The sequence below is a fragment of the Staphylococcus lloydii genome (genome assembly GCF_015775975.1).
Taxonomy (GTDB): domain Bacteria; phylum Bacillota; class Bacilli; order Staphylococcales; family Staphylococcaceae; genus Staphylococcus; species Staphylococcus lloydii.
Genome location: NZ_CP064056.1, coordinates 2249185 through 2306855, shown reverse-complemented (window position 1 = coordinate 2306855; position 57671 = coordinate 2249185). Strand labels below are relative to the sequence as shown.

42 protein-coding genes, 9 tRNA genes, 7 rRNA genes and 1 other annotated feature (2 of these 59 only partly in view) are annotated in these 57671 nt (G+C 37.9%); of the genes, 55 read left to right on the top strand and 3 right to left on the bottom strand.

What is annotated here, in order from left to right; translation table 11 throughout:
* From tilS to rrf (ISP08_RS11275), 25 genes are all read left to right on the top strand, one after another.
* Nucleotides 1-462, top strand: partial view of a tRNA lysidine(34) synthetase TilS gene (gene tilS, locus ISP08_RS11395; RefSeq protein ID WP_195719583.1) — the 3' portion only. 837 nt of this gene lie to the left of the window's left edge; the window shows 462 of its 1299 coding nt (coding positions 838-1299); the start codon falls outside the window, past its left edge; the stop codon is at nucleotides 460-462.
* Complete coding sequence (gene hpt / locus ISP08_RS11390; RefSeq protein WP_048793330.1) at nucleotides 455-994, top strand: hypoxanthine phosphoribosyltransferase; 540 nt, start codon at nucleotides 455-457, stop codon at nucleotides 992-994. The genes tilS and hpt overlap by 8 nt, the downstream gene beginning before the upstream one ends.
* A gap of 255 nt (nucleotides 995-1249) precedes the next feature.
* Nucleotides 1250-3352: an ATP-dependent zinc metalloprotease FtsH gene (gene ftsH / locus ISP08_RS11385; RefSeq protein WP_048793329.1), complete on the top strand. Its 2103-nt coding sequence runs from the start codon at nucleotides 1250-1252 to the stop codon at nucleotides 3350-3352.
* A 199-nt stretch (nucleotides 3353-3551) separates the two neighbouring features.
* Nucleotides 3552-4427, top strand: a complete 876-nt coding sequence (hslO, locus tag ISP08_RS11380; RefSeq protein ID WP_195719584.1) for an Hsp33 family molecular chaperone HslO — start codon at nucleotides 3552-3554, stop codon at nucleotides 4425-4427.
* 143 nt (nucleotides 4428-4570) lie between these two features.
* Nucleotides 4571-5500 (top strand): cysteine synthase A, encoded by a 930-nt coding sequence (gene cysK / locus ISP08_RS11375; RefSeq protein WP_048793327.1) that lies wholly within the window; start codon nucleotides 4571-4573, stop codon nucleotides 5498-5500.
* A gap of 189 nt (nucleotides 5501-5689) precedes the next feature.
* Entirely contained in the window at nucleotides 5690-6493 is an 804-nt protein-coding gene (gene folP / locus ISP08_RS11370) for a dihydropteroate synthase (RefSeq protein ID WP_195719585.1), read from the top strand.
* Nucleotides 6471-6836, top strand: a complete 366-nt coding sequence (gene folB / locus ISP08_RS11365) for a dihydroneopterin aldolase (protein WP_195719586.1) — start codon at nucleotides 6471-6473, stop codon at nucleotides 6834-6836. Before folP ends, folB begins: the two co-directional genes overlap by 23 nt.
* Nucleotides 6836-7315 carry a 2-amino-4-hydroxy-6-hydroxymethyldihydropteridine diphosphokinase gene (gene folK, locus ISP08_RS11360; protein WP_195719587.1) on the top strand — a complete coding sequence of 160 codons (480 nt, stop codon included), beginning with the start codon at nucleotides 6836-6838 and terminating at the stop codon, nucleotides 7313-7315. Before folB ends, folK begins: the two co-directional genes overlap by 1 nt.
* Before the next feature lie 366 nt (nucleotides 7316-7681).
* Nucleotides 7682-9169 carry a lysine--tRNA ligase gene (gene lysS, locus ISP08_RS11355; protein WP_195719588.1) on the top strand — a complete coding sequence of 496 codons (1488 nt, stop codon included), beginning with the start codon at nucleotides 7682-7684 and terminating at the stop codon, nucleotides 9167-9169.
* 417 nt (nucleotides 9170-9586) lie between these two features.
* A 5S ribosomal RNA gene (gene rrf / locus ISP08_RS11350) occupies nucleotides 9587-9701 on the top strand.
* A gap of 12 nt (nucleotides 9702-9713) precedes the next feature.
* Nucleotides 9714-9789: transfer RNA gene (locus ISP08_RS11345), tRNA-Val, on the top strand.
* 19 nt (nucleotides 9790-9808) lie between these two features.
* A tRNA-Thr gene (locus ISP08_RS11340) sits at nucleotides 9809-9884 on the top strand.
* A 6-nt stretch (nucleotides 9885-9890) separates the two neighbouring features.
* Nucleotides 9891-9963, top strand: a tRNA-Lys gene (locus tag ISP08_RS11335).
* A 29-nt stretch (nucleotides 9964-9992) separates the two neighbouring features.
* A tRNA-Gly gene (locus ISP08_RS11330) sits at nucleotides 9993-10067 on the top strand.
* Nucleotides 10068-10078: 11 nt separating this feature from the next.
* Nucleotides 10079-10167, top strand: a tRNA-Leu gene (locus ISP08_RS11325).
* A 16-nt stretch (nucleotides 10168-10183) separates the two neighbouring features.
* A tRNA-Arg gene (locus ISP08_RS11320) sits at nucleotides 10184-10260 on the top strand.
* A 24-nt stretch (nucleotides 10261-10284) separates the two neighbouring features.
* Nucleotides 10285-10358: transfer RNA gene (locus tag ISP08_RS11315), tRNA-Pro, on the top strand.
* 16 nt (nucleotides 10359-10374) lie between these two features.
* Nucleotides 10375-10450: transfer RNA gene (locus ISP08_RS11310), tRNA-Ala, on the top strand.
* 144 nt (nucleotides 10451-10594) lie between these two features.
* Nucleotides 10595-12146: ribosomal RNA gene (locus ISP08_RS11305) — 16S ribosomal RNA — on the top strand.
* A gap of 275 nt (nucleotides 12147-12421) precedes the next feature.
* Nucleotides 12422-15344, top strand: a 23S ribosomal RNA gene (locus ISP08_RS11300).
* Between the two features lie 75 nt (nucleotides 15345-15419).
* A 5S ribosomal RNA gene (rrf, locus tag ISP08_RS11295) occupies nucleotides 15420-15534 on the top strand.
* 242 nt (nucleotides 15535-15776) lie between these two features.
* A 16S ribosomal RNA gene (locus ISP08_RS11290) occupies nucleotides 15777-17328 on the top strand.
* A 111-nt stretch (nucleotides 17329-17439) separates the two neighbouring features.
* Nucleotides 17440-17516, top strand: a tRNA-Ile gene (locus tag ISP08_RS11285).
* Nucleotides 17517-17709: 193 nt separating this feature from the next.
* Nucleotides 17710-20632: ribosomal RNA gene (locus ISP08_RS11280) — 23S ribosomal RNA — on the top strand.
* Between the two features lie 75 nt (nucleotides 20633-20707).
* A 5S ribosomal RNA gene (gene rrf / locus ISP08_RS11275) occupies nucleotides 20708-20822 on the top strand.
* The 16S, 23S and 5S rRNA genes sit together here with 9 tRNA genes alongside, the layout of an rRNA operon.
* Nucleotides 20823-21323: 501 nt before the next feature.
* Here the strand turns inward: rrf (ISP08_RS11275) and pdxR are convergent.
* Nucleotides 21324-22700 carry a MocR-like pyridoxine biosynthesis transcription factor PdxR gene (pdxR, locus tag ISP08_RS11270; protein WP_195718680.1) on the bottom strand — a complete coding sequence of 459 codons (1377 nt, stop codon included), beginning with the start codon at nucleotides 22698-22700 and terminating at the stop codon, nucleotides 21324-21326.
* Nucleotides 22701-22797: 97 nt separating this feature from the next.
* On the opposite strand from pdxR, the gene pdxS reads away from it, so the two are divergent.
* Both pdxS and pdxT read left to right on the top strand, forming a co-directional pair.
* Complete coding sequence (gene pdxS, locus ISP08_RS11265) at nucleotides 22798-23685, top strand: pyridoxal 5'-phosphate synthase lyase subunit PdxS (protein ID WP_048792343.1); 888 nt, start codon at nucleotides 22798-22800, stop codon at nucleotides 23683-23685.
* Nucleotide 23686: 1 nt separating this feature from the next.
* Nucleotides 23687-24262, top strand: coding sequence for a pyridoxal 5'-phosphate synthase glutaminase subunit PdxT (gene pdxT, locus ISP08_RS11260; protein ID WP_048792344.1), 576 nt, complete (start codon nucleotides 23687-23689; stop codon nucleotides 24260-24262).
* Nucleotides 24263-24320: 58 nt separating this feature from the next.
* On the opposite strand, the gene ISP08_RS11255 is transcribed toward pdxT, so the two are convergent.
* Nucleotides 24321-25535 carry a NupC/NupG family nucleoside CNT transporter gene (locus ISP08_RS11255; RefSeq protein ID WP_048792345.1) on the bottom strand — a complete coding sequence of 405 codons (1215 nt, stop codon included), beginning with the start codon at nucleotides 25533-25535 and terminating at the stop codon, nucleotides 24321-24323.
* Between the two features lie 157 nt (nucleotides 25536-25692).
* Here ISP08_RS11255 and ISP08_RS11250 point away from each other — a divergent pair, with 157 nt between their 5' ends.
* The 28 genes from ISP08_RS11250 to tuf all read left to right on the top strand — a co-directional run bounded on the left by ISP08_RS11250 (nucleotide 25693) and on the right by tuf (nucleotide 56659).
* Nucleotides 25693-26154: a CtsR family transcriptional regulator gene (locus tag ISP08_RS11250; RefSeq protein ID WP_195718679.1), complete on the top strand. Its 462-nt coding sequence runs from the start codon at nucleotides 25693-25695 to the stop codon at nucleotides 26152-26154.
* 15 nt (nucleotides 26155-26169) lie between these two features.
* Nucleotides 26170-26736, top strand: coding sequence for a UvrB/UvrC motif-containing protein (locus ISP08_RS11245; RefSeq protein WP_048792347.1), 567 nt, complete (start codon nucleotides 26170-26172; stop codon nucleotides 26734-26736).
* Complete coding sequence (locus tag ISP08_RS11240; protein WP_048792348.1) at nucleotides 26717-27727, top strand: protein arginine kinase; 1011 nt, start codon at nucleotides 26717-26719, stop codon at nucleotides 27725-27727. The genes ISP08_RS11245 and ISP08_RS11240 overlap by 20 nt, the downstream gene beginning before the upstream one ends.
* A gap of 12 nt (nucleotides 27728-27739) precedes the next feature.
* Entirely contained in the window at nucleotides 27740-30202 is a 2463-nt protein-coding gene (locus ISP08_RS11235) for an ATP-dependent Clp protease ATP-binding subunit (RefSeq protein ID WP_048792349.1), read from the top strand.
* Nucleotides 30203-30470: 268 nt separating this feature from the next.
* Nucleotides 30471-31838, top strand: coding sequence for a DNA repair protein RadA (gene radA / locus ISP08_RS11230; protein ID WP_048792350.1), 1368 nt, complete (start codon nucleotides 30471-30473; stop codon nucleotides 31836-31838).
* Nucleotides 31839-31912: 74 nt separating this feature from the next.
* Nucleotides 31913-32977, top strand: a complete 1065-nt coding sequence (locus ISP08_RS11225) for a PIN/TRAM domain-containing protein (RefSeq protein ID WP_048792351.1) — start codon at nucleotides 31913-31915, stop codon at nucleotides 32975-32977.
* A gap of 349 nt (nucleotides 32978-33326) precedes the next feature.
* On the top strand, nucleotides 33327-34781 hold the full coding sequence (gene gltX, locus ISP08_RS11220) for a glutamate--tRNA ligase (protein WP_048792352.1): 1455 nt from the start codon (nucleotides 33327-33329) through the stop codon (nucleotides 34779-34781).
* Nucleotides 34782-35116: 335 nt separating this feature from the next.
* Nucleotides 35117-35746: a serine O-acetyltransferase gene (gene cysE / locus ISP08_RS11215; protein WP_048792742.1), complete on the top strand. Its 630-nt coding sequence runs from the start codon at nucleotides 35117-35119 to the stop codon at nucleotides 35744-35746.
* Nucleotides 35730-37130 carry a cysteine--tRNA ligase gene (cysS, locus tag ISP08_RS11210; RefSeq protein WP_195718678.1) on the top strand — a complete coding sequence of 467 codons (1401 nt, stop codon included), beginning with the start codon at nucleotides 35730-35732 and terminating at the stop codon, nucleotides 37128-37130. Before cysE ends, cysS begins: the two co-directional genes overlap by 17 nt.
* A 40-nt stretch (nucleotides 37131-37170) precedes the next feature.
* Complete coding sequence (locus ISP08_RS11205) at nucleotides 37171-37521, top strand: Mini-ribonuclease 3 (RefSeq protein ID WP_048792743.1); 351 nt, start codon at nucleotides 37171-37173, stop codon at nucleotides 37519-37521.
* Nucleotides 37522-37525: 4 nt separating this feature from the next.
* Nucleotides 37526-38272 carry a 23S rRNA (guanosine(2251)-2'-O)-methyltransferase RlmB gene (gene rlmB, locus ISP08_RS11200; protein WP_195718677.1) on the top strand — a complete coding sequence of 249 codons (747 nt, stop codon included), beginning with the start codon at nucleotides 37526-37528 and terminating at the stop codon, nucleotides 38270-38272.
* Nucleotides 38272-38799 carry an NYN domain-containing protein gene (locus ISP08_RS11195; protein ID WP_195718676.1) on the top strand — a complete coding sequence of 176 codons (528 nt, stop codon included), beginning with the start codon at nucleotides 38272-38274 and terminating at the stop codon, nucleotides 38797-38799. The genes rlmB and ISP08_RS11195 overlap by 1 nt, the downstream gene beginning before the upstream one ends.
* Before the next feature lie 68 nt (nucleotides 38800-38867).
* Entirely contained in the window at nucleotides 38868-39449 is a 582-nt protein-coding gene (locus ISP08_RS11190) for a sigma-70 family RNA polymerase sigma factor (protein WP_195718675.1), read from the top strand.
* A gap of 120 nt (nucleotides 39450-39569) precedes the next feature.
* Complete coding sequence (rpmG, locus tag ISP08_RS11185) at nucleotides 39570-39713, top strand: 50S ribosomal protein L33 (protein WP_080985236.1); 144 nt, start codon at nucleotides 39570-39572, stop codon at nucleotides 39711-39713.
* Nucleotides 39714-39798: 85 nt separating this feature from the next.
* Nucleotides 39799-39978: a preprotein translocase subunit SecE gene (secE, locus tag ISP08_RS11180; protein ID WP_048792357.1), complete on the top strand. Its 180-nt coding sequence runs from the start codon at nucleotides 39799-39801 to the stop codon at nucleotides 39976-39978.
* Between the two features lie 14 nt (nucleotides 39979-39992).
* The gene (nusG, locus tag ISP08_RS11175) at nucleotides 39993-40541 is read left to right on the top strand and encodes a transcription termination/antitermination protein NusG (RefSeq protein WP_048792358.1); all 549 of its coding nucleotides are present in this window, start codon (nucleotides 39993-39995) and stop codon (nucleotides 40539-40541) included.
* A 179-nt stretch (nucleotides 40542-40720) separates the two neighbouring features.
* Entirely contained in the window at nucleotides 40721-41143 is a 423-nt protein-coding gene (gene rplK / locus ISP08_RS11170) for a 50S ribosomal protein L11 (protein WP_048792359.1), read from the top strand.
* A 183-nt stretch (nucleotides 41144-41326) separates the two neighbouring features.
* Nucleotides 41327-42022 (top strand): 50S ribosomal protein L1, encoded by a 696-nt coding sequence (gene rplA / locus ISP08_RS11165; protein ID WP_048792360.1) that lies wholly within the window; start codon nucleotides 41327-41329, stop codon nucleotides 42020-42022.
* A gap of 86 nt (nucleotides 42023-42108) precedes the next feature.
* Nucleotides 42109-42252 (top strand) — a sequence feature (ribosomal protein L10 leader region).
* Between the two features lie 76 nt (nucleotides 42253-42328).
* Nucleotides 42329-42832 carry a 50S ribosomal protein L10 gene (gene rplJ / locus ISP08_RS11160; protein WP_048792361.1) on the top strand — a complete coding sequence of 168 codons (504 nt, stop codon included), beginning with the start codon at nucleotides 42329-42331 and terminating at the stop codon, nucleotides 42830-42832.
* A gap of 37 nt (nucleotides 42833-42869) precedes the next feature.
* Nucleotides 42870-43238 carry a 50S ribosomal protein L7/L12 gene (rplL, locus tag ISP08_RS11155; RefSeq protein ID WP_048792362.1) on the top strand — a complete coding sequence of 123 codons (369 nt, stop codon included), beginning with the start codon at nucleotides 42870-42872 and terminating at the stop codon, nucleotides 43236-43238.
* A gap of 219 nt (nucleotides 43239-43457) precedes the next feature.
* The gene (locus tag ISP08_RS11150; RefSeq protein ID WP_195718674.1) at nucleotides 43458-44078 is read left to right on the top strand and encodes a class I SAM-dependent methyltransferase; all 621 of its coding nucleotides are present in this window, start codon (nucleotides 43458-43460) and stop codon (nucleotides 44076-44078) included.
* 192 nt (nucleotides 44079-44270) lie between these two features.
* The gene (rpoB, locus tag ISP08_RS11145; RefSeq protein WP_048792364.1) at nucleotides 44271-47822 is read left to right on the top strand and encodes a DNA-directed RNA polymerase subunit beta; all 3552 of its coding nucleotides are present in this window, start codon (nucleotides 44271-44273) and stop codon (nucleotides 47820-47822) included.
* A 198-nt stretch (nucleotides 47823-48020) separates the two neighbouring features.
* Complete coding sequence (gene rpoC, locus ISP08_RS11140; protein ID WP_161800950.1) at nucleotides 48021-51617, top strand: DNA-directed RNA polymerase subunit beta'; 3597 nt, start codon at nucleotides 48021-48023, stop codon at nucleotides 51615-51617.
* A 137-nt stretch (nucleotides 51618-51754) separates the two neighbouring features.
* Nucleotides 51755-52009 (top strand): ribosomal L7Ae/L30e/S12e/Gadd45 family protein, encoded by a 255-nt coding sequence (locus ISP08_RS11135; RefSeq protein ID WP_048792366.1) that lies wholly within the window; start codon nucleotides 51755-51757, stop codon nucleotides 52007-52009.
* Nucleotides 52010-52103: 94 nt separating this feature from the next.
* Nucleotides 52104-52517, top strand: coding sequence for a 30S ribosomal protein S12 (rpsL, locus tag ISP08_RS11130; protein WP_048792367.1), 414 nt, complete (start codon nucleotides 52104-52106; stop codon nucleotides 52515-52517).
* A 60-nt stretch (nucleotides 52518-52577) separates the two neighbouring features.
* Entirely contained in the window at nucleotides 52578-53048 is a 471-nt protein-coding gene (gene rpsG, locus ISP08_RS11125) for a 30S ribosomal protein S7 (protein WP_048792368.1), read from the top strand.
* A 119-nt stretch (nucleotides 53049-53167) separates the two neighbouring features.
* The gene (fusA, locus tag ISP08_RS11120) at nucleotides 53168-55258 is read left to right on the top strand and encodes an elongation factor G (protein ID WP_048792369.1); all 2091 of its coding nucleotides are present in this window, start codon (nucleotides 53168-53170) and stop codon (nucleotides 55256-55258) included.
* Between the two features lie 213 nt (nucleotides 55259-55471).
* Nucleotides 55472-56659, top strand: a complete 1188-nt coding sequence (gene tuf / locus ISP08_RS11115) for an elongation factor Tu (RefSeq protein WP_048792370.1) — start codon at nucleotides 55472-55474, stop codon at nucleotides 56657-56659.
* Nucleotides 56660-56848: 189 nt separating this feature from the next.
* Here the strand turns inward: tuf and ISP08_RS11110 are convergent, their stop codons facing one another.
* On the bottom strand, nucleotides 56849-57671 hold the 3' portion of the coding sequence (locus tag ISP08_RS11110) for a M20 family metallopeptidase (protein WP_195718673.1). 353 nt of this gene lie beyond the right edge of the window; the window shows 823 of its 1176 coding nt (coding positions 354-1176); its start codon lies beyond the right edge, outside the window; it ends in the stop codon at nucleotides 56849-56851.

Below are 57671 nucleotides of genomic sequence, written 5' to 3'. Positions count from 1 at the left end.
GAAAAAACTTATAACGATTGGTTGCGTCAATTAAGTGAAAACGTTAGCCAATCAATATTATATTCGTCGGAAAAATGGATAATTCATATTGCATATGATAAATTTATTGTAATGGCAAATTATAGCCAGCAATTAAATAATGTGACGATAACGGAACCAGACATGTACCAATTCGGACATTACAACATCGAGATAAATAAAGCAATGCCTCAACATCAATTCCCATTAACTGTACGAACGCGAAAAGACGGCGATAAGTTTAAGTTAAATGGTGTAGAAGGTCATAAAAAAGTAAGTAGATTGTTGATTGATCACAAAATTATAGCTAATGAACGCGAGCAATTACCTATAATTATCAATAATCAAAACGAAATTATTGCAGTTGGCACTTTATTTATAAAGGAAAGCTATAAGCAAGCAATGAAGATAAAAAATACGGGAGATGAACTTGGAAATGCATGATGACTTGAAGGAAGTTTTACTTACAGAAGAGGATATACAATCAATTTGTAAAGATTTAGGGAAGCAACTTACACAAGATTATCAAGGTAAACCACTTGTTTGTATTGGTATCTTAAAGGGTTCAATTATGTTTATGACTGACTTAATTAAACGAATTGATACGCATTTATCAATCGATTTTATGGACGTATCAAGCTATCACGGTGGGACAGAATCTACTGGAGAAGTACAAATTTTAAAAGACTTGAGTTCTTCAATTGAAGGTAAAGATGTATTGATTATCGAAGATATTCTTGAAACAGGAACAACATTAAAATCAATCACTGAACTGTTGGAATCTCGTCGTGTTAATTCATTAGAAATTGTGACGTTATTGGATAAACCAAATCGTCGTAAAGCGAATATCGAGGCGAAATATGTAGGTGAAAAGATACCAGATGAATTTGTAGTTGGATATGGTTTAGATTACAAAGAACTTTATCGTAACTTACCTTACATCGGTACTTTAAAACCAGAAATTTACTCAAATTAAAGCAAGACAATTTAACCTTTAATGATGTTGTTATATACTGGATATTCAGCCCTTGATAAAATTAAATTTTAGGGCATGAAATAATTAAGAGTATTACATATATTATGGGAATTATTTGTTTAAATATTAGAATATAAAAAAAGTAAAGTAGCAAGGGTTGTAAGCGCAACACTAAAGTTGAAATACTAGCCTTTAAATGTACTATTGTGTTACAATTTTTGTTAGTTTTATTATTGAAGTAGGAGGAAATGACGCATGCAGAAAGCCTTTCGCAATGTGCTAGTAATCGCAATCATTGGCGTTATAATTTTCGGTTTATTTTCATGGCTGAATGGAAATGGCAATATGCCGAAAAAGCTTACTTATAATCAATTTGTGAAACAACTTGATAAAGGTGAGTTAAAATCACTAAAAATACAACCAGAGCAAAATGTTTATATGGTGAGTGGTAAAACCGATAAAGGTGAAGATTATTCTTCAACTATTCTATATAACAACAATAAAGAGTTAGAAAAAATTACAGATACAGCACAAAAACAACATGATCTAAAATTTACAGTTAAAGAAGAAGAAAAACAAAGCGTATTCGTAAGTATATTAACTACATTAATTCCAGTATTAATTATCGCGTTATTGTTTATATTCTTCTTAAGCCAAGCACAAGGTGGCGGCGGTGGCGGTCGTATGATGAACTTTGGTAAATCCAAAGCTAAAATGTACGACAGTCAGAAAAAACGTGTTCGCTTCTCTGATGTAGCTGGTGCAGACGAAGAAAAGCAAGAACTTATCGAAATTGTGGACTTCTTAAAAGATAACAAGCAATTTAAACAAATGGGTTCACGTATCCCTAAAGGGGTGCTATTAGTAGGACCTCCAGGTACAGGTAAAACTTTATTAGCCCGTGCCGTTGCTGGTGAAGCAGGTACACCATTCTTCTCAATTAGTGGTTCAGACTTTGTTGAGATGTTCGTTGGTGTTGGTGCGAGCCGTGTGCGTGACTTATTCGAAAATGCTAAGAAAAATGCACCATGTATCATATTCATAGATGAAATTGATGCAGTTGGACGTCAACGTGGTGCAGGTGTTGGTGGCGGTCACGATGAACGTGAACAAACGTTAAACCAATTACTAGTTGAAATGGATGGCTTTGGTGAAAATGAAGGTATCATTATGATTGCCGCTACAAACAGACCAGACATCCTTGACCCAGCATTATTACGTCCTGGACGTTTCGACCGACAAATACAAGTTGGTCGCCCTGATGTAAAAGGACGTGAAGCAATTCTGCATGTTCACGCTAAAAATAAACCTCTTGATGATACAGTGGATTTACAAGCAATTTCTCAAAGAACACCTGGCTTCTCCGGTGCAGATTTGGAAAACTTATTAAACGAAGCTTCATTAATTGCTGTACGTGAAGGTAAGAAAAAAATCGACATGCGTGATATTGAAGAAGCAACAGACCGCGTAATCGCTGGTCCGGCTAAAAAATCACGTGTTATTTCCGAAAAAGAACGAAATATCGTTGCGCACCACGAAGCAGGACATACGATTATTGGTATGGTGTTAGACGAAGCTGAAGTTGTTCATAAGGTTACTATTGTACCCCGTGGACAAGCTGGCGGTTATGCGATGATGTTACCTAAGCAAGATCGCTTCTTAATGACTGAACCAGAGCTATTAGATAAAATTTGTGGTTTACTCGGTGGCCGTGTTTCTGAAGATATTAACTTCAATGAAGTATCAACAGGTGCATCAAATGACTTTGAACGTGCTACACAAATTGCACGTAAGATGGTTACTGAATACGGTATGAGTGAAAAACTTGGACCATTACAATTCTCTAGTGGTAGTGGAGGACAAGTGTTCTTAGGTAAAGATATGCAAGGCGAAACAGAATATTCTGGCCAAATTGCATATGAAATCGATAAAGAAGTTCAACGCATAGTGAAAGAACAATATGCACGTGCGAAAGAAATCTTATTAGAACACAAATCACAATTAGAATTAATTGCGAAAACACTACTTACTGAAGAAACATTGGTTGCTGAACAAATTAGATCATTATTCTACGATGGTGTTTTACCAGAAGTTAATTATGACGATGCGAAAGTTGCTAACGAAGAAGATTCTGATTTCCAAGAAGGAAAATATGGTAAATCTTATGACGACATTCGCAAAGAACAACATGAATTAACAAACAAAGATAACCAAGGTAATAGTGATTCTAACGACAGCGAAGAAAGCGGTAGTGATGATCAAGACCAAAGTGATGAACAAACTGGTCATGAACAAGCACCGAACATAGATAAACCAAGCAATCCAAGTGATCCTAACGATCCAAGTAATAGAAATTAATTTAAAAATTACTCCTTTTCTGCTAATGATTGAATAGTAGAAAAGGAGTTTTTGTTTTTATATGAAACATTGGTTAGCTGCAAACAAATAGATGGCAATTTTATTTATAAGCTATTACAATATATTGAATGTAAAATTAAAGTGATTGTACGAAACATTAAAACAAATAATAAACTTTCACAATAAAGGAGAAATAAAAATGACAAAAGATTATATTGTTAAAGCTCTAGCATTTGATGGACAAATTAGAGCTTATAGTGCATTAACAACTGAAACAGTGCAAGAAGCACAAACTAGACACTATACTTGGCCGACTGCGTCTGCTGCATTAGGTCGTACAATGACAGCGACAGTTATGATGGGCGCAATGTTAAAAGGCGACCAAAAATTAACAGTTACGCTTGATGGGCAAGGGCCAATTGGAAAAGTAATCGCTGATGCGGATGCTAAAGGAAACGTTAGAGGATATGTGACTAACCCACAAACACATTTTCCATTAAATGACATTGGTAAATTAGATGTTAGTAGAGCTGTCGGTACAAATGGTTCATTAACAGTTGTGAAAGATGTAGGTATGAAAGATTACTTCTCAGGTTCAAGTCCGATTGTGTCTGGTGAAGTAGGTGACGATTTCACATACTACTTCGCAAAAAGTGAACAAGTACCTTCTTCTGTCGGCTTAGGTGTATTAGTTAATCCAGACAACTCTATAAAAGCGTCTGGCGGTTTTATTATTCAAGTTATGCCAGGAGCTAAAGACGAAACAATTACAAAATTAGAAGATGCTATAAATAATATGACACCTGTTTCTAAATTAATCGACCAAGGTTTATCACCAGAAGAATTATTATATGAAGTTTTAGGTGAAGATAATGTTCAAATTTTGGAAGAATTACCTACTCAATTTGAATGTAATTGCGGACATGATAAATTCTTAAATGCAATTAAAGGTTTAGGAGAAGCTGAAATCAACAGTATGATTGAAGAAGACCACGGTGCAGAAGCTGAATGTCATTTCTGCCGTAATAAATATGAATATAGTGAAGCAGAACTACAAGCGTTAATTCAAAGCTAAAATTCATTCAAAAATATTAAAATTAAATAATAATTTAGCACTACAGTAGGTTAAAGTTGTATTTGCTGAAAAATCTGATAAAATAGAAATATATCCGAGAAAATAAGTAAGTTTTAACTTTTATAAATAAAGGAGCGTTTCTTATGACAAACAATCGTTTTGAAAACATTGTAGATGTAATCGGCAATACACCTGTAGTTAAATTAAATAGAGTAGTAGATGAAGATGCAGCTGATATCTATGTTAAACTTGAATATCAAAATCCAGGCGGCTCAGTAAAAGACCGTATCGCGTTAGGTATGATTGAACAAGCTGAAAAAGATGGCAAAATTAAACCAGGCGACACTATTGTAGAACCAACAAGTGGTAATACTGGTATTGGTCTAGCTTTCGTATGTGCAGCTAAAGGTTATAACGCTGTATTTACTATGCCGGAAACAATGAGTCAAGAGCGTCGTAACTTGTTAAAAGCCTATGGTGCAGAAGTTGTACTTACACCTGGATCAGAAGCAATGAAAGGCGCTATTAAAAAAGCTAAAGAATTAAAAGAAGAACATGGTTACTTCGAACCACAACAATTCGAAAACCCAGCTAACCCTCGTATCCACGAATTAACTACGGGTCCAGAATTAGTTAAACAATTCGAAGGCAAAACGATTGATGCATTCTTAGCTGGTGTAGGTACTGGCGGAACTTTAACTGGCGTTGGTAAAGTCCTTAAAGAAAAATACCCTGAAATCCAATTAGTAGCTATCGAACCAGAAGATTCACCTGTTTTAAGTGGTGGAGAACCTGGACCTCACAAATTACAAGGTTTAGGTGCAGGCTTTGTACCTGATACGTTAGACACAGAAGTTTACGACGACATTATTAAAGTGGGTAATGAAACTGCAATGGATATGTCTCGTAAGGTTGCTAAAGAAGAAGGTATCTTAGGTGGAATTTCTTCAGGTGCTGCGATTCATGCTGCGATTCAAAAAGCTAAAGAATTAGGTAAAGGTAAAACTGTCGTTACAGTATTACCAAGTAATGGTGAACGTTACTTATCAACACCATTATATTCTTTCGAGTAATATAATAATCAATATAGATTTTAACCGGACACTTCCAATAAAGTGTTCGGTTTTTTATTTATATAAATACATTACATAGCTGTAAATTTATAAGTATTTCATACTGAAAAAATGAATGAATCGCGTTATCATAAGTATAATAATGTTTCATTTAGTTAGTAAATTTCTATGAATGAAAGGAAGAGCACTGTGAGTCATACTAAAATCATGGGTATTCTAAACGTAACACCAGATTCTTTTTCAGATGGGGGACAATTTAATAAAGTAGAAACAGCGATGAAACGTGTCGAGGCGATGATTGACGAAGGTGTAGATATCGTTGATGTTGGCGGTGTTTCGACGAGACCTGGTCATGAAGAAGTTTCTATAGAAGAGGAAATAGATAGAGTTATTCCTGTTATCAAAGCATTGATGCGTTATGATGTTCAATTATCAGTCGATACTTTTAGAAGTGAAGTCGCTGAAGCAGCTATACAAGCAGGCGCTACAATGATAAACGATCAATGGGCAGGCTTATATGATGGTAAAATGATTGATATTGTTGCAAAATATGAATGTGAAATTGTATTAATGCACAATGGCGATGGCCAAAGAAATGAGCCTGTAATGGATGAAATGTTGGTATATTTATTAAAACAAGCAAATAAAGCCGAGATGGCAGGTATACCAAAACATAAAATATGGATCGACCCAGGTATTGGATTTGCTAAAACACGCCAAGAAGAACAAGAAGTAATGGCTAGGTTAGACGAATTAGTAGCTACAGAATATCCAGTGTTATTAGCTACAAGTAGAAAACGATTCGTTAAAGAAATGATTGGTCAAAATACTGCGCCAACTGAACGGGACGAAGCAACAGCTGCTACAACTGCATATGGTATAATGAAAGGCATTAGCGGCGTAAGAGTTCATAATGTCGGATTAAATGTACGTATTGGTCAAAGTATGGATTTTTTAAAGGAGAATGAAGATGAGCGACACGATTTTTCTTAAAGGCTTAAAGTTTTATGGATATCATGGTGCATTACCTGAAGAAAATAAAATAGGTCAAATCTTTATTGTAGATATTACATTGAGTGTAGATTTAAAAGATGCTGGTGAATCCGATGATGTATCAGACACAGTACATTACGGAGAAGTCTTCGAAGAGGTTAAAGCTATTATGGAAGGTTCACCGGTGAACTTATTAGAGCATCTAGCTGAACGTATTGCAAAACGTATAAATTCACACTATAATCGTGTAATGGAAACTAAAGTGAGAATAACTAAAGAAAATCCTCCAATACAAGGTCATTATGACGGTGTAGGTATAGAAATCGTGAGGGGAAATCATTGATGAAAACGGCATATTTAGGTTTGGGTAGCAATGTAGGAGATAGATTAGAGCAATTAGAATCTGCTATAAAGATTTTGGATCAAGCTGATGGCGTACAAGTGTCACAAATATCGCCAGTTTATGAAACTGAACCAGTCGGTTACGTAGAGCAACCAAACTTTTTAAATTTATGTGTTGAAGTAAAGACAACACTTACACCACAACAATTGTTACAGCAATGCTTTTATACTGAACATCAACTACATCGTGTTAGAGATATTCGTTGGGGACCAAGAACGTTAGACGTAGATATACTACTGTATGAGAATGAAATTATTGAAGAAGAAAATTTGACAGTACCTCACCCAAGAATGAGGGAAAGAGCATTTGTTTTAACGCCTTTAAACGATATAGCGACAGATGTTGTTGAACCACACACGCAACTAAGTATCGGTGAGTTAGTTATACCTGATGATACAGTTAAGAAGTATAAAGCATAAGAGTCTAATACATAATGTTTGGAATCGAAGCTGTGGAAATATGTAATGCTTGCTCGATGATTGATGCGAGTAATGTTCCTTATTTAGAAACTAAAAAACATTATTGAACAGACTATACAAAATAAAGTAGAAATTGCTTTATTACATTGACATCGTCTAGTAGAATTAAATAGTAAAAAGTTGGCGCTATGGAAATATGTAAGTATAATTCAAGGTATCTAAATGGTATTCATCGTAATTGTATGGTGAGAAAGTAGTACGATTAAGCTGGAACAGTACAAAAAATGATAGTTATATTACAAGAATTCCAACTGAAAAAATGTTTAATGACAAAGTAGCACAACAAGCATAAAGGAGAGAAAGTTAATGTCAGAAGAAATGAATGACCAAATGCAGGTCCGCCGTCAAAAAATGCAAGAATTATACGATTTAGGTATCGATCCTTTTGGAAAAAGATTTGATCGCTCAGCTACAGCTGAAGGTCTACATGAAGAATGGGATCACTTATCTAAAGAAGAATTACATGAAAAAGAAGACGAAAGCAGCGTAGTAATTGCTGGTCGCCTAATGACTAAACGAGGTAAAGGTAAAGCTGGCTTCGCCCATGTACAAGACTTATCTGGTCAAATTCAAATATATGTAAGAAAAGATCAAATTGGAGAAGAACAATTTGATTTATGGAAAGGCACTGACCTAGGCGATATAGTTGGTGTTGAAGGTGTAATGTTCAAAACAAATACAGGTGAATTATCAGTAAAAGCTAATTCTTTCACTTTATTAACAAAAGCTTTAAGACCTTTACCAGATAAATTCCATGGCTTACAAGATATTGAGCAACGTTACCGTCAACGTTACTTAGATTTAATTACAAACCAAGATAGTACGCAAACATTTATTAATCGTAGTAAGATCTTACAAGAAATGCGTAACTACTTAAATAAAAAAGGATTCTTAGAAGTAGAAACACCAATGATGCACCAAATTGCTGGTGGTGCCGCAGCGAGACCATTCGTGACACATCACAATGCTCTAGATGCTACATTGTATATGCGTATTGCTATTGAATTACACTTAAAACGCCTAATTGTAGGTGGACTTGAAAAAGTATACGAAATTGGACGTGTATTTAGAAACGAAGGCGTTTCTACTAGACACAACCCTGAGTTTACTATGATTGAACTATATGAAGCGTATGCTGACTACGTAGATATCATGGACTTAACAGAATCTATGATTAGAGAGATTGCTCAAAATGTATTAGGTACTGCGAAAGTACAATACGGAGAAGAAACTATAGACTTAGAATCAAATTGGAAACGTGTACACATGGTTGATGCTGTAAAAGAAGTTACTGGTGTTGATTTCTTTGAAGTAGAATCTACAGAGCAAGCTAAAAACTTAGCTAAAGAACATGGCATTGAAATTACAAGTACTATGAAATATGGACATATTTTAAATGAATTCTTTGAACAAAAAGTTGAAGAGACATTAATTCAACCTACATTTATTTATGGACACCCAATTGAAATATCACCATTAGCTAAGAAAAATCCAGAAGACCCTAGATTTACTGATCGTTTTGAATTATTCATAGTTGGTAGAGAACACGGTAATGCATTTACTGAACTTAATGATCCAATTGACCAAAGAGAAAGATTTGAAGCGCAATTAGTAGAAAAAGCAGAAGGTAATGATGAGGCACATGAAATGGATGAAGATTTCATAGAAGCTTTAGAATACGGTATGCCTCCAACAGGCGGACTTGGCATTGGTATAGATCGACTTGTAATGTTATTAACAAACTCAGCTTCAATTAGAGATGTATTATTATTCCCTTATATGAGACAAAAATAATATAAACAAAGCAGTTTCTCCTAAAATTTATTGGGGGAAGCTGCTTTTTTATTGTATTGATGAATATCAATGTATGTAAAAATAAGCCTCTTAAGTCACTTTGTTCGCATAATTACACATAAAAGATAAAATTTTAGATAAAAAAGGAATAGAAATATATGAGAATATATGATAGACTAGTTCAAGTCGAGAAAAAGTTCAGATGTTATTAATACGTAACAAAAAATACTTAGATAAAAGTATTGACAAAGGTTACGAAATTAAGTATTATATAAAAGTCGCAAAAAACAAACAGTTAAATGTTTGAACTTATATTACATACATATTAAGAAGTTATTTCGATTGTAAAAAAAGTGTAAAATTAACTATTGAAATCAATGGTTAAAGCGTGTATTATTAATAAAGTAAGTTAATTTGTCTGGTGACAATGGCAAGGAGGTCACACCTGTTCCCATGCCGAACACAGAAGTTAAGCTCCTTAGCGCCGATGGTAGTCGGATTTACATCCCGCTAGAGTAGGACGTTGCCAGGCAATGAACAAATCGGAGAATTAGCTCAGCTGGGAGAGCATCTGCCTTACAAGCAGAGGGTCGGCGGTTCGAACCCGTCATTCTCCACCATTTCTCAATTAGATATTGTGCCGGCCTAGCTCAACTGGTAGAGCAACTGACTTGTAATCAGTAGGTTGGGGGTTCAAGTCCTCTGGCCGGCACCATCTCATGAGCCATTAGCTCAGTTGGTAGAGCATCTGACTTTTAATCAGAGGGTCAGAGGTTCGAATCCTCTATGGCTCATCCAGATTTAAATTTTTATTTTTGGATATGCAGAAGTAGTTCAGCGGTAGAATACAACCTTGCCAAGGTTGGGGTCGCGGGTTCGAATCCCGTCTTCTGCTCCATTATTTTTTGTGCCGGGGTGGCGGAACTGGCAGACGCACAGGACTTAAAATCCTGCGGTAAGTAATTACCGTACCGGTTCGATTCCGGTCCTCGGCACCATCTTATTTATAAATATGCGCCCGTAGCTCAACTGGATAGAGCGTTTGACTACGGATCAAGAGGTTATGGGTTCGACTCCTATCGGGCGCGCCATTTTATAAGAATTTTAAATAAATACGGGAAGTAGCTCAGCTTGGTAGAGCACTTGGTTTGGGACCAAGGGGTCGCAGGTTCGAATCCTGTCTTCCCGACTCTTGTTTACTTAATGGGGGCTTAGCTCAGATGGGAGAGCGCCTGCTTTGCACGCAGGAGGTCAGCGGTTCGATCCCGCTAGTCTCCACCATTATTTGATTAAACAAATGAACATTGAAAACTGAATTGCAATATGTCAACGTTAATTCCAAACGCAACGATATAATCGTTGGTTTAAACGTGTTAGAGATAACACACAATTAGTATTTTATGAGCTAATCAAACATCATAATTTTTTATGGAGAGTTTGATCCTGGCTCAGGATGAACGCTGGCGGCGTGCCTAATACATGCAAGTCGAGCGAACAGATAAGGAGCTTGCTCCTTTGACGTTAGCGGCGGACGGGTGAGTAACACGTGGGTAACCTACCTATAAGACTGGAATAACTTCGGGAAACCGAAGCTAATGCCGGATAACATGTAGAACCGCATGGTTCTACAGTGAAAGATGGCCTTGCTATCACTTATAGATGGACCCGCGCCGTATTAGCTAGTTGGTAAGGTAACGGCTTACCAAGGCAACGATACGTAGCCGACCTGAGAGGGTGATCGGCCACACTGGAACTGAGACACGGTCCAGACTCCTACGGGAGGCAGCAGTAGGGAATCTTCCGCAATGGGCGAAAGCCTGACGGAGCAACGCCGCGTGAGTGATGAAGGTCTTCGGATCGTAAAGCTCTGTTATTAGGGAAGAACAAGTGCGTAAGTAACTGTGCGCACCTTGACGGTACCTAATCAGAAAGCCACGGCTAACTACGTGCCAGCAGCCGCGGTAATACGTAGGTGGCAAGCGTTATCCGGAATTATTGGGCGTAAAGCGCGCGTAGGCGGTTTCTTAAGTCTGATGTGAAAGCCCACGGCTCAACCGTGGAGGGTCATTGGAAACTGGGAGACTTGAGTGCAGAAGAGGAAAGTGGAATTCCATGTGTAGCGGTGAAATGCGCAGAGATATGGAGGAACACCAGTGGCGAAGGCGACTTTCTGGTCTGTAACTGACGCTGATGTGCGAAAGCGTGGGGATCAAACAGGATTAGATACCCTGGTAGTCCACGCCGTAAACGATGAGTGCTAAGTGTTAGGGGGTTTCCGCCCCTTAGTGCTGCAGCTAACGCATTAAGCACTCCGCCTGGGGAGTACGACCGCAAGGTTGAAACTCAAAGGAATTGACGGGGACCCGCACAAGCGGTGGAGCATGTGGTTTAATTCGAAGCAACGCGAAGAACCTTACCAAATCTTGACATCCTTTGACCACTCTGGAGACAGAGTTTTCCCCTTCGGGGGACAAAGTGACAGGTGGTGCATGGTTGTCGTCAGCTCGTGTCGTGAGATGTTGGGTTAAGTCCCGCAACGAGCGCAACCCTTAAGCTTAGTTGCCATCATTAAGTTGGGCACTCTAAGTTGACTGCCGGTGACAAACCGGAGGAAGGTGGGGATGACGTCAAATCATCATGCCCCTTATGATTTGGGCTACACACGTGCTACAATGGACAATACAAAGGGCAGCTAAACCGCGAGGTCATGCAAATCCCATAAAGTTGTTCTCAGTTCGGATTGTAGTCTGCAACTCGACTACATGAAGCTGGAATCGCTAGTAATCGTAGATCAGCATGCTACGGTGAATACGTTCCCGGGTCTTGTACACACCGCCCGTCACACCACGAGAGTTTGTAACACCCGAAGCCGGTGGAGTAACCATTATGGAGCTAGCCGTCGAAGGTGGGACAAATGATTGGGGTGAAGTCGTAACAAGGTAGCCGTATCGGAAGGTGCGGCTGGATCACCTCCTTTCTAAGGATATATTCGGAACATCTTCTACGAAGATGAAAGGAATAACGTAGACATATTGTATTCAGTTTTGAATGCTCATAGAGTATTCAAAGATTGTACATTGAAAACTAGATAAGTAAGTAAAATATAGATTTTACCAAGCAAAACCGAGTGAATTAGAGTTTTAAAAAGCTTGAATTCAAACTAAAATAATCGCTAGTGTTCGAAAGAACACTCACAGATTAATAACATTTTGGGTTTTGAGTTAGACGTTATGTTTGACTTAAAAACAAAAAGATTAAGTTATTAAGGGCGCACGGTGGATGCCTTGGCACTAGAAGCCGAAGAAGGACGTTACTAACGACGATATGCTTTGGGGAGCTGTAAGTAAGCGTTGATCCAGAGATTTCCGAATGGGGAAACCCAGCACGAGTCATGTCGTGTTATCAACATGTGAATACATAGCATGTTTGAAGGCATACCCGGAGAACTGAAACATCTTAGTACCCGGAGGAAGAGAAAGAAAAATCGATTCCCTGAGTAGCGGCGAGCGAAACGGGAACAGCCCAAACCAACAAGCTTGCTTGTTGGGGTTGTAGGACACTCTATACGGAGTTACAAAAGTTATTGTTAGACGAAGTATCTGGAAAGATACATCAAAGAAGGTAATAATCCTGTAGTCGAAAACGATAACCCTCTTGAGTGGATCCTGAGTACGACGGAGCACGTGAAATTCCGTCGGAATCTGGGAGGACCATCTCCCAAGGCTAAATACTCTCTAGTGACCGATAGTGAACCAGTACCGTGAGGGAAAGGTGAAAAGTACCCCGGAAGGGGAGTGAAAGAGAACTTGAAACCGTGTGCTTACAAGTAGTCAGAGCCCGTTAATGGGTGATGGCGTGCCTTTTGTAGAATGAACCGGCGAGTTACGATTTGATGCAAGGTTAAGCAGGAAATGTGGAGCCGTAGCGAAAGCGAGTCTGAATAGGGCGTTGAGTATTTGGTCGTAGACCCGAAACCAGGTGATCTACCCATGACCAGGTTGAAGTTCAGGTAACACTGAATGGAGGACCGAACCGACTTACGTTGAAAAGTGAGCGGATGAGTTGTGGGTAGCGGAGAAATTCCAATCGAACCTGGAGATAGCTGGTTCTCTCCGAAATAGCTTTAGGGCTAGCCTCAAGTGATGATTATTGGAGGTAGAGCACTGTTTGGACGAGGGGCCCTTCTCGGGTTACCGAATTCAGACAAACTCCGAATGCCAATCAATTTAACTTGGGAGTCAGAACATGGGTGATAAGGTCCGTGTTCGAAAGGGAAACAGCCCAGACCACCAGCTAAGGTCCCAAAATATATGTTAAGTGGAAAAGGATGTGGCGTTGCCCAGACAACTAGGATGTTGGCTTAGAAGCAGCCATCATTTAAAGAGTGCGTAATAGCTCACTAGTCGAGTGACACTGCGCCGAAAATGTACCGGGGCTAAACATATTACCGAAGCTGTGGATTGTCCGTAGGACAATGGTAGGAGAGCGTTCTAAGGGCGTTGAAGCATGATCGCAAGGACATGTGGAGCGCTTAGAAGTGAGAATGCCGGTGTGAGTAGCGAAAGACGGGTGAGAATCCCGTCCACCGATTGACTAAGGTTTCCAGAGGAAGGCTCGTCCGCTCTGGGTTAGTCGGGACCTAAGCTGAGGCCGATAGGCGTAGGCGATGGATAACAGGTTGATATTCCTGTACCACCTAAATTCGTTTTAAGCGATGGGGGGACGCAGTAGGATAGGCGAAGCGTGCTGTTGGAGTGCACGTCCAAGCAGTAAGACTGAGTGTTAGGCAAATCCGGCACTCATAAGGTCAAGCTGTGATGGGGAGAGGAAATTGTTTCCTCGAGTCGTTGATTTCACACTGCCAAGAAAAGCCTCTAGCTAGAATATTAGGTGCCCGTACCGCAAACCGACACAGGTAGTCAAGATGAGAATTCTAAGGTGAGCGAGCGAACTCTCGTTAAGGAACTCGGCAAAATGACCCCGTAACTTCGGGAGAAGGGGTGCTCTCTAGGGTTAACGCCCGGGAGAGCCGCAGTGAATAGGCCCAAGCGACTGTTTATCAAAAACACAGGTCTCTGCTAAACCGTAAGGTGATGTATAGGGGCTGACGCCTGCCCGGTGCTGGAAGGTTAAGAGGAGTGGTTAGCTTCTGCGAAGCTACGAATCGAAGCCCCAGTAAACGGCGGCCGTAACTATAACGGTCCTAAGGTAGCGAAATTCCTTGTCGGGTAAGTTCCGACCCGCACGAAAGGCGTAACGATTTGGGCACTGTCTCAACGAGAGACTCGGTGAAATCATAGTACCTGTGAAGATGCAGGTTACCCGCGACAGGACGGAAAGACCCCGTGGAGCTTTACTGCAGTCTGATATTGAAATTCGGCACAGTTTGTACAGGATAGGTAGGAGCCTTAGAAGCGTGAACGCTAGTTTACGTGGAGGCGTTGGTGGGATACTACCCTCGCTGTGTTGGATTTCTAACCCGCACCATTAATCATGGTGGGAGACAGTGTCAGATGGGCAGTTTGACTGGGGCGGTCGCCTCCTAAAGAGTAACGGAGGCGCTCAAAGGTTCCCTCAGAATGGTTGGAAATCATTCACAGAGTGTAAAGGCATAAGGGAGCTTGACTGCGAGACTTACAAGTCGAGCAGGGTCGAAAGACGGACTTAGTGATCCGGTGGTTCCGCATGGAAGGGCCATCGCTCAACGGATAAAAGCTACCCCGGGGATAACAGGCTTATCTCCCCCAAGAGTTCACATCGACGGGGAGGTTTGGCACCTCGATGTCGGCTCATCGCATCCTGGGGCTGTAGTCGGTCCCAAGGGTTGGGCTGTTCGCCCATTAAAGCGGTACGCGAGCTGGGTTCAGAACGTCGTGAGACAGTTCGGTCCCTATCCGTCGTGGGCGTAGGAAATTTGAGAGGAGCTGTCCTTAGTACGAGAGGACCGGGATGGACATACCTCTGGTGTACCAGTTGTCGTGCCAACGGCATCGCTGGGTAGCTATGTATGGACGGGATAAGTGCTGAAAGCATCTAAGCATGAAGCCCCCCTCAAGATGAGATTTCCCAACTTCGGTTATAAGATCCCTCAAAGATGATGAGGTTAATAGGTTCGAGGTGGAAGCATGGCGACATGTGGAGCTGACGAATACTAATCGATCGAAGACTTAATCAATTTTAAATGTTTTGATTGGTAAAATGATATTTACTTACTATCTAGTTTTGAATGTATAACTTTTATACATCATTGTCTGGTGACAATGGCAAGGAGGTCACACCTGTTCCCATGCCGAACACAGAAGTTAAGCTCCTTAGCGCCGATGGTAGTTGAATTTACATTCTGCTAGAGTAGGACGTTGCCAGGCAATTCCATCTTTAAGACCGTAAGGTCATTTTTTTATGGAAGTTTCATCAAAAAGAAAAAAGTTATTGACTTTGAAAGTCAATGTCTGTATAATTAATTCTTGTTGATTAAATAAATGAACATTGAAAACTGAATTGCAATATGTCAACGTTAATTCCAAACGCAACGATACAATCGTTGGTTTAAACGTGTTAGAGATAACACACAATTAGTATTTTATGAGCTAATCAAACATCATAATTTTTTATGGAGAGTTTGATCCTGGCTCAGGATGAACGCTGGCGGCGTGCCTAATACATGCAAGTCGAGCGAACAGATAAGGAGCTTGCTCCTTTGACGTTAGCGGCGGACGGGTGAGTAACACGTGGGTAACCTACCTATAAGACTGGAATAACTTCGGGAAACCGAAGCTAATGCCGGATAACATGTAGAACCGCATGGTTCTACAGTGAAAGATGGCCTTGCTATCACTTATAGATGGACCCGCGCCGTATTAGCTAGTTGGTAAGGTAACGGCTTACCAAGGCAACGATACGTAGCCGACCTGAGAGGGTGATCGGCCACACTGGAACTGAGACACGGTCCAGACTCCTACGGGAGGCAGCAGTAGGGAATCTTCCGCAATGGGCGAAAGCCTGACGGAGCAACGCCGCGTGAGTGATGAAGGTCTTCGGATCGTAAAGCTCTGTTATTAGGGAAGAACAAGTGCGTAAGTAACTGTGCGCACCTTGACGGTACCTAATCAGAAAGCCACGGCTAACTACGTGCCAGCAGCCGCGGTAATACGTAGGTGGCAAGCGTTATCCGGAATTATTGGGCGTAAAGCGCGCGTAGGCGGTTTCTTAAGTCTGATGTGAAAGCCCACGGCTCAACCGTGGAGGGTCATTGGAAACTGGGAGACTTGAGTGCAGAAGAGGAAAGTGGAATTCCATGTGTAGCGGTGAAATGCGCAGAGATATGGAGGAACACCAGTGGCGAAGGCGACTTTCTGGTCTGTAACTGACGCTGATGTGCGAAAGCGTGGGGATCAAACAGGATTAGATACCCTGGTAGTCCACGCCGTAAACGATGAGTGCTAAGTGTTAGGGGGTTTCCGCCCCTTAGTGCTGCAGCTAACGCATTAAGCACTCCGCCTGGGGAGTACGACCGCAAGGTTGAAACTCAAAGGAATTGACGGGGACCCGCACAAGCGGTGGAGCATGTGGTTTAATTCGAAGCAACGCGAAGAACCTTACCAAATCTTGACATCCTTTGACCACTCTGGAGACAGAGTTTTCCCCTTCGGGGGACAAAGTGACAGGTGGTGCATGGTTGTCGTCAGCTCGTGTCGTGAGATGTTGGGTTAAGTCCCGCAACGAGCGCAACCCTTAAGCTTAGTTGCCATCATTAAGTTGGGCACTCTAAGTTGACTGCCGGTGACAAACCGGAGGAAGGTGGGGATGACGTCAAATCATCATGCCCCTTATGATTTGGGCTACACACGTGCTACAATGGACAATACAAAGGGCAGCTAAACCGCGAGGTCATGCAAATCCCATAAAGTTGTTCTCAGTTCGGATTGTAGTCTGCAACTCGACTACATGAAGCTGGAATCGCTAGTAATCGTAGATCAGCATGCTACGGTGAATACGTTCCCGGGTCTTGTACACACCGCCCGTCACACCACGAGAGTTTGTAACACCCGAAGCCGGTGGAGTAACCATTATGGAGCTAGCCGTCGAAGGTGGGACAAATGATTGGGGTGAAGTCGTAACAAGGTAGCCGTATCGGAAGGTGCGGCTGGATCACCTCCTTTCTAAGGATATATTCGGAACATCTTCTACGAAGATGAAACGGAATAACGTAGACATATTGTATTCAGTTTTGAATGCTCATTTGAGCATTTTATTATTTAAACTTAAGAAATGGGCCTATAGCTCAGCTGGTTAGAGCGCACGCCTGATAAGCGTGAGGTCGGTGGTTCGAGTCCACTTAGGCCCACCATTTATTTTAAATTGTACATTGAAAACTAGATAAGTAAGTAAAATATAGATTTTACCAAGCAAAACCGAGTGAATTAGAGTTTTAAAAAGCTTGAATTCAAACTAAAATAATCGCTAGTGTTCGAAAGAACACTCACAGATTAATAACATTTTGGGTTTTGAGTTAGACGTTATGTTTGACTTAAAAACAAAAAGATTAAGTTATTAAGGGCGCACGGTGGATGCCTTGGCACTAGAAGCCGAAGAAGGACGTTACTAACGACGATATGCTTTGGGGAGCTGTAAGTAAGCGTTGATCCAGAGATTTCCGAATGGGGAAACCCAGCACGAGTCATGTCGTGTTATCAACATGTGAATACATAGCATGTTTGAAGGCATACCCGGAGAACTGAAACATCTTAGTACCCGGAGGAAGAGAAAGAAAAATCGATTCCCTGAGTAGCGGCGAGCGAAACGGGAACAGCCCAAACCAACAAGCTTGCTTGTTGGGGTTGTAGGACACTCTATACGGAGTTACAAAAGTTATTGTTAGACGAAGTATCTGGAAAGATACATCAAAGAAGGTAATAATCCTGTAGTCGAAAACGATAACCCTCTTGAGTGGATCCTGAGTACGACGGAGCACGTGAAATTCCGTCGGAATCTGGGAGGACCATCTCCCAAGGCTAAATACTCTCTAGTGACCGATAGTGAACCAGTACCGTGAGGGAAAGGTGAAAAGTACCCCGGAAGGGGAGTGAAAGAGAACTTGAAACCGTGTGCTTACAAGTAGTCAGAGCCCGTTAATGGGTGATGGCGTGCCTTTTGTAGAATGAACCGGCGAGTTACGATTTGATGCAAGGTTAAGCAGGAAATGTGGAGCCGTAGCGAAAGCGAGTCTGAATAGGGCGTTGAGTATTTGGTCGTAGACCCGAAACCAGGTGATCTACCCATGACCAGGTTGAAGTTCAGGTAACACTGAATGGAGGACCGAACCGACTTACGTTGAAAAGTGAGCGGATGAGTTGTGGGTAGCGGAGAAATTCCAATCGAACCTGGAGATAGCTGGTTCTCTCCGAAATAGCTTTAGGGCTAGCCTCAAGTGATGATTATTGGAGGTAGAGCACTGTTTGGACGAGGGGCCCTTCTCGGGTTACCGAATTCAGACAAACTCCGAATGCCAATCAATTTAACTTGGGAGTCAGAACATGGGTGATAAGGTCCGTGTTCGAAAGGGAAACAGCCCAGACCACCAGCTAAGGTCCCAAAATATATGTTAAGTGGAAAAGGATGTGGCGTTGCCCAGACAACTAGGATGTTGGCTTAGAAGCAGCCATCATTTAAAGAGTGCGTAATAGCTCACTAGTCGAGTGACACTGCGCCGAAAATGTACCGGGGCTAAACATATTACCGAAGCTGTGGATTGTCCGTAGGACAATGGTAGGAGAGCGTTCTAAGGGCGTTGAAGCATGATCGCAAGGACATGTGGAGCGCTTAGAAGTGAGAATGCCGGTGTGAGTAGCGAAAGACGGGTGAGAATCCCGTCCACCGATTGACTAAGGTTTCCAGAGGAAGGCTCGTCCGCTCTGGGTTAGTCGGGACCTAAGCTGAGGCCGATAGGCGTAGGCGATGGATAACAGGTTGATATTCCTGTACCACCTAAATTCGTTTTAAGCGATGGGGGGACGCAGTAGGATAGGCGAAGCGTGCTGTTGGAGTGCACGTCCAAGCAGTAAGACTGAGTGTTAGGCAAATCCGGCACTCATAAGGTCAAGCTGTGATGGGGAGAGGAAATTGTTTCCTCGAGTCGTTGATTTCACACTGCCAAGAAAAGCCTCTAGCTAGAATATTAGGTGCCCGTACCGCAAACCGACACAGGTAGTCAAGATGAGAATTCTAAGGTGAGCGAGCGAACTCTCGTTAAGGAACTCGGCAAAATGACCCCGTAACTTCGGGAGAAGGGGTGCTCTCTAGGGTTAACGCCCGGGAGAGCCGCAGTGAATAGGCCCAAGCGACTGTTTATCAAAAACACAGGTCTCTGCTAAACCGTAAGGTGATGTATAGGGGCTGACGCCTGCCCGGTGCTGGAAGGTTAAGAGGAGTGGTTAGCTTCTGCGAAGCTACGAATCGAAGCCCCAGTAAACGGCGGCCGTAACTATAACGGTCCTAAGGTAGCGAAATTCCTTGTCGGGTAAGTTCCGACCCGCACGAAAGGCGTAACGATTTGGGCACTGTCTCAACGAGAGACTCGGTGAAATCATAGTACCTGTGAAGATGCAGGTTACCCGCGACAGGACGGAAAGACCCCGTGGAGCTTTACTGCAGTCTGATATTGAAATTCGGCACAGTTTGTACAGGATAGGTAGGAGCCTTAGAAGCGTGAACGCTAGTTTACGTGGAGGCGTTGGTGGGATACTACCCTCGCTGTGTTGGATTTCTAACCCGCACCATTAATCATGGTGGGAGACAGTGTCAGATGGGCAGTTTGACTGGGGCGGTCGCCTCCTAAAGAGTAACGGAGGCGCTCAAAGGTTCCCTCAGAATGGTTGGAAATCATTCACAGAGTGTAAAGGCATAAGGGAGCTTGACTGCGAGACTTACAAGTCGAGCAGGGTCGAAAGACGGACTTAGTGATCCGGTGGTTCCGCATGGAAGGGCCATCGCTCAACGGATAAAAGCTACCCCGGGGATAACAGGCTTATCTCCCCCAAGAGTTCACATCGACGGGGAGGTTTGGCACCTCGATGTCGGCTCATCGCATCCTGGGGCTGTAGTCGGTCCCAAGGGTTGGGCTGTTCGCCCATTAAAGCGGTACGCGAGCTGGGTTCAGAACGTCGTGAGACAGTTCGGTCCCTATCCGTCGTGGGCGTAGGAAATTTGAGAGGAGCTGTCCTTAGTACGAGAGGACCGGGATGGACATACCTCTGGTGTACCAGTTGTCGTGCCAACGGCATCGCTGGGTAGCTATGTATGGACGGGATAAGTGCTGAAAGCATCTAAGCATGAAGCCCCCCTCAAGATGAGATTTCCCAACTTCGGTTATAAGATCCCTCAAAGATGATGAGGTTAATAGGTTCGAGGTGGAAGCATGGCGACATGTGGAGCTGACGAATACTAATCGATCGAAGACTTAATCAATTTTAAATGTTTTGATTGGTAAAATGATATTTACTTACTATCTAGTTTTGAATGTATAACTTTTATACATCATTGTCTGGTGACAATGGCAAGGAGGTCACACCTGTTCCCATGCCGAACACAGAAGTTAAGCTCCTTAGCGCCGATGGTAGTTGAATTTACATTCTGCTAGAGTAGGACGTTGCCAGGCAGTAATAGGATGCGATGAGCCGAGACCCAAGGGTCTCTTTTTTTTATGCCTGAAAAAGGAGCTTAACTTTTTAAATGGTGTTTAAAACACTTTAAGACCGCAAGGTCTGTTTTTATAGATTGAAAATAAAGCATTAAAAACCTTTGGCGCAGAGAAAACGTTTGAAGCTGACGAACTCAAGTCGTCGCGCTACGCGCTTACGAGCAGGTAAGCAAGTTAGCGACGGGTGCAAGTGAGGAAAGATGCGAGCGTTTGCCTCAAGCCAAAAAAGCTCCTTAGCGCCGATGGTAGCAGATTTACATCCTGCTAATAGAGGAACACAGGTGAACAACACCTGTGTAAGCCACATTAAAATCAAAGAGTACGCATTCATTTACTTCATATAACAGTTTCTTTTAAATCACTTCAAGACCGCAAGGTCTATTGAAAATCACAAAGAAATACAGTTGCTGATGCAACTGCATAAGTATCACTAACTTGATTGTATCAAGAAGTGATACTTTACTTTGTTAGTGATTGAATTAATATATCGGTATGCGCTTGGAGTTCAGATTGTGGTATGCCACCGAAACCAATGATAAATTTTGGTGCAGTTTCTTCAATGTTATATTTGGCAAGTGGTACAATTTTTAATGAATTTTCTTCGGCTTGTGTCAAGCATTCTTCTAACGTAAGGCCATTCGTTACAGTTAATGTGAAGTGCATGCCAGTTAATGTGCCTTCTATTTGTAATTGATCATTGTAGGGCTTTAAGCGGTCTAATATATAACTCAGCTTATTATTGTAGACAGTTCTCATTTTATTTAAATGTCTTTCGAAGCTGCCGGATTGCATGAAATTAGAGACTAGTTTTTGCATATGAACTGGAACCGTATTACCTTCTTTGTGTGATAATTGATGATAATGTTCTAGTAATTTTTTAGGTAAAACGACGTAAGCAACACGACAACTAGGATATAGAGACTTTGAAAAAGTACTGATATAAATAACTTTGTCTTTTGTATCTAAACTTTGTAAAGCAGGTAAAGGTTTCCCAAAATATCTAAATTCAGAATCATAATCATCTTCAATAATATAACGATTATCATCTAACTGGGCCCAATGTATAAGTTGGGTTCTTTTTTTCAAGTTCATCACATAACCTGTTGGAAATTGATGAGAAGGTGTGACATAGGCAATATTGTTATTACTATTTTTAAAGGTATCAATGTCGATGCCTGTTTGTGTTACTGGCACTTGGATATAGTTTATTTGCTTTTTATCGAGTACTTGCTTAATTGGTGGATAACTAGGATGTTCAATTATGAATGAAGCCTTTTCTAAAATATCAGTTACTAAATTAATAAGTTGCTCCGTAGAACTGCCAATAATAATTTGGTCTGGATGACTACTTACACCTCTACTATTAAAAAGATAATGAGCGATTTGTTGTCTTAATTCCCATAATCCTTCTAAACTTCTATGCTGCAATAAGTTGATTTCATTATCTTCAAAAACATCACGTGCATACTTTCTAAATTGTTGCATTGGAAAATATTCAGGGTCTATTTCAGACATATTGAATGCATACTTATAAGGAATATCAGTTTTGCTTGCGCTAGTGTTTTTATTAATTTCATTAGGTTGCTGTTGTTGATTTTTATAAATAACCGGTAGTGATTCTATATCTGAGACAAAATAGCCAGAACGTGGTTTAGAATAAATAAAACCTTCATCTAATAATAATTGGTAGGCATGTTCTATTGTTGTATTACTGACCGAAAGGTGTTCACCCAAGGCTCTTTTAGAAGGGAATTTATCATTAGCATCATACTGGCCTTCAATGATTTGTTGCTTCAGTGATTCGTATAAATTAATATATAGACTTTGTTTACTCATGAACTGACCCCTTAATTTTATTTGAAATTGTACCTTTTTAAATACCAGTTTATCTTTTAAAATGAATTTAATCAACTAAGTAAAGGGGTAAGTGTAAATGTCTAAAATTACCGGATCAGAAAGAGTAAAAAGAGGAATGGCTGAAATGCAAAAAGGCGGCGTTATTATGGACGTTGTTAATGCAGAACAAGCGAAAATTGCTGAGGAAGCAGGTGCCGTTGCAGTAATGGCATTGGAACGTGTTCCATCTGATATAAGAGCAGCTGGTGGCGTAGCAAGAATGGCTAATCCTAAAATTGTTGAAGAAGTAATGAATGCAGTTTCAATACCCGTAATGGCAAAAGCACGTATCGGTCATATTACAGAAGCACGTGTATTAGAATCAATGGGTGTAGATTATATAGATGAGTCAGAAGTTTTAACTCCTGCTGACGAAGAATATCACTTATTAAAAGATCAATTCACAGTCCCATTCGTTTGTGGTTGTAGAAATTTAGGCGAAGCAGCACGTCGTATTGGTGAAGGTTCTGCAATGTTAAGAACAAAAGGTGAACCAGGTACAGGTAATATCGTTGAAGCTGTTAGACATATTCGCCAAGTAAATTCAGAAGTAAGCCGTTTAACTGTAATGAATGATGATGAAATTATGACAGAGGCTAAAAATATTGGTGCACCATATGAAGTGTTAAAATCAATTAAAGATAATGGTCGTTTACCAGTAGTTAACTTTGCTGCAGGTGGTGTAGCAACGCCTCAAGATGCTGCATTAATGATGGAATTAGGAGCAGATGGTGTATTTGTTGGTTCAGGTATCTTTAAATCAGAAGACCCTGAAAAATTCGCCAAGGCAATCGTACAAGCTACAACACATTATCAAGATTATGAATTAATCGGTCGTCTATCTAAAGAATTAGGTACTGCTATGAAAGGTTTAGATGTGAATCAACTTTCTTTAGAAGAACGTATGCAAGAGCGTGGTTGGTAATATGAAAATAGGCGTATTAGCGCTTCAAGGTGCAGTTAGAGAACATATTCGTCACATTGAATTAAGCGGACATGAAGGTGTAGCTATTAAGCGTGTTGAGCAACTTGAAGATATTGATGGACTCATATTACCAGGTGGTGAATCAACTACATTACGTCGTTTAATGAATTTATACGGATTTAAAGATGCGCTACAACAATCTAGCTTACCAATGTTTGGTACATGCGCAGGTTTAATTGTGTTGGCAAAAGATATCGTCGGAGAAGAAGGTTATTTAAACAAATTAGATATTACTGTACAACGTAATTCTTTTGGAAGACAAGTAGACAGTTTTGAATCCGAGTTAGACATTAAAGGTATAGCAGAAGATATTGAGGGTGTATTTATAAGAGCACCACATATTGAAAGTGTTCGCGATAATGTCGATGTATTAAGTCAAGTAGGCGACAAAATTGTAGCTGTTCAAGAAGGAAAATATTTAGGTGTTTCTTTCCATCCAGAGTTAACGGATGACTATAGGGTAACGCATTATTTTATTGAAAATATTGTGCGTCCAGCGATAACTGAAAAAGTTTAATAACTAAAAAAGAGTGGTCATAGTGGAATCAATCCATTACGATCACTCTTTTTATTAATTAAATGAAGAATCCAGCAATTGCTGCTGAGATAAATGATACAAGTGTTGCACCGAAAAGTAGTTTGAGTCCAAAACGAGCAACCATGTCACCTTTTTCGTTATTTAATGATTTTATAGCACCAGAAATGATACCGATAGAGCTGAAGTTTGCAAATGAAACTACGAATACTGATACGATACCTTTAGCGTGTTCGCTCATGCCAGTTGCTTTCCCTAAACTTTGCATTGCAACGAACTCATTTGATAACAGTTTAGTCGCCATAACTGAACCAGATTGAACTGCATCGCTCCATGGTACACCAGCTAAAAATGCAAATGGTGCAAAGACAAAACCAATTAAAGTTTGGAAGTCCCAGTGAATGTGACCACCAGATACGCCAGTGAAAATTGCACTTACGACCCCGTTGAGCAATGCAATAATGGCAATATAACCAATTAACATTGCACCAACAATAACTGCTACTTTAAAACCATCTAATATATATTCTCCTAAAACTTCGAAGAAAGATTGTTTTTGTGTTTCACTTTCTTGAACGATTAATTTGTCTTCTTTTTCATCAACACGATAAGGGTTAATAATTGAAGCAATAATGAAACCGCCAAATAAGTTTAATACTACTGCTGTAACAACATATTTTGGTTCAATTAATGTGAAATAAGCACCAATAATTGAAGCGGAAACTGTAGACATTGCAGAAGCGGTTAGTGTATATAAACGTTGTTTAGGTATGTATGCTAATTCTTTTTTCAAAGAAATAAATACTTCTGATTGTCCAAGAATGGCTGCGGCAACAGCGTTATATGATTCTAAACGTCCCATCCCATTTATTTTAGAAATTAAGAATCCTAAACCATTAATGATTAAAGGTAAAATTTTTGTATATTGTAAGATACCAATCAGAGCAGAAATAAAGACGATTGGTAATAATACATTGAAGAAGAATGGTGGGTTTTTGGGATCTACAAATTCAAAACCACCAAAGACGAAATTAACACCTTCAGCTGCTTTTGCTAATAGATAGTTGAAACCGTCAGATATACCACCAATAAAAGTTATACCAAATTTTGTTTTTAACAAAATAAATGCAAAAACTAATTGTATAAGTAGCAGTAAGCCGACATATTTCCAACGTATATTTTTTCTATCTGAGCTAAATAGTACAGCCAGTGCCAAAAATACTACAATCCCAATTAAGCCAATGATAATGTGCATAATGTTCTCATCCCTTTATTTTTTTCTTACCATCTATAATACAATAAAAGTAATATTAGTAACATAGATAATAAAAATTTTTAAATCATATTGGTTGAAAAAGGTCAAAGTTGGTCATATAATATAGTCAAAGAAGGTCAAAAAAGAGGTGATAATCATGCATAATATGTCAGACATCATAGAACAGTACATTAAAAAGTTATTTGAAGACACCAATGAAGACGCTGTTGAAATTCAACGTGCCCATGTTGCACAACGTTTCGACTGTGTTCCTTCGCAATTAAACTATGTGATTAAAACACGTTTTACTAATAAACATGGTTATGAAATAGAAAGTAAAAGAGGTGGCGGAGGGTATATCCGAATCACTAAAATTGAAAATAAAGATGAAACTGGTTATATTAATCACTTACTTCAAATTATTGGTCCTTCTATTTCACAACAACAAGCTTACTATATTATAGATGGTTTATTAGAAAAATCCTATATTACTGAAAGAGAAGCAAAAATGATTAATGCAATCATTGATAGAGAAACTTTAAAAATGGATATTGTAGCTAGAGACATTATTCGAGCTAACATTTTAAAACGTTTACTACCAATAATTAATTACTATTAAGGCGAGGTGATAACCGTGTTATGTGAAAATTGCCATTTAAATGAGGCAGAAGTAAAATTATCGGTTAAAGGCCAAGACGGTATACAAGAAAAGTGGGTATGTTCGACGTGCGCACAAGGTGGTAACCCTTGGACTCAAGATAAACAAGTAGAAAGTCATCAAGACGATATCGAAGGCGCGTTCGTTGTTAAACAAATCTTACAACACCTTGCTTCTAAACACGGCATCAACTTTGATGAAATTACTTTTAAAGAAGCAAAACGATGTCCGACTTGCCAAATGACATTAAGAGATATAGCACATGTAGGTAAATTTGGCTGTGCTGATTGTTATGACACATTTAAAGAAGATATTATAGATATAGTTAGACGCGTCCAAGGTGGTCAATTTGAACATACCGGTAAAACACCACACTCGTCTTATAAAAAATTAGCATTAAAGAAACAAATTGAAGAAAAAACAAATTATTTAAATCATTTGATAGAAGAACAAGAATTTGAACAAGCCGCAGTTGTAAGGGATGAAATTAAAGCATTAAAGACAGATAGCGAGGTGTCACGTGATGAGCGAAAAGGAAATTAATTCACATATTAGTGAATGGATGCGTGACGAAGAAGAACAACCCGTAGTAATGTCCTCAAGAATTAGACTCGCGCGTAACTTAGATAATCATGTACACCCACTGATGTATCCTTCAGAAAAAGAAGGTGAAAGAGTCATTAATGAAGTACAAGATGCGCTTCCCGAGTTAACGTTGCAAAGGCTAGATACAATGGACCAACAAAGCAAATACAAACTCGTTGCGAAACATCTTATAAGCCCTGAATTAATCAAACAACCTGCGGCAGCGGTATTGTTAAACGAAGATGAGTCATTAAGTTTAATGATTAACGAAGAAGATCATTTGCGTATTCAAGCAATGGGTAATGATTTATCGTTGCACACGTTATTTGAAAAAGCTTCTGAACTAGATGACCAAATAGATCAAGAATTAGATATTAGTTTTGATGAAAGTTTAGGTTATTTAACTACTTGTCCTACTAATATTGGTACGGGTTTAAGGGCAAGTGTCATGCTCCACTTACCTGGATTATCAATCATGAAACGAATGAACCGTATTGCTCAAACGATAAATCGTTTTGGATTTACGATTAGAGGTATATACGGGGAAGGTTCACAAGTGTATGGTCATATTTATCAAATTTCTAATCAATTAACTTTAGGTAAAACAGAATTAGAAATTATAGATAGCTTAGCAGAAGTCGTGCAACAAATTATTAACGAAGAATTACAAATTCGTGAACAACTCAATCGCCATAATCATGTTGAAACGTTGGATAGAGTTTATCGTGCATTAGGCGTTTTGAAATATAGTAGACTGATTTCAATGGAAGAAGCATCTTTCAGATTGAGTGAAGTGAAATTAGGTATCGATTTAGGTTATATTGAACTAGAAGACTTTAAGTTTAATGAATTAATGATAGCTATTCAATCTGCGTTTTTATTAGATAGTGAAGACGATAAATCAGTAAATGAAAAACGATCAGATATATTGAGAAAGCATATAAAATAGGAGGTCTCGTTTATGTTATTTGGAAGACTTACAGAACGTGCGCAGCGCGTATTAGCACATGCACAAGAAGAAGCAATCCGTTTAAATCATTCTAATATCGGTACAGAACATTTGCTTCTAGGTTTAATGAAAGAACCGGAAGGCATCGCAGCAAAAGTTTTAGAGTCATTCGATATTACTGAAGAAAAAGTAATCGAAGAAGTAGAAAAACTTATCGGTCATGGCCAAGAGCAAATGGGTGCATTGCACTACACACCTAGAGCCAAAAAAGTAATCGAATTATCTATGGATGAAGCAAGAAAATTACACCACAATTTTGTAGGTACAGAACACATCTTACTAGGTTTAATTCGTGAAAATGAAGGCGTTGCGGCACGTGTATTTGCCAATTTAGATTTAAATATTACAAAAGCGCGTGCACAAGTTGTTAAAGCATTAGGTAGTCCTGAAATGAATAACAAAAATGCACAAGCAAATAAATCAAATAATACACCAACATTAGATAGTTTAGCGCGTGATTTAACAGTTATCGCTAAAGACGGTACATTAGATCCTGTAATTGGTAGAAATAGTGAAATTACTCGTGTTATCGAAGTGCTTAGCCGTCGTACTAAAAACAACCCAGTATTAATTGGTGAACCTGGTGTTGGTAAAACAGCGATAGCAGAAGGATTAGCGCAAGCAATCGTTAATAGTGAAGTGCCTGAAACATTGAAAAACAAACGTGTTATGTCATTAGATATGGGTACAGTAGTCGCTGGTACTAAATATCGAGGCGAATTCGAAGAACGTTTGAAAAAAGTGATGGAAGAAATTCATCAAGCTGGTAATGTTATTCTATTTATCGACGAATTGCATACGCTTGTAGGTGCTGGTGGTGCAGAAGGTGCAATCGATGCTTCTAATATCTTGAAACCAGCATTAGCACGTGGAGAATTACAATGTATTGGTGCGACAACATTAGATGAATACCGTAAAAATATTGAAAAAGATGCTGCACTTGAACGTCGTTTCCAACCCGTTCAAGTCGACGAACCAACTGTTGAAGATACAGTAGAAATATTAAAAGGTTTACGTGATCGTTATGAAGCACATCACCGTATCAACATTTCAGATGAAGCGGTAGAAGCAGCAGTAAAATTAAGTAATCGTTATGTTTCTGACCGTTTCTTACCAGACAAAGCGATTGATTTAATTGATGAAGCTAGTTCAAAAGTAAGACTTAAAAGTCACACTACACCACCAAACTTAAAAGAAATCGAACAACAAATTGAACAAGTTAAAAATGAAAAAGATGCTGCAGTACATGCGCAAGAATTTGAAAATGCAGCTAACTTAAGAGATAAACAAACTAAACTAGAAAAACAATACGAAGAAGCCAACAATAATTGGAAAAACACACAAAATGGTGAAAGCACATCCTTATCAGAAGAAGACATCGCAGAAGTTATTGCAGGATGGACTGGTATCCCATTAACTCGTATTAATGAAACAGAATCTCAACGTCTACTAAACTTAGAAGATTCTCTTCATGAAAGAGTTATTGGTCAAAAAGAAGCGGTTAATTCAATTAGTAAAGCTGTCAGACGTGCACGTGCTGGATTAAAAGATCCAAAACGTCCAATTGGTAGTTTTATCTTCTTAGGACCAACTGGTGTTGGTAAAACAGAATTAGCACGTGCTTTAGCTGAGTCAATGTTTGGCGAAGAAGATGCGATGATTCGTGTCGACATGAGTGAATTCATGGAAAAACACGCTGTGAGTCGTTTAGTCGGAGCCCCTCCAGGCTACGTAGGACATGATGACGGTGGTCAATTAACTGAAAAAGTTAGACGTAAACCATACTCAGTCATTCTATTTGATGAAATCGAAAAAGCGCACCCTGATGTATTTAACATCTTGTTACAAGTGCTTGATGATGGACATCTTACAGATACAAAAGGTCGCCGTGTAGACTTCAGAAATACAGTAATCATTATGACTTCAAACGTCGGTGCACAAGAATTACAAGATCAACGTTTTGCTGGTTTCGGTGGTGCAGCAGAAGGCCAAGCATACGAAACTATTCGCAAGACAATGTTAAAAGAACTGAAAAATGCATTCCGTCCAGAGTTCTTGAACCGTGTTGATGATACAATCGTCTTCCACAAACTAGATCAAGACGAATTAAAAGAAATCGTAACAATGATGGTTAATAAATTAACTGAACGCTTAACAGAACAAGATATTAATATTGAAGTTACTGAAAAAGCGAAAGGTAAAATTGCCGAAGAAGGTTATGACCCTGAATATGGTGCAAGACCATTGATCAGAGCAATTCAAAAAACTGTCGAAGATAACTTAAGTGAATTAATTTTAGACGGTAACAAAATTGAAGGTAAAGATGTTGTGATTGACCATGATGGTGAAGAATTTAAATACGACATTAAAAAGCGTAAAAAAGCTAGCAAAACTAAAGAAACAACAGAATCATAATATGTATTGAAAGTAGATACGATGTTGTGATTTTAAGGCTAAGGCATTTAAAGATGTCTTAGCCTTATTTATTTGTATAAAATAGTATTTACAATAACTAGTAATTTAAGCACTATAGTATAAGTTAAAAGCACTATCTTTTATGGATAAATTGTTGGCACTTAAGAAACTACTGCAATGATTTTTAATAGGAATTGTATTTTGATTTGTCTTTAAAGAAAGAGAAGTATAAAATAGATTTGTTCTAGATAAAGTTGGAGGTGCAAATTTGGCCAAAAAGAAAGTAATTTATGAATGTATGGCATGTGGCTATCAATCTCCGAAATGGATGGGAAAATGCCCGAACTGCGGTGCATGGAATCAAATGGAAGAGAGTATAGCGCAGAAAGAAAGTAGTCCGAAACATGGTGTGAGAAGCAAGTCTACATCATCTAAAGTGCAAAAGTTAAATGAAGTTCGTCATGAAACGACGCCTAGAATTAAAAGTAAATCTGACGAGTTTAATAGAGTCCTTGGTGGCGGTGTAGTAAGTGGTTCATTAGTACTGATTGGTGGAGACCCAGGTATTGGGAAATCTACATTATTATTACAAATCTGTGCTGCCTTATCTCAAGACTATAATATTTTATACATAACAGGTGAAGAATCTTTAAATCAAACTAAGTTAAGGGCCGAAAGATTAGAAGAGGATTCTAGTCAGTTAAATGTATTTGCAGAAACGGATTTAGAAATCATTCATGAAACAGTAAAACAAATACAACCCGATATGATTGTTGTGGACTCGATTCAAACAATATTCCACCCGGAAATCAGTTCTGCACCTGGTTCAGTGTCACAAGTTAGAGAGAGTACCCAAAGTCTTATGAATATTGCTAAACAAATGAATATTGCTACATTTATCGTTGGTCATGTAACGAAAGAAGGTCAAATTGCAGGCCCACGTTTACTTGAACATATGGTTGATACTGTATTGTATTTTGAAGGTGATGAACACCACGCTTATCGAATTTTAAGAGCGGTCAAAAACCGTTTTGGTTCTACTAATGAGATGGGTATTTTCGAGATGAAACAGAGTGGTTTAAAAGGTGTCCAAAATCCTTCTGAAATGTTTTTAGAAGAACGTTCGACAAATGTGCCAGGTTCTACGATTGTATCAACTATGGAAGGTACTAGACCATTGTTGATTGAGGTACAAGCTTTAGTCACGCCAACTACTTTTAACAACCCTAGACGAATGGCTACAGGTATCGATCACAATCGTTTAAGCTTATTGATGGCTGTATTAGAGAAAAAAGAAAATTATTTGCTACAACAACAAGACGCATATATTAAAGTTGCAGGTGGGGTTAGATTAACGGAGCCTGCAGTTGACTTAGGTATTATAATAGCTACAGCGTCAAGTTTTAAAGATAAGGCTGTTGATGGCTTGGATTGTTTTATAGGCGAAGTTGGACTTACTGGTGAAGTACGACGCGTTTCTAGAATAGAACAACGCGTACAAGAAGCAGCTAAACTAGGATTTAAAAAAGTTATTATACCCGAAACAAATATAGGTGGCTGGACATTCCCAGACAACATAAAAGTTGTAGGCGTAAAAAGTGTCCACGAGGCTTTAAAACATGCTTTAAAAAACTAAGATAAATTAACCAAAATGCTTCGATTTATTTTGTAATAGATGGACGAACATTTTGCAGAAAGGAGATTACTAGTGTGAATATGGTAAAATTCATTGTAATCTTGTGCTATATCATATTAGGTGCAAGTTTAGGTGTATATTTTATTCCTGCTATTACTACGGATGCTGGTTTAGGCAATATAGCATTATTAACTAATAGCTATTTTACTGGTCTCATTGGTATTATTTTATTCTTTTTAATTTTTGGGTGGTTTATTAATAAAATCACTATAGGAATGAAAGAATTAGAGCGAACGTTTATGCGTCAAAGCGCAGTGGAAATATTATTTGCGACGATTGGACTTATTATAGGCCTATTAATTTCAGTAATGATATCATTTATTTTTCAAATTATCGGAAACAATGTCTTAAATCATTTTGTGCCAATTATTATTACTATCGTTTTAGGTTATTTAGGTTTCCAATTCGGATTAAAAAAGCGTGATGAAATGTTGCTCTTTTTACCTGAAAATATGGCGCGTTCAATGTCGATTAACGCAAGAAATGCAGTGCCTAAAATTATTGATACAAGCGCGATTATAGATGGTCGAATTGTTGATATTATTAAATGTGGTTTTATAGATGGTGAAATTTTGATACCACAAGGCGTTATCAATGAACTTCAAATAGTAGCCGATGCAAATGACAGTGTAAAACGTGAAAAAGGACAACGCGGTTTGGATATCTTAAATGAATTGTATGATACAGATCATCCGACAAGAATTATTCATCCTACAAAAACGCATAGCGATATCGATGCGATGCTAATCAAATTAGCACAACATTATAGAGCGCATGTGATAACTACTGATTTTAATTTAAATAAAGTCTGTCATGTGCAAGGCATACAAGCATTAAATGTTAATGATTTATCCGAAGCCATTAAGCCAAATGTCCATCAAGGTGATCGCTTTAACCTATTGTTAACTAAAATGGGTAAAGAATCTGGTCAAGCAGTTGGCTATTTAGATGATGGTACAATGGTTGTTGTCGATAATGCCAAGAAAAATATTGGAGAACATATTGATTTAGAAGTTATAAGCTTATTACAAACATCTTCAGGTAGAATTATTTTTGCGAAGAAATTAGAAACAGTGTAATTATAAGGTTTCATATAATAAGGTTGTTGTTGCGATAATCTTTTTATATGAAATCTTATATTCATTTAAAATGAAGCATGATGTTATCAAAATTAAGTACGACGTGCTACAATAGATAGCGAAAAATTGCTACTTATTTTGTTTATTGTTCAACTGTAATATTTGTCATATCGTTTTATAGAAAAGAGTTAAGCAAAATGAGTCTAGCTATGGTATTATTAATTAGAAAAATATTAAAGGTTTGCATTGTTAATATTATAAAGTGATAAATATTAATTTGAGTTGATACGTAAGTTTCAACTTTTTTGATGCGCCGTGAAACAGAAAAAGTTAAATTGGAGTGAACATAATGAGCGATCGTGTAAGAGTTAGATACGCACCTAGCCCGACAGGTTATTTGCATATTGGTAATGCAAGAACAGCATTATTTAACTATTTATTTGCCAAACATTATGATGGAGATTTTGTTATCCGTATTGAAGATACAGATAGTAAACGTAATTTAGAAGACGGAGAATCTTCTCAATTTGAAAACTTAAAATGGTTAGGCATTGAATGGGACGAATCAATTGATAAAGATAAAGGATACGGCCCATACCGTCAGTCTGAACGTGCAGAAATTTACAACCCATTAATTCAACAATTATTGGACGAAGATAAAGCATACAAATGCTATATGACTGAAGATGAATTAGAAGCTGAACGTGAGGAACAAATTGCACGTGGTGAAATGCCTAGATATGGTGGTAAACATGCACATTTAACTGAAGAAGAACGTCAACAGTTTGAAGCTGAAGGTCGTAAACCATCTATTCGTTTCAGAGTTCCTAAAGATACTACTTTTAAATTTGATGACATGGTTAAAGGCGAAATTTCATTTGATTCAAATAATATGGGTGACTGGGTCATCGTTAAAAAAGATGGCGTACCAACGTATAACTTTGCGGTAGCAATAGACGACCATTATATGGAAATCTCAGATGTTATTCGTGGTGATGATCATATTTCAAACACACCAAAACAAATTATGATATATGAGACATTCGGTTGGGAACCTCCACGTTTTGCGCATATGTCACTAATTGTGAATGAAGAACGTAAAAAATTAAGTAAACGTGATGGTCAAATACTACAATTTATTGAGCAATACCGTGATCTAGGATATTTACCTGAAGCGTTATTTAACTTTATAACATTATTAGGTTGGTCTCCAGAAGGCGAAGATGAAATCTACTCTAAAGAGGAATTCATTAAAATATTTGATGAAAAACGCTTATCAAAATCACCTGCTTTCTTTGATAAACAAAAGCTAGCATGGATTAATAACCAATATATGAAACAAAAAGATGCTGAAACAGTATTCGAACTTGCATTACCACATTTAATTAAAGCTGAATTACTACCAGAAAATCCTTCTGAAGCTGATTTAGATTGGGGACGTAAGCTAGTTGCGTTATATCAAAAAGAAATGAGTTATGCAGGTGAAATTGTACCGTTGTCAGAAATTTTCTTCCGTGATGAACAAGCTTTAGGCAAAGATGAGCAAGAAATTTTAGATGGCGAACAAGTTCCTGAATTAATCAATCATTTATACGGTAAATTAGAAGCTTTAGAACCATTTGAAGCTGCAGAGATTAAAAAGACAATTAAAGAAGTACAAAAAGAAACAGGTATTAAAGGTAAGCAATTGTTCATGCCTATCAGAGTTGCGGTAACTGGACAAATGCATGGACCGGAATTACCAAATACGATTGAAGTACTTGGCAAAGACAAAGTTTTAACAAGACTTAAAAAATATTTATAATAATTACAAAGTAGGTAGATTTGTAACTTGAAAATTTACAACAAACCACTTATGATTAATGGTGAATAGCAGAGGATTAGTAAATAATAGGCAGTGGTAAGAGAGTGTACGGTTGCTGCGAGTACATCACTGCGATTATTGAATGCACCTTTGTGTCTTTATAATTAAATAAGATAAATGAGCGTATACTAGTTAACAGTTTGGATTTTTATAGTCATTCAAGCTATCACTATTATAAAAAAGAGTGGAACCGTGCAAAAGCACCTCTAACATAAATTGTTAGGGTGCTTTTTTTAGTAGGGAGGAAATATACCTTGTTTAAAGTAATAAAAAGAATGAAAGACGATATTAATATGGTATTTGAGCAAGACCCCGCAGCAAAAACGACATTTGAAGTTGTGACATCATATGCTGGTTTACATGCGATTTGGAGTCATTTGATAGCGCATGAATTATACAAAAAGAAGAAATATGTCATCGCAAGACTCATTTCTCAAATCGCGCGTTTCTTTACTGGCATCGAAATTCATCCCGGTGCAGAAATAGGTAAACGTCTATTCATCGACCACGGTATGGGCGTTGTCATTGGCGAAACTTGTAGAATTGGGAATAATGTCACTATTTATCAAGGTGTCACATTAGGTGGTACTGGTAAAGAAAAAGGGAAAAGACACCCAGACATTGGCGACAACGTATTGATTGCAGCAGGCGCAAAGGTTTTAGGTAATATCCAAATTGATTCAGATGTGAATATTGGTGCTAATTCTGTCGTTTTAACTTCTGTTCCTAGTTATTCAACAGTAGTTGGTATTCCGGGCCATATAGTTAAGCAAGATGGTAAACGTATTGGTAAAACATTTGATCATTTGAATTTACCAGACCCTATCTATGAGCAAATGAAGGAATTAGAGCGTCAGTTAGAGAAAACAAGAAACGGAGAGATACAAGATGATTACATTATATAATACACTTACACGTCAAAAAGAGACGTTTGAGCCTATTGAGCCAGGCAAAGTTAAAATGTACGTTTGTGGCCCAACAGTTTATAACTATATTCATATAGGGAATGCACGTCCAGCCATTGTTTATGATGTTGTACGTAGATATTTTGAATATCAAGGCTATGAAGTGATTTATGTATCTAATTTTACAGATGTTGACGATAAATTAATCAACCGTTCTAAAGAATTAAATGAATCTGTAGAAACGATTGCCGAACGTTATATTAATGCTTTCTATGAAGATACAGGTGCGTTGAATGTAAGAAGAGCAACTTCTAATCCACGTGTGATGAACCATATGGACGATATTATTCAATTTATTCAAGATTTAGTGGACGAAGGTTACGCTTATGTTAGTGGCGGGGACGTCTATTATAGAACGCGTAAATTCGAAGATTACGGTAAATTAAGCCATCAATCTTTAAATGATTTGAAAGTCGGCGCTCGAATTGAGCAAGGTGAACAAAAAGAGGACGCATTAGACTTCACTCTATGGAAAGCCGCAAAAGAAGGCGAAATAAGCTGGGACAGTCCATTTGGTAAAGGGCGTCCAGGTTGGCATATTGAATGTTCGGTCATGGCTTATAAAGAACTTGGCGCTACGATGGATATTCACGCAGGGGGTACAGATTTACAATTCCCTCACCATGAAAATGAAATTGCCCAATCTGAAGCTCACAACCATGCGACGTTTGCCAATTATTGGATGCACAATGGCTTTATTAACATTGATAATGAAAAAATGAGTAAATCGTTAGGTAATTTTGTTCTTGTACATGACATTATTAAAGAGATTGATCCAGATGTATTACGATTCTTTATGATTAGTGTGCATTACCGTAGCCCAATTAACTATAATATGGAGTTGGTTAACGCAGCTAGAAACGGGTTAGAACGTATACGTAATAGTTACAAAGCTATAATAGAACGTGCTGAAATAGCTACGGATGTGACAGATCAAACTGATTATATTACTGAAATTAATAAGATATTAGCGCAATTTGAAGAAGTAATGAACGATGACTTTAATACGGCCAATGCGATCACAGCTTGGTTTGAATTAACAAAATTGGCTAATAAATTTGTTTTAGAGAATACTACATCATTAGCAGTGCTTGAAAGATTTAAAGAAGTTTATCAAATATTCAGTGATGTTCTAGGTGTACCACTTGTTGGACAAGAAGCAGAAGTCTTATTAGATGAAGACATCGAAGCGCTTATTGAAGAACGTAATGAGGCAAGAAAAAATAAAGACTTCGCTAGAGCTGATGAAATACGTGACTCACTAAAAGAACAAAACATCATTTTAGAAGATACGGCTCAAGGTGTGAGGTTTAAACGTGGATAAAGCCAACGCGAAATTGTTAAATCCGTTAACTTTAGCCTATATGGGCGATGCAGTTCTTGATCAACACGTGCGTACTTACATTGTTTTAAAACTTAAAAGTAAACCTAATAGATTACACCAACTCTCTAAAACTTATGTATCAGCCAAAAGCCAAGCGCAAACTTTGGAAACACTCATGAAGATGGAATGGTTCACTGAAGAAGAGTTAGATATTGTTAGACGTGGTCGTAACGCAAAAAGTTATACTAAGGCGAAGAATACAGACATTCAAACTTATAAGAAAAGTACAGCTTTAGAAGCGATAATTGGCTACTTATATTTAGAGAGTCATAACGAAAGATTAGAGCAATTATTAACAACAATAGTAAATATAGTTGATGAAAGGGCGTAATAAATTGGAAGACATCGTAATCGTTGGTCGTCATGCTGTTAAAGAAGCTATTATCTCAGGACATACTATAAATAAAATTTTGATTCAAGAAGGCGTAAAAAAACAACAATTGAGTGAGATTTTAAAAAAAGCGAAAAACGACAAACTGATAGTTCAAACCGTTCCAAAATCTAAATTGGATAATCTAGCAGATGCACCGCATCAAGGCGTTGCGGCACTAGTAGCACCATATGAATACGCAGATTTTGATGAGTTTTTAGCGGAACAACAAAATAAAGAACAATTATCGACAGTTCTTATATTAGATGGACTAGAAGATCCTCATAATTTAGGTTCAATTATTCGTACTGCCGATGCTTCAGGTGTTGATGGTATTATTATTCCTAAACGTCGTTCAGTTGCATTAACGCAAACTGTAGTGAAAGCAAGTACAGGCGCGATCCAACATGTTCCCGTTATGCGTGTAACAAATCTAGCTCAAACAATTGAAGCATTAAAAGAAAAGGGTTATTGGATTGCTGGTACGGAAGCGGATAATGCGACAGACTATCGTCAGTTAGATGCTGGAATGCCATTAGCCATCGTTATTGGTAGTGAAGGTCAAGGGATGAGCAGACTCGTAAAAGATAAATGCGATTTTTATATAAAGATTCCTATGGTAGGCCATGTAAATAGTTTAAATGCGTCTGTAGCTGCTAGTTTAATGATGTATGAGGTTTATCGTAAGCGGAATCAGTTAGGAGATAACTAATGAAGTCTCGTTATTTAATCATTGATGGTTATAACATGATTGGACAATCTACCGAGTTGAGTAAACTGTCCCAAGAGAACTTAGAAGAAGCGCGCGAAAGCTTGCTTACTACTATCGCTAATTATAGTGCTGTAATTGCTGATGAAGTATTATGTGTATTTGATGCTTATGAACAGTCTGGCATGCAAACTGAATATATGTATCATGGCGTTAAAGTCGTTTTTACTAAAGAGAAAGAGACGGCCGATAGTTATATCGAAAAATATGTATATGATTTATATGATAAATATACTACTCATATTACGGTAGTGACGAGTGATATGAGTGAACAACATGCCATATTTGGAACAGGTGCTTATAGAATTTCATCCAGAGAAATGTGGCGAGATTTAAAAGAAAGCGAAGTAACTATTACAAAGTCACTTGATGGTTTTAAAGAACGCAAGCCACGTACAAGAATCGAACTCTCAAATGATATATTGGAAGAATTCGAAAAAATAAGACGTGGCGACCGAAAAAAAGACTGATTTAGCACTATTGATTTAGCATATGAATCTATGTATGATGTCTGTACTTTTAAGAAAGGACATTACATATGATTCGTAATAAAACAACTCAAGAATATGAGCAACCAAGTCAGCAATGTATTGATGATTGTGTAGATTTAGTACAGTACTTAAGTAAAATGGAACCTAAAATTAGAAAAAGATTAACTCACTACGCTATAGATAGTCATTCCCAAGATGATTTATATCAAGAAGTAGTAGTTAAAATATTTTTAGCTATTAGTAGATTTGACTTCCGTCAATCAACGCCGTTTGAGCATTATATTAATAAAATAATAAAGTCGGTAAAGTATGATTATTTGCGAAAACGAAGTAATCTGTATCATAAACAAAAAATGCTAATTAATGAATACAAAGTAGAATACAATTATTTCAAACACTATCATTTAGTAGAGCAGCAAGTGTTAAAAACTGAAGTAGCAGAACAAATTATACAGAGTTTGTCTATTCTAAGTGACTTCGAGTGTGTGGTCGTTACGTTTTTATTGCAAGGATACACGCCACAGGAAATGGCTCGAAAATTAAACGTTAATAATAAAAATATTTATAATGCTATACAACGGTGTAAAATAAAACTCCGAAAAAAATTAACGTTACATAAAGAAAATTAAGTATCATTATACTATGATAAAAAGCGTTTCTTACTTCATTTGTGAAGAAGTTGAGGTTTGACATTTATCATGCAATTTATGTATAGTATACTGGTATTATAATGAATAAGGTGAAGTCTAGTGAAAAAAGTACCGCTTAGTTGCGAAGAATGTGGTAACCGAAATTACAACGTTCCAAAGCAGAATGATTCTACGATAAGGCTAACTTTGAAAAAGTATTGCCCAACGTGTAATGCGCATACCGTGCACAAAGAATCTAAATAAATTTGGGATGTTTTTATCTACTTGGTTTAATGAAGAGCGCAGTTATATGATAATTTAAGATTAAATTGAGATGGAGGTCTGTAATATGGCTAAAAAAGAAAATTTCTTCCAAGGCGTTAAGTCAGAGATGGAAAAAACAAGTTGGCCTACAAAAGAAGAATTGTTTAAATACACAGTTATTGTAGTAGCAACAGTAGTATTCTTCTTAGCTTTCTTCTATGCCTTAGATTTAGGAATTGGCAGAATCATAGAAATAATTAAATAATAAGGAGTGACGACATGTCTGAAGAAGTTGGCGCAAAGCATTGGTATGCCGTGCATACGTATTCTGGATATGAGAATAAGGTTAAAAAGAATTTAGAGAAACGTGTAGAATCTATGAATATGACAGAACAAATTTTTAGAGTTGTCATACCAGAAGAAGAAGAAACACAAGTAAAAGATGGTAAAGCAAAAACATTAACTAAAAAGACATTCCCTGGTTATGTATTAGTTGAATTAGTAATGACTGATGAATCATGGTATGTAGTAAGAAATACACCAGGGGTAACTGGTTTCGTTGGTTCAGCTGGTTCTGGTTCTAAACCGAACCCATTGCTACCTGATGAAGTGCGCTTCATTTTAAAACAAATGGGCTTAAAAGAAAAAACTATCGATGTAGAAGTTGAAGTCGGTGAACAAGTGACTATCAAATCTGGACCTTTTGCTAACCAAGTGGGCGAGGTTCAAGAAATTGAAGCCGATAAATTCAAACTTACAGTGCTAGTAGACATGTTTGGTAGAGAAACTCCTGTCGAAGTAGAATTTGATCAAATCGAAAAATTATAATAAAACAAATCATAACATCAGCTGTAAATTAGCAAAATTACTATTGCTTTCTATTCATGGTTGATGTTATAATACTGTGGTCGCGCTTAAGAGCGTTTCATTTCGTCACGAAATGTTGAAGAGTGGGAGGGCAAAACTGAGTCCTATGACCACATCACGATATCAAGGAGGTGCACATCGTGGCTAAAAAAGTAGAAAAAGTAGTTAAATTACAAATTCCTGCAGGTAAAGCAAATCCAGCACCACCAGTTGGACCAGCATTAGGTCAAGCAGGTGTGAACATTATGGGATTCTGTAAGGAATTCAACGCACGAACTCAAGAGGATGCAGGTTTAATCATTCCAGTAGAAATCAGTGTATATGAAGATCGTTCATTTACATTCGTTACTAAAACACCACCTGCGCCAGTACTACTTAAAAAAGCAGCTGGAGTTGAAAAAGGTTCAGGCGAACCAAACAAAAACAAAGTTGCTTCAGTAACTAAAGATCAAGTACGCGAAATTGCTAACACTAAAATGCAAGACTTAAACGCTGCAGACGAAGAAGCAGCAATGCGTATTATCGAAGGTACTGCTCGTAGTATGGGTATAACTGTAGACTAATAACATTGATATTAAAACGATAAATTATTATAGCAGATAACGATAGCTATATATTATTTATGGCTTGAAGAATGAATAAGGCGCAGCCTTTTAATTCTCAAAAAATGTTGTCTGCTCTTAACTTGTGTAAACAAGTAAACGTGGGAGGAAATTCCGCTAAAACCACTAAAGGAGGAACTTAAAATGGCTAAGAAAAGTAAAAAGTATCAAGAAGTAGCTAGTAAAATCGATCGCCAAAAACACTATAGTGTTGAAGAAGCGGTTGCATTAGCTAAAGAAACAAGCATTGCTAACTTTGATGCTTCGGTTGAAGTAGCATTCCGTTTAGGCATTGATACACGTAAAAATGATCAACAAATCCGTGGAGCGGTAGTATTACCGAACGGTACTGGTAAATCACAACGTGTATTAGTATTTGCTAAAGGTGACAAAGCAACAGAAGCACAAGAAGCAGGAGCAGATTATGTAGGCGAAGGCGACTACGTAACTCAAATCCAACAAGGTTGGTTCGACTTTGATGTAGTTGTTGCTACACCAGACATGATGGGCGAAGTTGGTAAATTAGGTCGTGTATTAGGACCTAAAGGATTAATGCCAAACCCTAAAACTGGAACTGTTACAATGGATGTGAAAAAAGCCGTTGAAGAAATTAAAGCTGGTAAAGTAGAATACCGTGCTGAAAAAGCTGGTATCGTCCACGCTTCAATTGGTAAAACTTCATTCGATACAGATAAATTAGTAGAAAACTTTAAAGCTTTACAAGATGTTTTAACAAAAGCTAAACCATCTTCAGCTAAAGGTACTTACTTCAAATCTGTTAACGTAACTACAACAATGGGCCCTGGTATCAAAGTAGATACTTCAGGCTTCAAATTGTAATTTCATACAATGATGATAATAGACTGGAAGATTTTCTTTCAGTCTATAATTAAATATTGACTTATTAACATAAACGAGTTATATTTGTTTATGTGATTATTTTACCTAAGACAGTAGGAGTTATTCGTAACTTAAAAATCATCCTACCGAGGCTAAAATTGACTTGAACGTGAAGATTAAACTTTCAAGCACTTTTTGCCGTGGGTAGAAAGTGCTTTTTTTATTGATTATTGGTTATTACATACTACGTGTGTTACCAATATCAAAATTAAAAGCACCAAAATTAAACTATATGGAGGTGTCTAAATGTCTGCTATCATTGAAGCAAAACAACAACATGTTGACGTTATAGCTGATCAACTTAAAAACTCAGTTTCAACTGTCATCGTTGACTATCGTGGTTTAAGCGTTTCTGAAGTAACAGAATTACGTAACCAATTACGTGAAGCTGGTGTTGAGTACAAAGTATACAAAAATACTATGGTACGTCGTGCAGCTGAAAAAGCAGGTATTGAAGGTTTAGACGAATTTTTAGTTGGACCTACAGCTGTTGCTACATCAACTGAAGATGTTGTTGCGCCAGCAAAAGTACTTGCAGGATTCGCAAAAGAACATGATGCGTTAGAAATTAAGACAGGCGTTATGGAAGGTAACTTAATCTCAGCTGAAGAAGTTAAAACAGTTGGTTCTTTACCAAACCACGACGGTCTTGTATCTATGCTTTTATCTGTATTACAAGCTCCAGTACGCAACTTCGCTTATGCGGTTAAAGCTGTTGGAGAACAACAAGAAGAAGAAAGCGCTGAATAATCGCGCAAAAATATTAAATTAACGGAGGAATATTAAAATGGCTAATCAAGAACAAATCATTGAAGCAATTAAAGAAATGTCAGTATTAGAATTAAACGACTTAGTAAAAGCAATTGAAGAAGAATTTGGTGTAACTGCAGCGGCTCCAGTAGCAGCTGGCGGTGCTGCAGGTGGCGCTGACGCTGCTGCAGAACAAACTGAATTTAACGTTGAGTTAACTTCAGCTGGTTCATCTAAAATCAAAGTTGTTAAAGCTGTTAAAGAAGCAACTGGCTTAGGCTTAAAAGATGCTAAAGAATTAGTAGACGGAGCTCCAAGCGTAGTTAAAGAAGGTTTATCTAAAGAAGATGCTGAAGCACTTAAATCTCAATTAGAAGAAGTTGGCGCTTCAGTAGAATTAAAATAATTCTAGCCTTAATACTCAAAAATAATTTTATATTGCAGTAACAAGGATGTTTCACTATTTAAGTATACACCTTGCAGTCTAAGATTTTGAGAAGTGAAAACCCCGTTATACATATAACGGGGTTTTATCTTTTTTGTATAAATATAGTTATTTCTAAGAGTCAAGCGACGTAAGATATTATATAATTCATGTAACAATGAATAATTAAGAGGTGAAGTCATGAGTCATTATTATGATGAAAATCCTGAAATTGAAAGTGATGAAATAACATTTACATACTCCTATGATCAACACAACTTAAAATTAACTACCGATAGTGGTGTGTTTTCCAAAGGGAAGATCGATTTTGGTTCGGATTTATTAATCAGAACTTTTTTAAAGTCTAACCCTCCAGGCCTTAGAAAGAAAATAGTCGATGTAGGGTGTGGTTACGGTCCGATTGGTTTAATGATTGCTAAGTGTGCGCCACATCACGAAATTACTATGGTAGATGTTAATGAACGTGCGTTAGCTTTAGCTAAAAAGAACAAAAAAATTAATAATATTGATAATGCAGAAATATTAAAAAGCGATGGTTTAACGCAAACAGTCGATAACAATTATGATGCAATTGTCACTAATCCACCAATTAGAGCTGGGAAACAAGTAGTGGCTGGAATATTAGAAGATGCTTATAGCAAATTAAAAGCTGATGGATCGCTGTATGTTGTTATTCAAAAGAAGCAAGGTATGCCATCTGCAAAGAAAAAAATGGAAGAAACATTTAGTAACGTTGAAGTCATTGACAAAAGTAAAGGATATTACATTTTGAAAAGTGTGAAGGTTGATTTCGAAATGTAATTCTGATATAGTTATAGAATGTAAAAATTTATGTTCAATAAGTGTGTACTTTTATCAATCATACAACAATGCAAATTGTAAATATAGTAAATCGAAAATGGTGTCATAAGGAGTGCTACCGTTTTCTTTTTGTCTTATTATATTGAGTTATTTGTTGAAAGTAAACACACAATTTTTGAGGGGTGAATCTGTTTGGCAGGTCAATTTGTCCAATATGGAAGACATCGTAAACGTAGAAACTACGCTAGAATTTCAGAGGTATTAGAATTACCGAACTTAATCGAAATCCAAACTAAATCATATGAATGGTTTTTAGAAGAAGGATTACTAGAAATGTTCCGCGACATTTCACCAATTGAAGATTTCACTGGAAATCTATCATTAGAGTTTGTTGATTATAGACTTGGTGAACCGAAATACGATTTAGAAGAATCAAAAAACCGTGATACAACTTATGCGGCACCACTACGCGTCAAAGTTCGTTTAATCATTAAAGAAACTGGCGAAGTGAAAGAACAAGAAGTATTTATGGGTGATTTCCCATTAATGACAGACACAGGTACTTTCGTAATTAATGGTGCTGAACGTGTTATCGTATCTCAATTAGTTCGTTCACCATCCGTTTATTTCAATGAAAAATTAGATAAAAATGGTCGTACAAACTATGATGCAACAATTATTCCAAACCGTGGTGCATGGTTAGAATATGAAACAGATGCAAAAGACGTTGTGTACGTGCGTATTGACAGAACAAGAAAATTACCTTTAACAGTTCTTTTAAGAGCGTTAGGTTTCTCAACAGACCAAGAAATCATTGATTTACTTGGCGATAATGAATATTTACGTAACACACTAGAAAAAGATGGTACAGAAAATACCGATCAAGCTTTATTAGAAATTTATGAACGTTTACGTCCTGGCGAGCCGCCTACAGTAGAAAATGCGAAAAGCTTATTATACTCTCGTTTCTTCGATCCGAAACGTTATGATTTAGCAAGTGTAGGTCGTTATAAAGCAAACAAAAAATTACATTTAAAACATCGTTTATTCAATCAAAAATTAGCTGAACCAATCGTTAATGCTGAGACTGGTGAAATAGTAGCTGAAGAAGGCACTGTTTTAGACCGTCGTAAAATTGATGAAATCATGGATGTTTTAGAATCTAATGCAAACAGCGAAGTTTATGAATTAGAAGGCACTGTAATTGATGAACCTGTTGAAATCCAATCTATTAAAGTTTATGTTCCTAACGATGAAGAAGGACGTAAAACGACAGTAATTGGTAATGCATTCCCTGATTCAGAGGTTAAATGTATAACACCAGCAGACATCATTGCTTCAATGTCTTACTTCTTTAATTTATTAAGTGGCATTGGTTTCACTGATGATATTGACCATTTAGGTAACCGTCGTCTACGTTCAGTAGGTGAATTGTTACAAAACCAATTCCGTATTGGTTTATCAAGAATGGAACGTGTTGTAAGAGAAAGAATGTCTATTCAAGACACTGACTCAATCACACCACAACAATTAATCAATATTCGTCCTGTTATTGCTTCTATTAAAGAATTCTTTGGAAGCTCTCAATTATCACAATTCATGGACCAAGCTAACCCATTAGCTGAGTTGACGCATAAACGTCGTCTATCTGCGCTTGGACCTGGTGGTTTAACTCGTGAACGTGCTCAAATGGAAGTACGTGACGTTCACTATTCACACTATGGTCGTATGTGTCCAATCGAAACGCCAGAGGGTCCAAACATTGGACTTATCAACTCATTATCAAGTTATGCACGTGTTAATGAATTTGGCTTTATCGAAACACCATACCGTAAAGTTGACTTAGAGACTAACTCAATCACAGAACAAATTGACTATTTAACAGCTGATGAAGAAGATAGCTATGTGGTAGCACAAGCGAACTCTAAATTAGATGAAAATGGTCGTTTCTTAGACGATGAAGTAGTTTGTCGTTTCCGTGGTAACAACACTGTGATGGCGAAAGAAAAAATGGACTACATGGACGTATCACCAAAACAAGTAGTTTCAGCTGCGACAGCATGTATTCCTTTCTTAGAAAACGATGACTCTAACCGTGCCTTAATGGGTGCGAACATGCAACGTCAAGCAGTACCATTGATGAACCCTGAATCACCATTCGTTGGTACTGGTATGGAACACGTTGCCGCTCGTGACTCTGGTGCTGCAATTATCGCTAAGCACAAAGGTCGCGTTGAGCACGTTGAATCTAATGAAATTTTAGTACGTCGCTTAATTGAAGAAGACGGCAAAGAATACGAAGGCGAATTAGATCGCTATCCATTATCTAAATTCAAACGTTCTAACACTGGTACTTGTTACAACCAAAGACCAATCGTTGCAGCAGGTAATGTTGTAACTAAAGGCGAAATCTTAGCAGATGGACCTTCTATGGAACTAGGCGAAATGGCATTAGGTCGTAATGTCGTTGTTGGTTTCATGACTTGGGACGGTTATAACTATGAAGATGCTGTAATTATGAGTGAACGCCTTGTTAAAGATGACGTATATACTTCTATTCATATTGAAGAATACGAATCTGAAGCGCGTGACACTAAATTAGGGCCTGAAGAAATCACAAGAGATATTCCTAATGTTTCTGATAGTGCATTGAAAAACTTAGATGATCGAGGCATTGTTTACGTTGGAGCTGAAGTTAATGATGGTGACATCTTAGTAGGTAAAGTAACGCCTAAAGGTGTAACTGAATTGACTGCTGAAGAACGTCTATTACACGCAATCTTTGGTGAAAAAGCAAGAGAAGTTCGTGATACTTCATTACGTGTACCTCATGGTGCAGGCGGTATCGTACTTGATGTTAAAGTATTTAACCGTGAAGAAGGAGACGATACTTTATCTCCAGGCGTAAACCAATTAGTACGTGTATATATTGTTCAAAAACGTAAAATTCATGTTGGTGACAAAATGTGTGGTCGTCACGGTAACAAAGGTGTAATTTCTAAAATAGTTCCTGAAGAGGACATGCCTTATTTACCGGACGGTACGCCAATTGACATCATGTTAAACCCATTAGGTGTACCATCACGTATGAACATCGGACAAGTACTTGAACTACACTTAGGTATGGCTGCTAAAAATCTAGGCATTCATGTTGCATCACCAGTATTTGATGGTGCTAACGATGAAGATGTTTGGTCTACGATTGAAGAAGCAGGCATGGCTAGAGATGGTAAAACTGTACTTTATGATGGTCGTACTGGTGAACCATTCGACAACCGTATTTCAGTTGGTGTAATGTACATGCTTAAACTTGCTCACATGGTTGATGACAAGTTACATGCGCGTTCAACTGGACCATATTCACTTGTAACGCAACAACCACTTGGCGGTAAAGCTCAATTTGGTGGACAACGTTTCGGTGAAATGGAAGTATGGGCACTTGAAGCTTACGGTGCTGCTTATACGTTACAAGAAATCTTAACTTATAAATCTGACGATACAGTTGGTCGTGTTAAAACTTACGAATCAATCGTTAAAGGTGAAAATATCACTAAACCAAGTGTTCCTGAATCATTCCGCGTATTGATGAAAGAATTACAAAGTTTAGGATTAGACGTTAAGATTATGGATGAACATGATAATGAAATTGACATGCATGATAACGAAGATGAAGATGCTGCAGAGCGCAAAGTTGATTTACAACAGAAAGATGCGCCAGAATCTCAAAAAGAAATCACTGACTAATTGCATTTAAGTTTTAATAGCGATGCAATTGAGCAATGAGGCAATCCATTAATAGTACTTATCTTAAATAGCGCTATTTAATGGTTGCCTTTATCTCACTTGCACACTATTGATCGATATAAGCTAATCAATCAATTTGCACAGTAATCTAAATTGAAGGAGGTAGGCTCCTTGATTGATGTAAATAATTTCCATTATATGAAAATAGGACTTGCTTCACCTGAAAAAATCCGTTCATGGTCATTTGGGGAAGTTAAAAAGCCAGAAACAATTAACTATCGTACGTTAAAACCAGAAAAAGATGGTCTTTTCTGTGAAAGAATATTTGGACCTACTAAAGACTGGGAATGTAGTTGTGGTAAATACAAGCGTGTCCGTTATAAAGGCATGGTTTGTGACAGATGTGGTGTTGAAGTAACTAAATCTAAAGTACGTCGTGAAAGAATGGGTCATATTGAACTAGCTGCACCTGTTTCTCACATTTGGTACTTTAAAGGTATTCCAAGTCGTATGGGACTATTATTAGATATGTCTCCTAGAGCTTTAGAAGAAGTAATTTACTTCGCATCTTATGTACTTGTTGATCCAGGTCCAACTGGATTAGAGAAGAAAACTTTATTATCTGAAGCTGAATTCAGAGAATACTATGATAAATTCCCTGGGCAATTTAATGCCAAAATGGGTGCCGAAGGTATTAAAGAATTATTAGAAGAAATCGACTTAGACGAAGAGCTTAAACAATTGCGTGATGAATTAGAGTCAGCAACTGGCCAAAGACTAACTCGTGCAATTAAACGATTAGAAGTAGTTGAGTCATTCAGACATTCTGGTAATAATCCAGCTTGGATGATTTTAGATGTACTTCCAATTATCCCACCTGAAATCAGACCAATGGTTCAATTAGATGGTGGACGTTTTGCTACAAGTGATTTAAACGATTTATATCGTCGTGTTATTAACCGTAATAATCGTTTAAAACGTTTATTAGATTTAGGTGCACCTGGTATCATCGTTCAAAACGAAAAACGTATGTTACAAGAAGCTGTAGACGCATTAATCGATAATGGTCGTCGTGGTCGTCCAGTAACTGGACCAGGAAACCGTCCTCTAAAATCACTTTCTCATATGTTGAAAGGTAAACAAGGTCGTTTCCGTCAAAACTTACTTGGTAAACGTGTTGACTATTCAGGTCGTTCGGTTATTGCAGTAGGCCCAAGCTTGAAAATGTACCAATGTGGTCTACCAAAAGAAATGGCGTTAGAACTATTCAAACCATTTATCATGAAAGAACTTGTACAGCGTGAGATTGCTACGAACATCAAAAATGCGAAGAGTAAAATCGAACGTATGGACGATGAAGTATGGGATGTATTAGAAGACGTTATCGTTGAACATCCAGTATTACTTAACCGTGCGCCAACGCTTCACAGATTAGGTATTCAAGCATTTGAACCTACACTTGTTGAAGGTCGTGCAATCCGTTTACACCCACTTGTTACTACAGCTTATAACGCTGACTTTGATGGTGACCAAATGGCTGTTCACGTACCTTTATCAAAAGAAGCTCAAGCTGAAGCACGTATGTTAATGTTAGCAGCACAAAATATCTTAAACCCTAAAGATGGTAAACCAGTTGTTACGCCATCACAGGATATGGTATTAGGTAACTACTACTTAACATTAGAGCGTAAAGATGCTGTAAATACTGGTACTATTTATAATGATACAAACGAAGTGTTAAAAGCATACGCAAATGGCTATGTTCACCTACACACTCGTATTGGTGTACATGCACGTTCATTTAACAACCCAACATTTACAGAAGAACAAAATAACAAAATTTTAACTACTTCTGTTGGTAAAGTAATATTCAATGAAATCATTCCAGATTCATTTGCATATATTAATGAACCAAGCCAAGCAAACTTAGAAGATAAAACACCTGATAAATATTTCGTATCTGCAACTGAGCTAGGCGAAGGCGGATTAGCGGAATACTTTGAAGATAAAGACCTTATCGAACCATTCAACAAAAAATTCTTAGGTAATGTCATTGCAGAAGTGTTCAATCGCTTCAGCATCACTGACACATCTATGATGCTTGATAGAATGAAAGATTTAGGTTTCAAATTCTCTTCTAAAGCTGGTATCACTGTTGGTGTATCTGACATCGTTGTATTACCAGATAAGAAAGATATCTTAGATGAACACGATGAATTAGTTGAAAGAGTAACTAAACAATTTAACCGTGGTTTAATTACTGAAGATGAGCGTTATAACAGAGTCGTTGAAATTTGGACTGACGCAAAAGACCAAATTCAAGGCGAGTTAATGCAATCATTAGAAAAAACTAACCCAATCTTCATGATGAGTGACTCTGGTGCCCGTGGTAACGCATCTAACTTTACACAGTTAGCTGGTATGCGTGGACTTATGGCTGCGCCTTCTGGTAAGATCATTGAATTACCAATCACATCATCATTCCGTGAAGGTTTAACAGTATTAGAGTACTTCATCTCTACTCACGGTGCGCGTAAAGGTCTTGCCGATACAGCACTTAAAACTGCCGATTCAGGTTACCTTACTCGTCGTCTTGTTGATGTTGCACAAGATGTTATCGTACGTGAAGAAGATTGTGGAACTGACCGTGGTTTACTTGTTTCAGATATCCGAGAAGGTACTGAAATGATCGAACCATTTATCGAACGTATCGAAGGACGTTACTCTAAAGAAACAATTCGTCATCCAGAAACAGACGAAATTATTATTCGTCCAGATGAACTTATCACACCAGATATAGCTAAACAAATTACTGATGTAGGTATCGAGCAAATGTACATCCGTTCAGCATTTACATGTAACACTAGACATGGTGTATGTGAAAAATGTTACGGTAAAAACCTTGCTACAGGTGAAAAAGTTGAAGTTGGTGAAGCTGTTGGTACAATTGCTGCCCAATCAATCGGTGAACCTGGTACACAGCTTACAATGCGTACATTCCATACCGGTGGTGTAGCAGGAAGCGATATCACTCAAGGTCTTCCTCGTATCCAAGAGATTTTTGAAGCGCGTAATCCTAAAGGACAAGCGGTTATAACAGAAATCGAAGGTGTCGTAGAAGATATTAAATTAGCTAAAGACCGTCAACAAGAAATTGTGATTAAAGGTAGTAATGAAGTTAGATCATATCTTGCTTCAGGTACTTCAAGACTTAAAGTAGAAATTGGCCAAAGCGTAGAACGTGGCGAAGTATTAACTGAAGGTTCAATCGAACCTAAGAGTTACTTATCAGTTGCCGGCTTAAATGCTACTGAAAGTTACCTATTAAAAGAAGTACAAAAAGTTTACCGTATGCAAGGTGTTGAAATCGATGATAAACACGTTGAAGTTATGGTAAGACAAATGTTACGTAAAGTACGTATCATTGAAGCAGGTGACACTAAACTATTACCTGGTTCATTAGTAGATATTCACAACTTTACTGACGCTAACCGTGAAGCGTTTAAAGAACGTAAACGTCCAGCGACAGCTAAACCAGTATTATTAGGTATTACGAAAGCTTCTCTTGAAACTGAAAGCTTCTTATCAGCAGCTTCATTCCAAGAAACTACGCGTGTACTTACTGATGCTGCAATTAAAGGTAAACGTGATAACTTACTAGGCCTTAAAGAAAATGTAATCATCGGTAAACTTATTCCTGCTGGTACTGGTATGAGACGTTACAGAGACGTTGAATACGATAAAGCAGCACCAGAACAAGAGGTAGAAGAATCGATCGAATTTACTGAATCATAAGGTCAAATAAACAGTGGCCGAAAGCTATTTCGGTCACTTGTTTTTTTGATTTTATAGCTTAATTTAAAGTTGACTATGTATAATATCGATGTTATTATTATTAAGGTTGATGCAAGCAGAACTTTGGAGGATATTTAATGTCTAATGAAAAAGTTGCACGCTTTAACAAACAACACTATGTTATTGGTCTTAAACAGACGCTCAAAGCGTTACGTAAAGATCAAGTGACATCATTGATTATTGCTCAAGACGTAGAAGTTTATTTACTTACCCGCGTGTTAAGCCAAATCAATCTACAAGCAATGCCTATTACTTTTTTTAGTAGCAAAAAAGCACTTGGAGAGTATGTAGGTATTAATGTTAATGCTGCTATTGTGGCATTATTGAAATGAGATTAGTAAGAATTTTTCTTACTAAATTTTATTTACTCTGAAAATGAACCACCTGGATGTGTGGGATTAAAATTCAAGAGAGGAGGACATTCACATGCCAACTATTAACCAATTGGTACGTAAGCCAAGACAAAGCAAAAGCAAACAATCAGATTCACCAGCTTTAAATAGAGGTTTCAACAGTAAAAAGAAAAAATTTACTGATTTAAACTCTCCACAAAAACGTGGTGTTTGTACACGTGTCGGCACTATGACACCTAAAAAACCTAACTCAGCTTTACGTAAATATGCTCGTGTTCGTTTATCAAACAACATCGAAATTAACGCGTATATCCCTGGTATAGGTCATAACTTACAAGAACACAGTGTTGTACTTGTACGTGGTGGTCGTGTAAAAGACTTACCTGGTGTGCGTTATCACATCGTACGTGGTGCGCTTGATACTTCAGGTGTTGATGGACGTAGACAAGGTCGTTCATTATACGGTACTAAAAAACCTAAAAACTAATTTTAAAATTAACTTAGCTTTATAAATATCATTATTATATAGGAAGGGAGGACTTACATTATGCCTCGTAAAGGATCAGTCCCAAAAAGAGACGTATTACCAGATCCAATTCATAACTCAAAATTAGTTACGAAATTGATTAACAAAATCATGTTAGATGGTAAACGTGGAACAGCTCAAGGAATTCTTTATTCTGCATTCGAACTAGTACAAGAACGTAGTGGTAGAGATGCATTAGAAGTATTCGAAGAAGCTATCGAAAATATTATGCCAGTTTTAGAAGTTAAAGCTCGTCGTGTTGGTGGTTCAAACTATCAAGTACCTGTAGAAGTACGTCCAGAACGTCGTACTACTTTAGGTTTACGTTGGTTAGTTAACTACGCTCGTCTTCGTGGTGAAAAAACTATGGAAGAGCGTTTAGCTAACGAAATCTTAGATGCAGCTAACAATTCAGGTGGCGCAGTTAAGAAACGTGAAGACACTCACAAAATGGCTGAAGCAAACAAAGCATTTGCTCACTATCGTTGGTAAGATGGTAGTTTTTACCCTGAGTACTTTTCGAGTTGATAGTTTACTATCTAAGGTTCGTACTTAGGGCATTGCCGTATTTATAGTATTTATTCACAGTAATACTGGAAGGAGAAAAATACATGGCTAGAGATTTTACTTTAGAAAAAACTCGTAATATCGGTATCATGGCTCATATCGACGCTGGTAAAACAACTACGACTGAACGTATTCTTTACTATACTGGCCGAATCCACAAAATTGGTGAAACTCACGAAGGTGCTTCACAAATGGACTGGATGGAGCAAGAGCAAGACCGCGGTATCACAATTACATCAGCAGCTACAACTGCACAATGGAATGACCACCGTGTAAACATTATCGACACTCCTGGACACGTAGACTTCACTGTTGAAGTTGAACGTTCATTACGTGTACTTGATGGTGCTGTAACTGTACTTGACGCTCAATCAGGTGTTGAACCTCAAACTGAAACAGTTTGGCGTCAGGCAACAACATACGGTGTACCTCGTATTGTATTTGTTAACAAAATGGATAAATTAGGTGCTAACTTTGATTATTCAGTAAGTACTATTCACGATCGTTTACAAGCTAACGCTCAACCAATCCAATTACCAATTGGTGCGGAAGATGAGTTCGAAGCTATCATCGATCTTGTTGAAATGAAATGTTTCAAATATAACAACGACTTAGGAACTGAGATTGAAGAAATCGAAATTCCTGCAGACCATCAAGACAGAGCTGAAGAAGCGCGTGCTAACCTAATTGAAGCCGTTGCTGAAACAAACGATGAATTGATGGAAAAATATCTTGGAGATGAAGAAATCTCTGTAGATGAATTGAAAGCTGCTATCCGTCAAGCAACTACTGACGTAGAATTCTACCCAGTACTTGTTGGTACAGCATTCAAAAACAAAGGTGTTCAATTAATGCTTAACGCTGTAATTGACTACCTACCATCACCTTTAGACGTAAAACCAATTGTTGGTCACCGTGCTGAAAACCCAGACGAAGAAGTTATTGCAAAACCAGATGACAGTGCAGAATTTGCTGCATTAGCATTCAAGGTTATGACTGACCCTTATGTTGGTAAATTAACATTCTTCCGTGTTTACTCAGGTACATTAACATCTGGTTCATACGTTAAAAACTCTACTAAAAACAAACGTGAACGTGTAGGTCGTTTATTACAAATGCACGCTAACTCACGTCAAGAGTTAAACACTGTATACTCTGGAGATATCGCAGCTGCGGTAGGTCTTAAAGATACAGGTACTGGTGATACTTTATGTGGTGAGAAAAATGACATTATCTTGGAATCAATGGTATTCCCAGAGCCTGTTATCCACTTATCAGTTGAACCAAAATCTAAAGCTGACCAAGATAAAATGACTCAAGCTTTAGTTAAATTGCAAGAAGAAGACCCAACATTCCATGCACATACAGATGAAGAAACTGGACAAGTTATCATCGGTGGTATGGGTGAGCTTCACTTAGACATCTTAGTTGACCGTATGAAAAAAGAATTTAACGTTGAATGTAACGTAGGTGCGCCAATGGTTTCTTACCGTGAAACATTTAAGCAATCTGCTCAAGTTCAAGGTAAATTCGCGCGTCAATCAGGTGGTCGTGGACAATACGGTGACGTTCAAATCGAATTCACTCCAAACGAAACTGGCGGCGGATTTGAATTTGAAAATGCTATCGTTGGTGGTGTAGTTCCTCGTGAATACATTCCATCAGTTGAAGCTGGTCTTAAAGACGCAATGGAAAACGGTGTATTAGCTGGTTATCCATTAATCGATGTTAAAGCTAAATTATTTGATGGTTCATACCATGATGTCGATTCATCAGAAATGGCCTTCAAAATTGCTGCATCATTAGCACTTAAAGAAGCTGCTAAAAAATGTGATCCAGTTATCTTAGAACCTATTACAAAAGTTACAATCGAAATGCCTGAAGAATACATGGGCGATATCATGGGTGACGTAACAGCTCGTCGTGGACGTGTTGATGGTATGGAACCTCGTGGTAATGCACAAGTTGTTAATGCTTATGTACCACTTTCAGAAATGTTCGGTTATGCAACTTCATTACGTTCTAACACTCAAGGTCGCGGTACTTACACTATGTACTTTGACCACTATGCAGAAGTTCCTAAATCTATTTCTGATGAAATCATCAAGAAAAACAGTGGTAACAAAGCTGACTAATTAAACTTGTATTGATTGACTAAAGTCGATAAAATACACTAAGAGTTTATTTTAACTTAGCAATTGTTATAATTGATTTTTTGAACTAAATGCATTATAAAGGAACTATGTTCCTTTATGTAAATTGCAAACCATCTTCTCATGATGGTGAGAAACTGTCATGAGAGATAAATTATTAAATTAATTTTTTAAGAGAATAGGAGAGATTTTATAATGGCTAAAGAAAAATTCGATCGCTCAAAAGAACATGCCAATATTGGTACTATCGGTCACGTTGACCATGGTAAAACAACTTTAACAGCTGCTATCGCAACTGTATTAGCAAAAAATGGTGACACTGTAGCACAATCATACGACATGATTGACAACGCTCCAGAAGAAAAAGAACGTGGTATTACAATTAATACTGCTCACATTGAATATCAAACTGACAAACGTCACTATGCTCACGTTGACTGCCCAGGACACGCTGACTATGTTAAAAACATGATCACTGGTGCTGCTCAAATGGACGGCGGTATCTTAGTAGTATCTGCTGCTGACGGTCCAATGCCACAAACTCGTGAACACATCTTATTATCACGTAACGTTGGTGTTCCAGCATTAGTTGTATTCTTAAACAAAGTTGACATGGTTGACGACGAAGAATTATTAGAATTAGTTGAAATGGAAGTTCGTGACTTATTAAGCGAATACGACTTCCCTGGCGACGACATTCCTGTAATCGCTGGTTCTGCATTAAAAGCGCTTGAAGGCGACGCAGAATACGAACAAAAAATCTTAGACTTAATGCAAGCAGTTGATGACTTCATCCCAACTCCAGAACGTGACTCTGATAAACCATTCATGATGCCAGTTGAGGACGTATTCTCAATCACTGGTCGTGGTACTGTTGCTACAGGCCGTGTTGAACGTGGTCAAATCAAAGTCGGTGAAGAAGTTGAAATCATCGGTATGCAAGAAGAATCAAGCAAAACAACAGTTACTGGTGTAGAAATGTTCCGTAAATTATTAGACTACGCTGAAGCTGGTGACAACATTGGTGCTTTATTACGTGGTGTTGCACGTGAAGACATCCAACGTGGTCAAGTTTTAGCTGCTCCTGGTTCAATTACACCACACACTAAATTCAAAGCTGAAGTTTATGTATTATCAAAAGACGAAGGTGGACGTCATACTCCATTCTTCAGTAACTACCGCCCACAATTCTATTTCCGTACTACTGACGTAACAGGTGTTGTTACTTTACCAGAAGGTACTGAAATGGTTATGCCTGGTGACAACGTTGAAATGGACGTTGAATTAATTTCACCAATCGCTATCGAAGACGGTACTCGTTTCTCAATTCGTGAAGGTGGCCGTACTGTAGGATCAGGCGTTGTTACTCAAATCGAAAAATAATAAACTGTAGTTTCTAAAACTATGTTTAAAGCCTCCTTTATGGAGGCTTTTTTTATTATATATTGATTTGTTCTGTCGGTCATAAGTGCGATAATTTATCCATGTTGCTAGCTTTGCTATTTATAAAAAAGACGCTTTCTATTGTCATTTAATAGAAAGCGTCTTTTTGCGTTTATGTTAATAATTTATTTATGATTTTTTGATAACTTGTTCTAATTCTAAAATTCTAAGAAATGTACTTACTGCATATTTTAATGATGATTCATCTATATCAAAGTAAGGACTATGATGCGACGCAGTTATATTTTTTTGTGGGTTGCCACAACCTGTTAAAAAGAATGCCCCAGGGCGTACTTTTAAATAGTGTGAAAAATCTTCACCTATCATCATGAGTTCTGAATCGTTAAATCTAAAGTTTAAATCATTAGCAGCCGTCTTAATTGTGTTATAGGATTTAGGGTTATTATGCAACGGTAAATAGCCGCGTACATAATCTAAAGTATATCTTATATCATTCGCTACGGCTAATCCTGCTAATAGTTTTTCCATTTTGTCTATAACGTGTTGTTGTACTTCGGTATCGAACGTACGTACAGTGCCTTTACAATATGCAGCATCTGGAATGACGTTGTCTATACTACCAGCTTGAATCATACCGAAACTGACGACAGCTTGTTTGACAGGATCTATTGTACGAGAAACAATTTTTTGTGCGCTTAGAATAAATTCTGCCAATACTACGACAGGGTCTATCGTTTCGTGTGGTTTTGCGCCGTGACCGCCTTGACCTTGAATTTTTATGCTGAATTCATCTGGTGATGCCATCATCGCACCTTCTCTGGAGTAGATTTTGCCTGTTGGATAACCACTCCATAAATGATTACCATATACTCTATCTACACCTTTAAGGCAACCATCATCAATCATTTCCTGAGAGCCACCAGGCATCATTTCTTCTCCGTATTGGAAAATAAGTACGACATTACCGTTTAAATATTCAAGATTGTCGTTT

Bases quoted from the DNA above. Each gene is read 5' to 3' on its own strand.
- ISP08_RS11190 (WP_195718675.1), top strand. From the start codon at position 38,868: ATGATTCGTAATAAAACAACTCAAGAATATGAGCAACCAAGTCAGCAA.
- cysE (WP_048792742.1), top strand. From the start codon at position 35,117: ATGAAAGACGATATTAATATGGTATTTGAGCAAGACCCCGCAGCAAAA.
- ISP08_RS11150 (WP_195718674.1), top strand. From the start codon at position 43,458: ATGAGTCATTATTATGATGAAAATCCTGAAATTGAAAGTGATGAAATA.
- lysS (WP_195719588.1), top strand. From the start codon at position 7,682: ATGTCAGAAGAAATGAATGACCAAATGCAGGTCCGCCGTCAAAAAATG.
- ISP08_RS11205 (WP_048792743.1), top strand. From the start codon at position 37,171: ATGGGCGATGCAGTTCTTGATCAACACGTGCGTACTTACATTGTTTTA.
- rpsG (WP_048792368.1), top strand. From the start codon at position 52,578: ATGCCTCGTAAAGGATCAGTCCCAAAAAGAGACGTATTACCAGATCCA.
- tuf (WP_048792370.1), top strand. From the start codon at position 55,472: ATGGCTAAAGAAAAATTCGATCGCTCAAAAGAACATGCCAATATTGGT.
- folK (WP_195719587.1), top strand. From the start codon at position 6,836: ATGAAAACGGCATATTTAGGTTTGGGTAGCAATGTAGGAGATAGATTA.
- gltX (WP_048792352.1), top strand. From the start codon at position 33,327: ATGAGCGATCGTGTAAGAGTTAGATACGCACCTAGCCCGACAGGTTAT.
- hslO (WP_195719584.1), top strand. From the start codon at position 3,552: ATGACAAAAGATTATATTGTTAAAGCTCTAGCATTTGATGGACAAATT.
- ISP08_RS11235 (WP_048792349.1), top strand. From the start codon at position 27,740: ATGTTATTTGGAAGACTTACAGAACGTGCGCAGCGCGTATTAGCACAT.
- ISP08_RS11250 (WP_195718679.1), top strand. From the start codon at position 25,693: ATGCATAATATGTCAGACATCATAGAACAGTACATTAAAAAGTTATTT.
- pdxT (WP_048792344.1), top strand. From the start codon at position 23,687: ATGAAAATAGGCGTATTAGCGCTTCAAGGTGCAGTTAGAGAACATATT.
- nusG (WP_048792358.1), top strand. From the start codon at position 39,993: ATGTCTGAAGAAGTTGGCGCAAAGCATTGGTATGCCGTGCATACGTAT.
- pdxS (WP_048792343.1), top strand. From the start codon at position 22,798: ATGTCTAAAATTACCGGATCAGAAAGAGTAAAAAGAGGAATGGCTGAA.
- cysS (WP_195718678.1), top strand. From the start codon at position 35,730: ATGATTACATTATATAATACACTTACACGTCAAAAAGAGACGTTTGAG.
- cysK (WP_048793327.1), top strand. From the start codon at position 4,571: ATGACAAACAATCGTTTTGAAAACATTGTAGATGTAATCGGCAATACA.
- ISP08_RS11135 (WP_048792366.1), top strand. From the start codon at position 51,755: ATGTCTAATGAAAAAGTTGCACGCTTTAACAAACAACACTATGTTATT.
- ISP08_RS11195 (WP_195718676.1), top strand. From the start codon at position 38,272: ATGAAGTCTCGTTATTTAATCATTGATGGTTATAACATGATTGGACAA.
- rplL (WP_048792362.1), top strand. From the start codon at position 42,870: ATGGCTAATCAAGAACAAATCATTGAAGCAATTAAAGAAATGTCAGTA.
- ISP08_RS11255 (WP_048792345.1), bottom strand. From the start codon at position 25,535: ATGCACATTATCATTGGCTTAATTGGGATTGTAGTATTTTTGGCACTG.
- secE (WP_048792357.1), top strand. From the start codon at position 39,799: ATGGCTAAAAAAGAAAATTTCTTCCAAGGCGTTAAGTCAGAGATGGAA.
- folB (WP_195719586.1), top strand. From the start codon at position 6,471: ATGAGCGACACGATTTTTCTTAAAGGCTTAAAGTTTTATGGATATCAT.
- rplJ (WP_048792361.1), top strand. From the start codon at position 42,329: ATGTCTGCTATCATTGAAGCAAAACAACAACATGTTGACGTTATAGCT.
- rplA (WP_048792360.1), top strand. From the start codon at position 41,327: ATGGCTAAGAAAAGTAAAAAGTATCAAGAAGTAGCTAGTAAAATCGAT.
- rpsL (WP_048792367.1), top strand. From the start codon at position 52,104: ATGCCAACTATTAACCAATTGGTACGTAAGCCAAGACAAAGCAAAAGC.
- pdxR (WP_195718680.1), bottom strand. From the start codon at position 22,700: ATGAGTAAACAAAGTCTATATATTAATTTATACGAATCACTGAAGCAA.
- fusA (WP_048792369.1), top strand. From the start codon at position 53,168: ATGGCTAGAGATTTTACTTTAGAAAAAACTCGTAATATCGGTATCATG.
- ftsH (WP_048793329.1), top strand. From the start codon at position 1,250: ATGCAGAAAGCCTTTCGCAATGTGCTAGTAATCGCAATCATTGGCGTT.
- rpoC (WP_161800950.1), top strand. From the start codon at position 48,021: ATGAAAATAGGACTTGCTTCACCTGAAAAAATCCGTTCATGGTCATTT.
- hpt (WP_048793330.1), top strand. From the start codon at position 455: ATGCATGATGACTTGAAGGAAGTTTTACTTACAGAAGAGGATATACAA.
- ISP08_RS11240 (WP_048792348.1), top strand. From the start codon at position 26,717: ATGAGCGAAAAGGAAATTAATTCACATATTAGTGAATGGATGCGTGAC.